The sequence below is a fragment of the Streptomyces sp. genome, assembly GCF_019510245.1.
Lineage (GTDB): Bacteria > Actinomycetota > Actinomycetes > Streptomycetales > Streptomycetaceae > Streptomyces.
In genome coordinates this window covers 1-46,945 of record NZ_JAEKKT010000191.1, presented here as the reverse complement: position 1 = coordinate 46,945, position 46,945 = coordinate 1, and the positions used below count along the sequence as shown (strand labels likewise).

General features: G+C 72.3%; 32 protein-coding genes, 3 pseudogenes and 1 riboswitch. Of the genes and pseudogenes, 18 read left to right on the top strand and 17 right to left on the bottom strand.

The annotated features are described in order from the left end of the window. Positions 1–364 precede the first annotated feature (364 nt). Complete coding sequence (locus JF597_RS38680; protein ID WP_294007114.1) at positions 365–2,983, top strand: hypothetical protein; 2,619 nt, start codon at positions 365–367, stop codon at positions 2,981–2,983. 41 nt (positions 2,984–3,024) lie between these two features. Here JF597_RS38680 and JF597_RS38675 read toward each other — a convergent pair. After that, positions 3,025–4,211 (bottom strand): annotated as a pseudogene (locus JF597_RS38675) (IS110 family transposase). A 57-nt stretch (positions 4,212–4,268) separates the two neighbouring features. Then, positions 4,269–5,804 carry an ISL3 family transposase gene (locus tag JF597_RS38670; RefSeq protein ID WP_294007120.1) on the bottom strand — a complete coding sequence of 512 codons (1,536 nt, stop codon included), beginning with the start codon at positions 5,802–5,804 and terminating at the stop codon, positions 4,269–4,271. Positions 5,805–5,900: 96 nt separating this feature from the next. Here JF597_RS38670 and JF597_RS38665 point away from each other — a divergent pair. Next, positions 5,901–6,038, top strand: a pseudogene (locus tag JF597_RS38665) (recombinase family protein); the annotation flags it as partial. 452 nt (positions 6,039–6,490) lie between these two features. Here the strand turns inward: JF597_RS38665 and JF597_RS38660 are convergent. After that, complete coding sequence (locus JF597_RS38660) at positions 6,491–7,141, bottom strand: nucleoside/nucleotide kinase family protein (protein ID WP_294007111.1); 651 nt, start codon at positions 7,139–7,141, stop codon at positions 6,491–6,493. A gap of 77 nt (positions 7,142–7,218) precedes the next feature. Between JF597_RS38660 and JF597_RS38655 the strand changes: the two genes are divergently transcribed. Continuing rightward, entirely contained in the window at positions 7,219–7,953 is a 735-nt protein-coding gene (locus tag JF597_RS38655) for an HAD family phosphatase (protein ID WP_294007108.1), read from the top strand. Next, on the top strand, positions 7,950–10,295 hold the full coding sequence (locus JF597_RS38650) for a glycosyl hydrolase family 65 protein (protein ID WP_294007105.1): 2,346 nt from the start codon (positions 7,950–7,952) through the stop codon (positions 10,293–10,295). The genes JF597_RS38655 and JF597_RS38650 overlap by 4 nt, the downstream gene beginning before the upstream one ends. A gap of 297 nt (positions 10,296–10,592) precedes the next feature. Here JF597_RS38650 and JF597_RS38645 read toward each other — a convergent pair whose 3' ends face one another. Beyond that, positions 10,593–11,477 carry a M56 family metallopeptidase gene (locus JF597_RS38645; RefSeq protein WP_294007102.1) on the bottom strand — a complete coding sequence of 295 codons (885 nt, stop codon included), beginning with the start codon at positions 11,475–11,477 and terminating at the stop codon, positions 10,593–10,595. Next, positions 11,474–11,857 (bottom strand): BlaI/MecI/CopY family transcriptional regulator, encoded by a 384-nt coding sequence (locus JF597_RS38640; RefSeq protein ID WP_294007099.1) that lies wholly within the window; start codon positions 11,855–11,857, stop codon positions 11,474–11,476. Before JF597_RS38640 ends, JF597_RS38645 begins: the two co-directional genes overlap by 4 nt. Positions 11,858–12,004: 147 nt before the next feature. Here JF597_RS38640 and JF597_RS38635 point away from each other — a divergent pair, with 147 nt between their 5' ends. Continuing rightward, complete coding sequence (locus tag JF597_RS38635; RefSeq protein ID WP_294007096.1) at positions 12,005–12,952, top strand: lysylphosphatidylglycerol synthase domain-containing protein; 948 nt, start codon at positions 12,005–12,007, stop codon at positions 12,950–12,952. 73 nt (positions 12,953–13,025) lie between these two features. After that, the gene (prcB, locus tag JF597_RS38630; RefSeq protein ID WP_294007093.1) at positions 13,026–13,880 is read left to right on the top strand and encodes a proteasome subunit beta; all 855 of its coding nucleotides are present in this window, start codon (positions 13,026–13,028) and stop codon (positions 13,878–13,880) included. A gap of 1 nt (position 13,881) precedes the next feature. On the opposite strand, the gene JF597_RS38625 is transcribed toward prcB, so the two are convergent. Continuing rightward, positions 13,882–14,565 (bottom strand): phosphatase PAP2 family protein, encoded by a 684-nt coding sequence (locus tag JF597_RS38625; RefSeq protein ID WP_294007090.1) that lies wholly within the window; start codon positions 14,563–14,565, stop codon positions 13,882–13,884. A 273-nt stretch (positions 14,566–14,838) separates the two neighbouring features. On the opposite strand from JF597_RS38625, the gene efeU reads away from it, so the two are divergent. The 3 genes from efeU (at position 14,839) to JF597_RS38610 (ending at position 19,545) form a co-directional block, all read left to right on the top strand. Further along, positions 14,839–16,923: an iron uptake transporter permease EfeU gene (efeU, locus tag JF597_RS38620; protein ID WP_294007088.1), complete on the top strand. Its 2,085-nt coding sequence runs from the start codon at positions 14,839–14,841 to the stop codon at positions 16,921–16,923. A gap of 47 nt (positions 16,924–16,970) precedes the next feature. Next, complete coding sequence (gene efeB, locus JF597_RS38615) at positions 16,971–18,242, top strand: iron uptake transporter deferrochelatase/peroxidase subunit (protein ID WP_294007085.1); 1,272 nt, start codon at positions 16,971–16,973, stop codon at positions 18,240–18,242. Between the two features lie 139 nt (positions 18,243–18,381). After that, positions 18,382–19,545, top strand: coding sequence for a HoxN/HupN/NixA family nickel/cobalt transporter (locus JF597_RS38610; RefSeq protein ID WP_294007082.1), 1,164 nt, complete (start codon positions 18,382–18,384; stop codon positions 19,543–19,545). Positions 19,546–19,647: 102 nt separating this feature from the next. Here JF597_RS38610 and JF597_RS38605 read toward each other — a convergent pair whose 3' ends face one another. From JF597_RS38605 to JF597_RS38590, 4 genes are all read right to left on the bottom strand, one after another. Beyond that, a complete protein-coding gene (locus tag JF597_RS38605; RefSeq protein WP_294007079.1) occupies positions 19,648–20,607 on the bottom strand; it encodes a hypothetical protein in 960 nt (319 codons plus the stop codon). 12 nt (positions 20,608–20,619) lie between these two features. Next, on the bottom strand, positions 20,620–22,092 hold the full coding sequence (locus tag JF597_RS38600; RefSeq protein ID WP_294007076.1) for an APC family permease: 1,473 nt from the start codon (positions 22,090–22,092) through the stop codon (positions 20,620–20,622). 291 nt (positions 22,093–22,383) lie between these two features. Next, entirely contained in the window at positions 22,384–23,787 is a 1,404-nt protein-coding gene (gene sthA, locus JF597_RS38595) for a Si-specific NAD(P)(+) transhydrogenase (protein WP_294007073.1), read from the bottom strand. A gap of 118 nt (positions 23,788–23,905) precedes the next feature. Beyond that, a complete protein-coding gene (locus JF597_RS38590; protein WP_294007070.1) occupies positions 23,906–24,112 on the bottom strand; it encodes a hypothetical protein in 207 nt (68 codons plus the stop codon). A 151-nt stretch (positions 24,113–24,263) separates the two neighbouring features. Between JF597_RS38590 and JF597_RS38585 the strand changes: the two genes are divergently transcribed. Further along, positions 24,264–26,099, top strand: coding sequence for a glycoside hydrolase family 15 protein (locus JF597_RS38585; protein WP_294007068.1), 1,836 nt, complete (start codon positions 24,264–24,266; stop codon positions 26,097–26,099). A 3-nt stretch (positions 26,100–26,102) separates the two neighbouring features. On the opposite strand, the gene JF597_RS38580 is transcribed toward JF597_RS38585, so the two are convergent. The 5 genes from JF597_RS38580 to JF597_RS38560 form a co-directional block, all read right to left on the bottom strand. Next, positions 26,103–28,850 (bottom strand): SpoIIE family protein phosphatase/ATP-binding protein, encoded by a 2,748-nt coding sequence (locus tag JF597_RS38580; protein WP_294007065.1) that lies wholly within the window; start codon positions 28,848–28,850, stop codon positions 26,103–26,105. A gap of 81 nt (positions 28,851–28,931) precedes the next feature. Then, on the bottom strand, positions 28,932–31,460 hold the full coding sequence (locus tag JF597_RS38575; protein ID WP_294007062.1) for a SpoIIE family protein phosphatase: 2,529 nt from the start codon (positions 31,458–31,460) through the stop codon (positions 28,932–28,934). Positions 31,461–31,612: 152 nt separating this feature from the next. After that, on the bottom strand, positions 31,613–31,897 hold the full coding sequence (locus tag JF597_RS38570; RefSeq protein WP_294007059.1) for a YkvA family protein: 285 nt from the start codon (positions 31,895–31,897) through the stop codon (positions 31,613–31,615). A gap of 40 nt (positions 31,898–31,937) precedes the next feature. Continuing rightward, positions 31,938–33,089, bottom strand: coding sequence for a hypothetical protein (locus JF597_RS38565; RefSeq protein ID WP_294007057.1), 1,152 nt, complete (start codon positions 33,087–33,089; stop codon positions 31,938–31,940). Positions 33,090–33,392: 303 nt separating this feature from the next. Beyond that, complete coding sequence (locus JF597_RS38560; protein WP_294007054.1) at positions 33,393–34,697, bottom strand: pyridine nucleotide-disulfide oxidoreductase; 1,305 nt, start codon at positions 34,695–34,697, stop codon at positions 33,393–33,395. Positions 34,698–34,944: 247 nt separating this feature from the next. On the opposite strand from JF597_RS38560, the gene JF597_RS38555 reads away from it, so the two are divergent. Then, the gene (locus tag JF597_RS38555; protein WP_294007051.1) at positions 34,945–36,003 is read left to right on the top strand and encodes an NAD-dependent epimerase/dehydratase family protein; all 1,059 of its coding nucleotides are present in this window, start codon (positions 34,945–34,947) and stop codon (positions 36,001–36,003) included. Positions 36,004–36,027: 24 nt separating this feature from the next. Here the strand turns inward: JF597_RS38555 and JF597_RS38550 are convergent. Beyond that, a pseudogene (locus JF597_RS38550) lies at positions 36,028–36,381 on the bottom strand (C40 family peptidase); the annotation flags it as partial. A 1,948-nt stretch (positions 36,382–38,329) separates the two neighbouring features. Continuing rightward, positions 38,330–38,505: riboswitch (cyclic di-AMP (ydaO/yuaA leader) on the bottom strand. 405 nt (positions 38,506–38,910) lie between these two features. Between JF597_RS38550 and JF597_RS38545 the strand changes: the two are divergent. From JF597_RS38545 to JF597_RS38530, 4 genes are all read left to right on the top strand, one after another. After that, positions 38,911–40,887 (top strand): DUF1996 domain-containing protein, encoded by a 1,977-nt coding sequence (locus JF597_RS38545; protein WP_294007117.1) that lies wholly within the window; start codon positions 38,911–38,913, stop codon positions 40,885–40,887. Between the two features lie 236 nt (positions 40,888–41,123). Then, entirely contained in the window at positions 41,124–41,582 is a 459-nt protein-coding gene (locus JF597_RS38540) for an NAD(P)H-dependent oxidoreductase (protein ID WP_294007048.1), read from the top strand. Between the two features lie 102 nt (positions 41,583–41,684). Then, entirely contained in the window at positions 41,685–43,820 is a 2,136-nt protein-coding gene (locus tag JF597_RS38535; RefSeq protein ID WP_294007046.1) for an acetoacetate decarboxylase family protein, read from the top strand. A gap of 27 nt (positions 43,821–43,847) precedes the next feature. Continuing rightward, on the top strand, positions 43,848–44,099 hold the full coding sequence (locus JF597_RS38530) for a hypothetical protein (RefSeq protein ID WP_294007043.1): 252 nt from the start codon (positions 43,848–43,850) through the stop codon (positions 44,097–44,099). Between the two features lie 151 nt (positions 44,100–44,250). Here the strand turns inward: JF597_RS38530 and JF597_RS38525 are convergent, their stop codons facing one another. Beyond that, positions 44,251–44,925 carry an ATP-binding protein gene (locus tag JF597_RS38525; protein ID WP_294007040.1) on the bottom strand — a complete coding sequence of 225 codons (675 nt, stop codon included), beginning with the start codon at positions 44,923–44,925 and terminating at the stop codon, positions 44,251–44,253. Between the two features lie 327 nt (positions 44,926–45,252). Here JF597_RS38525 and JF597_RS38520 point away from each other — a divergent pair, with 327 nt between their 5' ends. The 3 genes from JF597_RS38520 to JF597_RS38510 form a co-directional block, all read left to right on the top strand. After that, complete coding sequence (locus JF597_RS38520; protein ID WP_294007036.1) at positions 45,253–46,128, top strand: helix-turn-helix transcriptional regulator; 876 nt, start codon at positions 45,253–45,255, stop codon at positions 46,126–46,128. A gap of 1 nt (position 46,129) precedes the next feature. Continuing rightward, on the top strand, positions 46,130–46,366 hold the full coding sequence (locus JF597_RS38515; protein WP_294007033.1) for a DUF397 domain-containing protein: 237 nt from the start codon (positions 46,130–46,132) through the stop codon (positions 46,364–46,366). Between the two features lie 122 nt (positions 46,367–46,488). Beyond that, a partial coding sequence (locus JF597_RS38510; protein ID WP_294007030.1) for an SAM-dependent methyltransferase occupies positions 46,489–46,945 on the top strand: 457 nt, incomplete at its 3' end.

Below are 46,945 nucleotides of genomic sequence, written 5' to 3'. Positions count from 1 at the left end.
TGGGGAGGCTGTGGGGGGGGTGGAGGGTTTCTTGTGGGATCGGCTTTCCGGTGCGGGGGAGGGGAGTTCCGGGGTTGTTGGTGGGCAGTTGTGGGGGCTTCCGGCTGTGGGGGGTGTGGAGTTGGGGGGTGGGTTGTCGGCGTTTGAGGACGTCGGTCAGGTCGGTGGTATGGAGGGCGTGGAGGGTGCGAGGGATGGGCTGCCAGATTGGTCGGAGGAGTTTCTGCGGGGTGGGCAGGGTGCGCGGGAGGAGGTGGGTGCGGGCTCGGAGAACGGGGGGGTGGTGTTGCGGTCGGCGGATGCGGCCGGTGGGGCTGCTGGGCCGTCCGGGCCCCCGGCTGGCGGGATCGACACACTCCCCCCCTTGGAGCGCGAACTGCTCGAGGCCGTTGCGAAGTTTACAGAGCGGGAGGGCCGTGGGCCGACGACAGAGCAGGCCGCCACCATGCTCAAGGAGGAAACCAACGACAAGAATTGGAACAACAAAAGGGTGACCAGCGTGGCGTGTCAACTGGGACCCAAGATGAATAAGAAATTGTTGACCGGCGGGGTGCACGGAGTGCATGATCTGTCAAACTTGGGTCGGAAGATGTTTGGGTTGCCGTCCGGCCCCCCGGTCGGCGAGATCGTCAGAGTCGGCCGCCTGGAGAAGGTTTTTCTCGAGGCCGTTGCGAAGTTTACAGAGCGGGAGGGCCGTGGGCCGACGACAGAGCAGGCCGCCACCATGCTCAAGGAGGAAACCAACGACGATAAATGGAACAACAAAAGGGTGGCCAGGATGGCGTTTAGACTGGGACCTAAGATGAATAAGAAATTGCTGACCGGCGAGGTGAATGGAAGGCATGATCTGACCACCAGGGGCCGGGAGATGTTTAGGTTGCCTGTGGGTGGGGGTGCTGGTGGGGATGGGGTTGTTGGTGGGCTGGCTGGTGAGGGGGGTTTGGCGGGGGGCGGGCAGCCGGCGGACGGGCTCGTTGGCTCGGGCCGTACTGGTGGGCAGTTCGGGAGCCTTCCGGCTGTGGGGGGTGTGGAGTTGGGGGGTGGGTTGTTCGGGTTTGGGGGGTTGGATCTGGTCGGTGGCATGGAGGGTATGGAGGGTGGAGTGGCGGGCCCGGAGATGAGCGAGTTCCTGTGGGGTGGGCAGGATGTGTTGGGGCTGGATGTGGCTTCGGAGGGCGTGGAGGTGGTGTTGCCGCCTGCGGATGTGGTCGGCGAGACCGCGGTGTCGGACAGGGTACCGGCGGGTCAGCTCGTCACTGTTGGGCCGGGCGCCGGTGGGCAGTCCGACCAGCCAAACGCCGCAGGGGCCGGGGGCTTGATAGTGCTCAGGCTTCTGAATGGCCGAGTCGTCAAGCTCACTGGCAACCAACGCGAGGTGCTGCAGACCATCGGAGAACTGGCGCCGGAGCCACACGACGAACCGCCTCTGGAGGCGGCGGTCGCCAAGAGACTCAATTGGAATGACGGCCAGCGGGTGAATCCCACGGCGCAAAGACTGAAGAGCAAGGAGCTCCTCACCTACAGCAAGAAAAATCGGGGGTATAGGTTGACCGCAGACGGCCGGGAGGCGTTCCGGCAAGTTGCGGGCGCAGCCGGTGAGGTTGGCGGGTCGCAGGGGGTCGGCGCAGGACGCATCCTCGAGGATGGCGAGGTGCTTCAGACCATCCGGGACTTGACGCATCGGCTGGGCGAGGCGCCGACGGACGAGGAGATCGGCAAGGCCGTCGATAGAGACTGGCGCTTTGCGGCGCACAGAGTGAAGGGGCTACGGAGCAAGGGCTACCTGACTGGCGATCAGCAGCTTCGGTTTGTGCTGGGGTTGTCCAAGGAGGGCTGGGTGGTGATCGGACGGCCCAGGGATGCGGCGGGTGAGCCCGGCGGGTCGACCGGGTCGCCTCTGCCGAGCGGATCTTCAGATACCGGGGACGACAGGTCGGAGCCCAATGACGGGCAGCGTCAAGTGCTCCAAAAAGTCTGGGACTTGGGACAAGACCTAGGCCGACTGCCAACGCGCGACGAGGTCTGCAAGGCCGTTGACGGTATGCCCAGAAGTAGTGTGCATTACCACACGCAGTCCTTGGAGCTCATGGGCTTGCTGCGCCGCGAGTATTTGCCGCGCGAGTTGGCGTTGACCGAGCTGGGTCAAAAAATGACCATGGAGCCCACGGACGCGGTGGGTGTGTCTGGTGTGTCGCCTGCGGCGCGGCTCAAGCGAAGGCTCACCGGCACGCAGTTGCGGGTCCTCACGGCCCGCCACGAGTTGACGCAGCAGAAACGTCGGCTGCCGAGAATCCCTGAGATCGGCGACGCCCTCAATCTTGCACATCCGACTGTTCGTGAAAACCTGAGAGAGCTGCAGATCAATAAGCTCTTGAGTCGCGGGTTGGAGTTGACGGACAACGGTTTGGCGGTGCTCAGTGAGCCGGCTGGTGTGGCTGGTTGGGTTGCCGCGGCGTCGGGGTTGGGGGTGGTATTGCCGCCTGCGGATGCGGTCGGTGGGTCTGCTGCGTCGGATGGGCTTGCCGTGGTCGGTAGGGTGTTCGGCGGGGGGACTGCTGGGGTGGAGGGGGGTTTTCTGTCGGGTGGGTGGGGGGAGGGGAATTCCGAAATTTTTGGTGGGCAGTTCGGGAGGCTTCCGGCTGTGGGGGGTGTGGAGTTGGGGGGTGGGTTGTTCGCGTTTGGGGGGTTGGATCTGGTCGGTGGTATGGAGGGTGGAGTGGCGGGTCCGGAGGCGGGCGAGTTCCTGTGGGGTGGTGAGAGGATGGACGTGGACGATGGGGGCGGGGAGTCGTCGGAGGCTGGTGAGAGCATGGACGCGGACGCGGACGCGGACGCGGACGCTGAGGGCGGGGGCGGGGGCGGTGTGGGGGCTGGTAACGGTGGGGGTCAGGTGATGGGAGGTGAGGGGGTTGCGGCGCAGGTGAGGCGTGGCGGTAGTTCCCGTGACAGCGGGCAGGCAGGAGTGTGGGCGAGGCGAGGGTAGCTTCGGTGCCGGGGGCCGGGGGGGTGCCTCTATGTCTTTGGTCAAGCGAGGCGTGGGGTTCGGGGTTCGTAGAAGGTGCCGTCGCGGAGCATTGCGAACAGCACGTTGATCCGTTGTCGGGCGAGGCGGAGAAGTGCCTGGGTGTGGGTCTTCCCGCGGGCTCGGCATTTGTCGTAGTAGGTGCGGGAGGCGGGGTCGTGCAGGGCGGCGAGCGCGGACAGGAACATCGCGCGTTTGAGCTGCCGGTTGGCGCCTCTGGGCGCGTGTTCGCCGTGGATCGAGGTCCCCGACGATTTCGTGGTCGGGGTGAGGCCGGCATAGGAAGCGAGGTGGGCGGCGGTGGGGAAGCTGGTGCCGTCGCCGACGGTGACCAGCAGCGTGGCGGCGGTCCTGACGCCGACGCCGGGCAGCGACGTCAGGACCTTCGAAAGAGGGTGGTCCTCCAGCAGGGCTGTGATCTGGGCTTCTGCCGCCCATCTTTGTTCGTGCACGGTGCCGAGCGAGCGGGCCAGCGAGGGGATCACGATGTCGAGGGTGCCGGTGCCCGGGACCACGACGGTCTGCTCGTCGAGTGCCTCGAAGATGTCGTCGATCAGCCGTGTCGCCATGCGCGGGGCCTTGGGCCGGATTACCTCGACCAGCCTGCGGCGTCCGGCCTTTCGCAGCGCGGCCGGGGATCCGTAGCGTTCCAGCAGCCAGGTGATGGCCTGGTGGTCCAGGCGCGGGCCGAGGACCCGTTCCAGGGACGGGTGGAACTGGGTGAGCAGGCCCCGGATCCGGTTGCTGGTGCGGGTGGCCTCGGCCGCCAGGTCCTGGTCGAAGCCGACGAGGACGGTGAGCTCGGCGGTGATCTCGTCGGTCAGTTCCAGCGAGCGCAGGGTGTGCGGCACGGTGCGGGCGGCGTCCGCGATGACGGCCGCGTCGCGGGCGTCGGTCTTCGCCTCACCTGGGTAGAGGTCGGCGATCCGCCGCATCGACAGGCCGGGCAGGTGTAGGCAACCTTGCAGCCCGTGTCGCGGGCGACCGTCAGAGGCAACGCTCCGATCGAGGCGGGCTGGTCCACGACGACCAGGACGGTGCCGAACGTCTCGCGGAGCTTGTCAAAGACCTGTCTCAGCTTCGGTTCGGTGTTGGGCAGCTGCTTGTCGAAGACCTTCTTGCCGGCCGGGGTGAGCCCGTGTCCGTGGTGAGCACTCTTTCCGACATCCAGGCCCAGGAAGACGCCTATTTCGGGTCTGTACGGTGAGCGGCCCTGTCTCACATTCGGTGGTGACGGAGCGTGCGGCTATCCGAGGAGGATGCGATGCCGGAGCAGGGTGAAGCTTGCTCGTCCGTGCATCTGGCGTGCGATCTGTTTGGTCTTGGTGTTGACGCCCTTGGTCGGGCCGTTGCTGTAGGGAAGCATGAGTGCGGCGATCACGGCGTCGATGTCCCGGTCCAGGCCCTGGGTGAAGGCGTGGAGGTGGGGCAGGTCGGCTGTTCGGACTCGGGCGATCCAGCGTGTGAGCGCATCGGGATTGTCGGTGTGTGGCGTAAGGAGCGGGGCGAAGTCCCGGATACCCGCTGCCAGTTGGGTCATCTCGGGGCAGGCGGCGGTGAGTTTGGCCAGGAGCTCGTGCTGCTCGGCTTTGAGGTTGTCGGGCCTGGTCAGCAGCATCCGGGCGAGTCGACGTGGCGAGATGTGGCTGCGGTCGGCGTCCGCGCGGCCTTGGTTGATGTACTTGTACAGAAGATTCAGACAGCCCGTGAAGCCGAGGGCTTTGATCTCTTCGAAGAGGTGCAGGACGGGGACGCCGGGATCTTCGGTCCGGCGTTTGCGCAGGTGCTCGCGGTAGGGATCGACCAGGCTGGCACGGTACTTGGGGACGCGGAGCATGCGCTCGGGCCGGTCAGCGTACCGTTTGACGGTGTTCAGGGCCAGTTGCAGGCGGCGGGCGCATTCGAGCAGGCCCACGCCCTGGTCGATCAGGCCATGGACCTGGTGCCAGCGCTCCAGGGTGGTCTGAGCGCGGGGCCCGTCGTAGATCGGCGCGTCCAGTACGGTGGCCCAGCAGGCGCTGTGTGCCTTGACCTCGCTCAGAGCGGCTTCGCACAGGTTGTGCCACAGATGCCACCGATCACCGACTTGCACCGCGTCAGGCAGGGCGCGGCGGATGGCCTCGGCATAGGTCGCGGAGCCGTCCCGGCATACGACCTCGATGCCCGAATGCTCGCGCAGCCACGCCTCCAGGGTATCGGCCGTGCGGTCGGGCAGCACGTCGATCCGCTCATGCGTCTCCGCATCGATGATCACTGTGGCGTAGCGGTGGCGCCGGCGCAGAGCGAAGTCGTCGACGCCGATCACGCGGGGCACCCGCCCGGTGGGCAACGGGATCCGCAGGAGGGCGCGCAGAGCCGTGTGACGCGAGACGCCCGCCGCGAGTATCGCCAGCAAACGCGCCCCTGCCCGGCCCGCCAACTCCTTGACCGCCGCCTTGACTTGCCTGGTCAGGCGGATCGTACGCCGCTGGTATCGGTCCAGGACTCCGGGCACCTGCTCGCGGAAGGTATGTCGGCAGCCGCGGGTGGGGCACACCAGACGTCGCACCCGCACACGGACCACCACCCGCCGTTCGTCGACCGGCACGTCAGCCACCGTCCGCCAGTGATAACCGTGCACCCGCCCCGACGAGGCCCCACACACCGGACAGGCCGCAGTGTCCTGCGGAGTCCGCGCCCGCACCACGACTCGCTCGCCCTCGTCGACCACATCCTCGATGACCAGTGGGGACAGCCCCGAAAACACCGTCTGCACAAGCTCGTTGACATCCTTCACACGGATACCAACGACACCTCACCACTCTGCGTCACCACCGAATGTGAGACAGGCCCGTTCGCTACACAGACCCTCACCCGGCTCGACCGGCTCTCCCGCTCCGTGCTGCACCTGGTGACCCTCGGCGCCGAACTGCGCGAGCGCGGGATCAGGCTGCACGTCATCGAGCAGGGCATCGACACCTCCACCATGGAAGGCCGAGCCACGTTCGGGATGCTCAGCGTGCTCGCGGAGCTCCAGAGAGAGCTGATCGTGGCGAACACGAACGACGGGCTCGCCTCCGCGCGGGCCCGCGGCCGGGTAGGCGGGCGCCGGCCCAAGCTCACGGCAGACCAGGCGGAGGTCGCCCAGCAGCTCTACCCCGGGAGAAGACCGTCCAGCAGATCGCCGACATGTTCAACGTGCCCCGTTCCACGGTCTACGGACACCTCGACAAGACCAAGACCGTGCCCCGCCAGCCGAAGAAGACCGCTGCGGCGAAGCCCTGAAAGCTATCGGAGGGTTACTTGTCACTTGGTTCGCCACTCGTTAACAAAACCCCTTACGGGGCGCTGCCCAGTGCTGTCTCCGGGACCACCCGGTCCGCCTGGTCCCGGGTGGTGGCGACCAGGTCGGCGTTCGGCTGCGGCGGCGTCGTGGCTGGTCGCGCAGTTCCTCCCCCGGCCTTCCGCCAGGGGTATCCCCAGCGCCCCTTAGGGGGCGCCGGGCAGCGCCGTCTCCGGGATTACCAGGTCGGCTCGGGCGCGGGTGGACGCGACGAGGTCGGCGTTGAGCTGGTCGGTGGCCGCCACCCAGGCCGCCGCCTCATCGTGTCCCTTGCCGAACTCCTCGTGCCGGGCGACGAGCCGCCGTATCCGCTCGGTCTCGTCGATCTCGCAGAACCACACCTCGTCCAGGGCCGGCCGCACCCGTGCCCACGAACCGTCCGTCAGCAGCAGGTAGTTGCCCTCCGTCACCACCAGGCGGGCCGTGGGCAGGACGGGGACCGCCCCCGCGATCGGCTGCTCCAGGACCCGCTCGAAGCCCGGCGCGTACACCACGACGTCCCTCTCCTCGCGCAACCGCCGCAGCAGCGCCGCGTAACCCGCCGCGTCGAAGGTCGCGGGCGCCCCCTTGCGGTCCCTGAGCCCGAGCCGGTCCAGCTCGACGTCGGCCAGGTGGAAGCCGTCCATCGGCACGTGCGCGGCCCACGGCGCACCGGTGCCGTTCAGCTCCCGCACCAGATGCTCGGCGAGGGTCGTCTTGCCGGCGCCGGGGCTGCCCGCGATGCCGAGGATCGCGCGCGGAGCCCGTGCGGCCAGTGCACGGGCGCGGTCGAGGAGGTCGTCGAAAGTCAGCGGCACGCAAAAAGTGTGGCACCCGGCCCGGAATGTGGCGGGCGCCACCCCCTCGAACCCGTCCGGTGGGGAAGATGCGGGACATGACTGCACTCGGTCTGCCCGACACCATCCAGGCCTGTCTCTTCGACCTCGACGGGGTCGTCACCAAGACGGCCGTCGTGCACGCGGCGGCCTGGAAGGAGACCTTCGACGCCTTCCTGCGCGGCCACGACGGACAGCGGCCCTTCGACGCGGCCGCCGACTACGACGAGTACGTCGACGGACGCCCCCGCGCCGACGGGGTCCGCGCCTTCCTCGACTCCCGCGGCATCCACCTGCCCGACGGCACCCCGGACGACCCACCGGACGCCCCGACGGTGCACGGTCTCGGCAACCGCAAGAACGAACTGCTGCTGGAGAAGATCCGCACCCAGGGCGTCGAGGCCTACGACGGCACCCTGCGTTACCTGGAGGCGGTCCGCGCCCACGGGCTGCGCACCGCGATCGTCTCCTCCAGCGCCAACTGCCGTGACGTACTGCGCTCGATCGGCGCCGAGCACTTCTTCGACGTCCGCATCGACGGCGTCGTGGCCGCCGAGCGCCGGCTGCCCGGCAAGCCGCACCCGGACACCTTCCTGGCCGCCGCCCACGACCTGGGGGTCGAACCGGCCGGTGCCGCCGTCTTCGAGGACGCCCTGGCGGGCATGGACGCGGGGAGGGCGGGCCGTTTCGGGTACGTCGTCGGCGTGGACCGCGTCGGGCAGACGGACGCCCTGTACGCACACGGCGCGGACACGGTCGTCAAGGACCTCGCCGAGCTGGGAGGCAAGGAGTGATCACCCAACGGGCGTACGCCGTCGAACCCTGGACGGTCCGCGAGACCGCGCTCAACCTGGACGTGCTCGCGCAGAGCGAGTCGGTGTTCGCGCTGTCCAACGGGCATGTGGGCTGGCGCGGCAACCTCGACGAGGGCGAACCGCACGGACTGCCGGGCAGCTACCTCAACGGCGTGCACGAGGTCCACCCGCTGCCGTACGCCGAGGCCGGCTACGGCTACCCGGAGTCCGGGCAGACCGTCATCAACGTCACCAACGGCAAGATCCTGCGGCTGCTGGTCGACGACGAGCCCTTCGACCTGCGCTACGGCCGGCTCGTCGCCCACGAGCGGGTGCTGGACCTGCGCCGGGGCATTCTGGAGCGGACCTGCGAGTGGACCTCGCCGGCCGGCTCCACCGTGCGGGTGCGCTCGACCCGGCTGGTCTCGCTGACCCAGCGGGCGATCGCCGCCGTCGCCTACGAGGTGGAGGCCGTCGACCGCCGATGCCGGATCGTGGTCCAGTCCGAGCTGGTCGCCAACGAGCAACTGCCCGAGTCGAACGGCGACCCCCGTGCGGCGCTCGCGCTGCAGTCGCCGCTGGAGCAGGAGGACGACTTCGCCTCCGGGCACCGGCTGCGCCTGGTCCACCGTACCCGGCGCAGCGGGCTGCGGGTCGCGGTCGCCGCCGACCACACCGTCTCCGGTCCCGAGCGGACCACGGCGCGCGCCGAGAGCGGCGTGGACGTGGCCCGGCTGACGGTCACCTCCGTCCTGGAGCCGGGGCAGCGGCTGCGGGTGGAGAAGTTCGTCGCGCACGGCTGGTCGGGGGTGCGTTCGCTGCCCGCCATGGCCGACCAGGTGGACGCGGCCCTCGCGGCCGCCGCCCACGAGGGCTGGCAGGGCCTCACCGACGAGCAGTGCGGCTACCTGGACGACTTCTGGTCCCGTGCCGACGTGGAGGTGGACGGCGACGAGGAGGTCCAGCAGGCCGTCCGCTTCGCCCTCTTCCACGTCCTGCAGGCCGGCGCCCGCGCCGAACAGCGGGCGATACCCGCCAAGGGCCTCACCGGCTCCGGGTACGACGGGCACGCCTTCTGGGACACCGAGATGTTCGTGCTGCCCGTCCTCACCCACACCGCCCCCGGCGCCGTCGCCGAGGCGCTGCGCTGGCGGCACAGCACCCTGCCCGCCGCCCGCGAACGCGCCGCCCAGCTCGGTCTGGACGGGGCCGCGTTCCCCTGGCGGACCATCGCGGGACCGGAGGGCTCGGCCTACTGGCCGGCCGGCACCGCCGCCTTCCACGTCAACGCCGACGTCGCCGACGCCGTGGTCCGCTACGTCGCCGCCACCGGCGACACCGACTTCGAACGGGACACCGGCGTCGAACTGCTCGTGGAGACCGCCCGCCTGTGGCGCTCGCTCGGGCACCACGACAGCCGCGGCGCCTTCCACATCGACGGCGTCACCGGCCCCGACGAGTACAGCGCGGTCGCCGACGACAACACGTACACCAACCTGATGGCCAGGGCGAACCTGCTCGCCGCCGCCGACGCCGTCGAACGCCACCCGAGGCAGGCGGCGGAGCTGGGCGTCGACGCGGAGGAGAGCGCCGCCTGGCGGGACGCCGCCGAGTCCGTGCACATCCCCTACAACCACGAGCTCGGTGTCCACGAACAGCACGCCGGGTTCACCCGCTACCAGCGCTGGGACTTCGAGAACACCCGGCCCGAGCAGTACCCGCTGCTGCTGAACTTCCCCTACTTCGACCTGTACCGCAAACAGGTCGTCAAACAGGCGGACCTGGTGCTGGCCATGTACACCTGCGAGGCGTACTTCGACGAGGAGCACATCGCCCGCAACTTCGCCTACTACGAGCCGCTGACCGTCCGCGACTCCTCGCTGTCGGCCTGCTGCCAGGCCGTCGTCGCCGCCCAGGCCGGGCACCTCGCGCTCGCCCACGCCTACACGGCGGAAGCCGCGCTGATGGACCTCGACGACCTGGAGCACAACACCCGCGACGGACTGCACATCGCCTCCCTCGCCGGCACCTGGATGGCCCTGGTGGCCGGCTTCGGCGGGCTGCGCCACTACGACGACGGGGCCCGCTTCGCCCCCCGACTGCCCGAGCGGCTGCGCCGGCTCGCCTTCAGCCTGCAACTGCGCGGCAGCAGGCTGCGGGTGGAGATCGGCGCGGACAAGGCGACGTACACCCTGCTGGACGGCCCGCCACTGACGGTGTACCACCACGGGGAGCCGGTGACGGTGGGCACGGAGAGCCCGGCGGTGCGGGCGGTGCCGCCGGTACGCCCGGGACCGACCCCGGGGCAGCCGCTGCACAGGGCGCCCACCCGCCCGAGCTGACTCGGCCGACCCGAGCAGCAGCGCCCCGTCAGGCTCGGCCGACCCGAGCAGCAGCGCCCCGTCAGGCTCGGCCGACCCGAGCGGCAGCGCCCCGTCAGGGGCGCGGGGAACTGCGCGACCAGCCACGACGGTGGCGCGGACGACCGATCGCGGATCGCGGCACTTCCGGCGGAGCTCTTCCGGGACCGCGCCGCAGGGGTGCGGATGCGTTCCGGAGTGCCGGTCCGATGTGGCTGATCGCGCAGTTCCTCCCCCAGCTTCGGCCGGGGGTACCCCCAGCGCCCCTTACGGGGCGCTTCACGTCAGGGCGTTGGACAGCAGGCGTAGGAGGTCGTCCGTCGCGTCCGCGGCGAGAAGGGCGGCTCCGACGCCGAGCGCGAGGACGGCCGCGGCGGCCGGCCACAGTGAGGGCGGTGGAGCCGTCTGCAGCGCCGCGATCCGGCGGGTCACCGCGCGGTCGGCGAAGTTCAGGGCGCAGCCCGGCCGCGCGCTGAGCGCCGCCCGGGCCAGCGCCCGGGCGGTGGTGCCGCGGTCCCCGACCTCGGTCGCCGCCCGCTCGTCCGCCCACCGCTCCACCAGGAAGGTCACGGCCGAACGGACCGGCCCGAGCAGCGGGTTGGCCGCCGCGGCGAGCGTCACCGCCGTCACCAGGCGGCCGTGCCGGTGCCGCAGGTGGGCGCGTTCGTGGGCCAGCAGCACCCGCCGCTCCGCCGGTGCCAGCGCGCCCAGCATCGCCGAGGTGACCAGGATGCGGCCCGGCCGCCCCGGGATCGCGAACGCCCGCGGCACCTCGCAGGCCGCCACCACCAGCTCGGTGTCCCGCGGATGCCCCTCGCACAGCCGCCGCAGCGCACGCCGGGTGTGCCGCTCGGCCCGCACCGCCCGCTGCACCCGCCAGACCACCACGAGCAGCGCCAGGCAGGCGGCGACGCCGATCACCTCGGGCACCGGGTCGGCCAGCGGGCGCCCGTCCTCGTGGGCCTCCCGGACCACCGGCGGGGCGTCGCCCAGCAGGGCCGTCGTCAGCAGGACCAGGGACCAGGTGGCCGCGGCGGCGGTCAGCACGGCGGCGGACGCGAGCACGCGCGCCGCCAGCGCCGGCGCGACCCGGCGGCCGATCACCGGACTGACCAGGGGCAGCAGCAGGGAGACCAGCAGCGGGGTGTAGACGTCGAACCTCATGCGCCGCCTCCGGCGAACAGGTTCCGAAGCGCCCGCTCCTCCTCCGGGCTGAGCCCGGACACGAACTGCTGCAGCGCCGCGATCGGGTCCGGACCCCGGTCCAGGGCCTCGTGCATCGCCTCGGCGGTCAGCTCGGCCGCGTTCTTCGCCGGCCGGTACGCCCCGCGCCGCCCGTCGGCGTCCCGCAGCACCAGGCCCTTGTCGTACAACCGCTTCAGGATCGTGTGCACGGTGTTGTACGCGAGTCCGCCGCCGATCTCGGTCTGGATCTCGGCCGGGGTCAACGGCCGTTCGGTCGCCCACAGGGCCGCCAGGACCTCGCTCTCCAGCTCTCCGGCGCTGCGCCGCTCCGTCCTGCCGCGGGACCCTGTGCCAGCCATGGCACAACCTTACAGCGCGTAGTGCCGCCGTTCGTATGGACATACCCGCGCTGCCTACGCCTCTCCGCGTGGTTAGTTTGTCAGTGTTTGTCCCTGAGTCCGCAGAGGGTCCTGCGCACCGCAGGGGAAGCAGGGGTGGGTGCCTCGATGGTCCCGAACGCGAATGCCACGCCCGTCCTGGGCCGCCGGGGACTCTACTGGCAGAGCGGTGCCTGCCTGGTGCTGCTGCTCGGCGCGGGCTGGCTGCTCCGGCGGCACTGGCCGGTCGTGGCGCACGGAGCGGCCCGGCTCGCCGCTGCCGACCAGGGGTGGCTGCTGGTGGCGGCCGTGGCGGCGGCCGGGACCTGGGTGTCCTCCGCCCTCGCCCAGCAGGGCGCGGTCACGCGGCGGCTGCCCGGCGGGCGGCTGGTCGCCGCCCAGTTCGCCGCGTCCGCCGCCAACCACGTGCTGCCCGCCGGGCTCGGCGCGGGCGCGGTGAACCTGCGGTTCCTGATGCGCTGCGGGATCACGGCGGGCCGAGGTGCGTCGGCCCTCGCGGTCAAGGCGGCCTCCGGTGCCGTGGTCCGGCTGGCGCTGATCGCCGTGCTCGCTCCCGCGTGCCCGGGGCTGCTGCGCATCCCGCACGTGTCCGGGGCCGTGGTCCTCGCCACGGCGGCCGCGGCCGCCCTGGGCGTGGTGCTGCTCCGGGCCCGGGTGTGGTCCCGCTGCCGGGGCGCGGTGGCCACGGTGGCCGCCGACATCCGCGCCCTGCACGCACGCCCGGTCCGCGCGGCCGCACTGTGGGGCGGCTCGCTGGCCTTCGCCGGGCTGCACGCGCTGGTGCTCTTCGCCGTCACCCGGGCGGTCGGCCTGCCGCTGCCTCCGGCCCGGGTGGCGCTCCTCTACCTCGCCGCCAGCGGCGCCGCCGCCCTGCTGCCGACCCCGGGCGGCCTCGGCTCCCTCGACGCTGCGCTGGCGTTCGCCCTCACCGCCGCCGGGACCCCGGCCACCGCGGCCGCCTCCGCAGTGCTCGGTTACCGGCTGCTGACCATGTGGCTGCCGCTGCTGCCGGGCCTGCTGGTGCTCGGGCTGCTGGTCCGGCGACGGGCGCTGTGACCGGGCGGGCGTTTCCCGGCGGCCCGCATCAGGTAGGAGTCCGGTGTCGTCGGCCGACAGGAGGGGGACCGGTATGACAGCGAACGAGACGGAGGGCCGGCTGGGTGAGGAGTTCTTCACGCCGGGGACCTCGTCCTTCGCCCGCTTCCTCGCCACCCACCGGCCCGCACTGCTGCCCACCCGCAGCCCGCTGCCGCCCGGCACGGTGGCCGCGCCCGACGCTTTCCCGCACGGCACCACCGTCCTCGCCCTCGCCTACCGCGACGGTGTGCTGATCGCCGGCGACCGCCGCGCCACCATGGGCAACCTCATCGCCCAGCGCGACCTGGAGAAGGTGCACCCCGCGGACGACCACACGGCGGTCGCCTTCGCCGGCAGCGTCGGGCTCGCCCTCGACATGGTCAAGCTCTACCAGGTCGAGCTGACCCACTTCGAGAAGATCGAGGGCACCCCCATGACCCTCGACGGCAAGGCCCGCCGGCTCGCCGCGATGATCCGCGAGAACCTCGGCCAGGCCATGCAGGGCCTCGCCGTCGTCCCGCTGCTCGCCGGTTACGACCCGAAGGCGCCGGAGGGGGAGCGCGGCCGCATCTTCGGCTTCGACGTCGCCGGCGGCCTCTACGAGAAGCGCGCCTTCCATGCGGAGGGCAGCGGCTCGCCGTACGCCGGGGGCGCCCTGAAGAAGCTGTACCGTCCGGGCCTCACCCGGCGCGAGGCCGCCCTGGCCGCACTCCAGGCGCTGTACGACGCGGCCGACGACGACTCGGCGACCGGCGGCCCCGACCTCAACCGCCGTATCTTCCCGCTGGTCTCGGTCATCACCGAGGACGGCTTCGAACGGATGCCGGAGACCGAGACGGCGGACCTGACGCAGGAGATGGTCGGCCGGCGCCGCACCCGCCCGGAAGGGCCGGGCATCACGCCCTGACTCAGGGCGCGGCCACCGGTCTCTCCGGCAGGTCGTCGGGCGTCCCCAGGTCCGGGGCCCACCGGGCCGCCACACAGGCGCAGACCCCGAGCCACCCGGCCGCGAACAGCCAGCCGCCGATCACGTCGGTGCACCAGTGCACGCCGAGGAACACCCGGGTGGCGCCCACCGCGAGCCCCCAGCAGGCGACGGCCGCGCACCACGGCGTACGGCCGTGCGAGGCCCTCGTCCAGATGGCGAGGATCACCAGGCCGGCGGCGAGCGCGGCGGTGGTGGTGTGGCCGGACGGGAACGACCAGCCGGAGGCCGGTGTCTGCCAGTCGGCCTGCGGCGGCCGGGGCCGGGCGACCAGCTCCATCACGCCCCCCCGGACCGCCTGGCCGAGGGCGAGGCAGCCGGCGCCGAGCAGCGCGGCGATCAGGCGCTGCCGCTGGGTGCGGCCCACGGCCAGTCCGGCCGCCACGACCAGGAGGTACGGCACGACCCCGGTGCCGGTGGCGGTGACCCCCCGGGCGACGGCCACCACCACGTCGGTCCGATGCCCGAGGGACCAGGCCAGCAGCGCGCGGTCCGGGGCGAGCGGGGCGCCGTGCCTGCCGGTCACGACCAGGGCCAGCACCGCGAACGCCGCCCAGGCCCCGAGCGCGATGCTTCCCGCGAACTCCGCGGTCCTCCTGCGGTCCATGACGCCGACGACGGCCCTTCCGGTGTGCTGCGGTGCAACGACGGGTGGTGACTACGAATCTGTAGACGGTCTACCCGAATGTAGACGATGGCTGTCCTGCCAGTGTTCCCGGGTGTGCGCGGCCGTGTCCGGTCGTGGCTTTTGCCGCACCATTGCCAGTTCATGACCGGCTGACTACACGGGCGTAGTCATCATGGTCGGCGGAGTAAGGCATGCCTTCACTAAGTTCGAGCCAAGGGGCGGGGACGGGCCTGCCGGGGAGGGCTGCGGCGGATGTGGGACGACGCGTTTCCAAGTTTCCTGATCGGGCTGAGGGAGGGTCTCGAGGCAGGGCTGATCGTCTCGATCCTCGTCGCCACGCTGGTGCGGGCCGGAGCCAGGAACCGGCTGCCGCAGGTGTGGACGGGTGTCCTGGCCGCGATCGCACTGGCGATGAGCTTCGGCGCGGTCCTCACCTTCACCGCCGCCTCCCTCTCCGCAACCGCCCAGGAGGCCTTCGGCGGCACCCTCAGCGTGATCGCGGTCGCCTTCGTCACCGCGATGGTCTTCTGGATGCACCGCTCGGCCCGCGGCCTCGCGGGTGAGATCAAGGAGAAGGTCACCGGCGCCCTGGCCATGGGCTCGGGCGTGCTGGTCCTGACCTCGTTCCTCGCGGTCGGCCGCGAGGGCCTGGAGACCGCGCTGTTCCTGTGGACCACCGCCCGGGCGGCCGGCGAGTCCGCCGGCCCCCTGACCGGCGCCGGGATCGGCCTGGTCCTGGCGGCCGGCCTCTGCTGGGGCCTCTACCGGCGCGTCCTGAAGATCAACCTCACACGGTTCTTCACCTACACGGGCGTCGTCCTGGTCGTGATCGCCGCCGGCGTCCTCGGCTACGGGCTGCGCGACCTTCAGGAGGGCGGCGTCCTCGCGGGCAGCACCGCGTACGCCTTCGACCTCAGCGCCCACATCGACGCGGGCTCCTGGTACAGCACCCTCCTCCAGGGCGTCCTCAACATCACCCCGGCGATGACCTGGCTCCAGGTGACCGGATACGCCGGCTACCTCGCCGTGGTGATGACCCTGTTCGTGCGCGGAGTGCGCGGAGCGCGTGCCACCGCACCGAAGCCGGCCAGCGCCACGACCGCGCCGGAGCCGGCCGCCACCACGTCCGCACCGCAGCTGGCCGTTGCCGAGCCGCGGCCCGCCAGGGAGCCGCGGCGCCGTCCCGCCTGGGTGGTGCCCGTCGCCGTGGTCGCCGTTCCGGCCGTCGTCGCGGGGCTCGTCGTCGCCCTCGCCGGGCCCAGGTCCGCGAGCGGCGAGACCGTCGCCGTCTCCGAGACCGAGTGCGGCAAGGGCTTCACCGCGCCCCAGCCGGGCCGGCAGACCTTCCAGATGCAGAACACCGGCAGCAAGACCGCCGAGGTGTACCTGATCGACCCGAGCAGCAACGCGGTCTACGGCGAGGTCGAGGGCCTCGCCCCCGGCACCACCCGCGACCTGGTCGCCACGGTCGCCCGCGGCACCTACGCCTGGCGCTGCGTCCCCTCCGGCGGCAAGGCCGTCACCTCCGGGTCGGTCACCGTCAGCGGCGGCACGGGCAGCGCCAGGGCGGTCGTACCGGTCTCCGAGAACGACCTCGCCGGACCGCTCACGGCCTACAAGGCCTACGTCGAACAGGGCCTGGCCACCCTCGTCGCCCAGACCCGCACCCTCGACGCCGACATCGCGGGCAACCACCTCGACCAGGCCCGCACGGACTGGCTGACCGCCCACCTCACCTACTCCTCCCTCGGCGCCGCCTACGGCACATTCGAGGACTACGACAAGAAGATCAACGGCCGCGCCGACGGCCTGCCGGGCGGGGTGGCCGACCAGGACTTCGCCGGGTTCCACCGGGTCGAGTACGGGCTGTGGCACGGGCAGACGGCCGAGCAGCTGAAGGCTCCGGCACAGGCGCTCGCGGACGCCGCGGCCGGGCTGCAGAAGGCCTTCCCCACCCAGGACTTCGACCCGGGCGACCTGCCGCTGCGCGCTCACGAGGTCCTGGAGAACACCCTCCAGTTCGAGCTGACCGCCGACACCGACGAGGGCAGCGGCACCAACCTCGCGACCGCGAACGCCAACCTCGCGGGCACCGGCGAGCTGCTCACCGTGCTGCGGCCGCTGCTGACCACCCGGGCACCGAAGCTGCTGCCGGCCGTCGACGCGGACATCGCCCGGCTGCAGCAGCTCCTGGACGCCGAGCACCGGGGCGCGACCTGGACCCCGGTCGAGCAGCTCGACACCGTCACCCGGCAGCGGATCGCCGGCGCCACCGGACAGCTCCTGGAGGACCTCGCCCCGGTGCCGGACCTCCTGGAGATCAGGAAGTCCGCCTGATGAACCCCGCACGGCACCCGCACCCGTACGACGAAGGGAACCCTCCGATGTCCGCTGCCGACTCCCCGACCTGCCCGATGGGCACGGGCCGCCGCTCCTTCGTGCGGACGGCGCTGGGCGCCGGCGCCGCGGGCGCGGTCCTGGCCGGCGGCGGCTTCGCGCTGAGCCAGGCGGGCGGCACCGCCGAGGCCCGGGCCGCCGACGCGAGCGGCACCACGAGGATCCCGTTCCACGGGGCCCACCAGGCCGGCATCCTCACCCCGGCCCCGGCCGCCGCCACCTTCGTCTCCCTGGACGTCATCGCCGGCAACCGGCAGGAGCTGGCCGACCTGCTGAAGACGATCACCGAGCGGGCCCGCTTCCTCACCTCCGGCGGCACCCCCGACGACCTCGGCGTCGGCGCGCCGCCCGCCGACAACGGCATCCTCGGCCCCGAGGTACCCTCCGACGCGCTCACCGTCACCGTCGGCGTCGGCGCCTCGCTGTTCGACGACCGGTACGGCCTGGCGAAGGCGAAGCCGGCCCGGCTGACGCCGATGCGGACCTTCCCCAACGACAACCTGAGGGCCGCCGAATGCCATGGCGACCTCTCGCTCCAGATCTGCGCCGACAGCACCGACACCGTGCTGCACGCCCTGCGCGACATCGCCAAGCACACCCGGGGCGCCATGCAGATCAAGTGGCGGATCGACGGCTTCCAGAACGCCCCGCGGCCCACCGGCGCCCAGCGCAACCTGCTCGGTTTCAAGGACGGCATCGCCAACCCGGACGTCACCTCGGCCCGCGAGACCGACCGGCTGATCTGGGTCGGCGAGGGACAGGGCGAGCCGGCCTGGGCGGTGGGCGGCAGCTATCAGGTCATCCGGATCATCCGGATGCTCGTGGAGTTCTGGGACCGGGTCTCGCTCAGCGAGCAGGAGCTGATGTTCGGCCGCCGCAAGGACACCGGCGCCCCGCTGGACGGCGCCAAGGAGACCGACATCCCGAACTACGCCAAGGACCCGAAGGGCAACGCCATCCCGCTGGACGCCCACATCCGGCTCGCCAACCCCCGCACCGCGAAGACCGACAGCACCCGCATCCTGCGCCGCGGCTACAACTACGACCGGGGGATCGACAGTGTCGGCAACCTCGACATGGGCCTGGTCTTCTGCTGCTACAACCAGGACGTCCGGCGCCAGTTCGAGGCCACCCAGACCCGGCTCATCGACGAACCGCTCGTCGACTACATCTCCCCGACCGGAGGGGGCTACTTCTTCGCCCTGCCGGGCGTGCGGAACGCCAAGGACTGGCTGGGGAACGGACTGCTGACGGCCTGACCGCCTTTGCCATTCCATGACGTTCTCTTGGTAAAGGCCTGCCGCGGACCTTGCTGCGAATGATGTGCAAGTACGGGAGGATGGCACAAGGCTGCCCCTGGCAGCTGCCCATCGCTCGACCGAAGGATGTCACCTCCCGATGACGGCCGCCCCTGGTTCCGCTCCGTCCCTCCCCGCCCAGGCCGAGACCAAGCGCTCGGCCTGGCACCGTGTCCGGGGCTCCATGACACGGCAGGAGTGGATCAGGGTCGGCGGGATGGCCGGCTTCGTGCTGGCCCTGCACGTCATCGGCTGGGGGACCCTGGTCGGGATCATCGCGCCGCGGCACTTCAGCGTGGGCACCGAGTCCTTCGGCATAGGCATCGGCGTGACCGCGTACACGCTGGGCATGCGGCACGCCTTCGACGCCGACCACATCGCGGCGATCGACAACACCACCCGCAAGCTGATGGGGGAGGGGCAGCGGCCGCTGTCGGTCGGCTTCTGGTTCTCCCTCGGTCACTCCAGCATCGTCTTCGGCCTGGCCCTGCTGCTCTCGCTCGGCATGAAGACCCTGGCCGGACCCGTCCAGGACGACAACTCGCACCTGCACGACGTCACCAGCCTGATCGGTACGACGGTCTCCGGCACCTTCCTCTACCTCATCGCCGGCATCAACCTCGTCATCCTGGCCGGCATCTGGAAGGTCTTCCGGCAGATGCGCTCCGGCGCCTACGACGAGGCCGCTCTGGAGACCCAGCTCAACAACCGCGGCTTCATGAACCGCTTCCTCGGCCGGGTCACCGGCTCGATCCGCAAGCCCTGGCAGATGTACCCGCTGGGGCTGCTCTTCGGCCTCGGCTTCGACACCGCCACCGAGATCGCCCTGCTGGTCCTCGCCGGCTCCGGCGCCGCCTCCGGTCTGCCCTGGTACGCCATCCTCACCCTGCCGGTGCTCTTCGCGGCCGGGATGTCACTCCTGGACACCATCGACGGCTCGTTCATGAACTTCGCCTACGAGTGGGCGTTCTCCAAGCCGGTCCGCAAGGTCTACTACAACCTCACCATCACCGGCCTGTCCGTGGCCGTCGCCCTGATCATCGGCACCGTGGAACTCCTCGGCCTGCTCGCCGACAAGATGGACCTGCACGGCGTCTTCTGGGACTGGGTGGCCGGCCTCGACCTCAACACCGTCGGCTTCGTCATCGTCGGTCTGTTCTTCGCCACGTGGGCCGTCGCCCTGGTGGTCTGGAAGGCGGGCCGCATCGAGGAGAAGTGGACGACGGGCCTCGCGCCGAGGCCCGCCGAACAAACCGAGGGCTGAGCAGCGCCGCCCCCGAAGGGGCGCTGGGGGTAGCCCCGGCCGAAGGGCGGGGGAGGAACTGCGCGACCAGCTACGACGGCGCCGCAGTCGACACACGGCGTATCAACCCCGCACCTTCAGATCCGCCCGCCATTTCACGATCTGCTTCTCCGCGTCCCCGGTGAACGACCACGGCGTCCGCGTCGCCCGCCGCCCCTGGAGCCGCAGCAGCTCCGCGGCGAGGTCCGTGACGCCCGCCTGACAGGCCGCGTGCGTCAGGTGGTTGAGGTCACGCAGCTCGCCCGGGGCGACCGGGCCCTCGCCGCGCTGGGCGATCCAGCGCTCCCAGGTGCGCCGTACGTCGCTGACCGCGCCGTCGTGCTTCCAGTGCTGGCTGAGCGCGACCGCGTTCTGCTGCGCCTGCGCCGCGTCCAGGGCGTACCGGAACTCCTCGACGCGGGCGTACTGCACCAGGACGGGCAGCGGGCAGCCCGGCGGGGCGACCCCGGCCGCGTCCCGGGCGAAGTCGTACATCAGGCCGTGCGTACCGTGCCAGCGCGCGGAGTAGTAGTGCAGCACCTGGAGGTGGCCCTCCACGTTGTAGGGGTCGCGTCGGTGCAACTCGTCCCACCAGCGGGCGAGTTCCTGCCGGCGCACCCCGGTCGGATACAGCCGGGCCACCGAGATCAGGGAGACCCAGGGGGTCGGGTCCTGCGGGTAGGCGTCGGCGGCGGCCAGGCAGGCCAGCACGGCGGTGTCGATCCTGGCCCGGTCGATCGGGACGCCCCGGCCCGCCGAGACGGCCAGGGTGAAGGCCCGGGCCGTCTCGGTCGCCGCCCGCAGCACCAGCGCGTCGGCGCCGTGCGGCTCGGCGGCCAGCCAGGACTCGGCCGTCGAGTTGCCCGCGCAGGCCTGCGCCAGCAGCCGGACCCGGTGCCCCCGGGCCAGCCAGTCCGGGCCGGTGGCCCGCAGCAGGTCACGGAGGCCCTGCCAGCGGCCGATGACGATGTCCTGACGGGCCGAGGTGAGGGACTCGTCCCCGCAGTCCGGGTCGAAGTCGGGGGCGAAGCGGTCGCGCGCCATCGGACTCGTACCTCAGAAATCGGTGGGGAGGCCTTGGTAAGCCTTGGCCTGCACGATGACGTGGTCGTCGGGGACGTAGTCGGCCGCAACGGTACGGGTGGCGTCCAGCTTGGCCGGCCGGTAGTAGTCGCTGCCCTGCCTCCAGTACCAGAGCATCGGGATCAGGCCGACGGCCAGACCGCCGATGCCGATCGAGATCGCCGCGGTGCTCAGCTCGCCCAGCGACTCGACGAAGATCCAGAACATGAACGCGGCGCCGAGCAGCGGCCACAGCCCGCCGAGCAGGAAGTTGCCGGCGGACTTGAAGAGCATCTTGCGGTAGGCCACGACCACCGCGAGGCCCGCGAGTCCGTAGTAGACGGCGATCTGCAGGCCGATCGCCTTGATGGCGTCATCGAGGATCTCGCCCACCGAGCCCAGTGCGTTGGAGGCGATGAACAGGGTCAGCGCCACCGCGCCGACCGCGCCGATCGCCACGTGCGGGGTGTTCCAGGTGCGGTGCACCCGGCCCAGCGCGGTCGGCATCGTACGGTCGCGGCCCATCGCGAACAGCGAGCGGGTGACCTGGATGAGCGTCGTCTCCAGGGTCGCGATGGTGGACAGCATCACGGCGGCGATGAGCAGCTTGCCGCCCCAGCCCGGCCAGATCTCCTCGCCCAGCACGCCCAGCACGTTGGCCTTGTTCGCGTCGATCTGGTCCGAGGAGAGGATGACGTTCGCGGCGATGGTGAACACCTCGAAGAGGGCGAAGACGATGCCGACGCCGATCAGGCCCGCGAGGCCCGTGGTGCGGCGGGAGTTGCGGGTCTCCTCGCTGAGGTTGCTGGTGACGTCCCAGCCCCAGTAGTAGAACGCGGCGATCAGTGCGCCCGAGGCGAAGCCGGAGACGCCGTCGAAGTGGGAGAAGCCGAGCCAGGACCAGTCGAAGGTGCGGGCGTTGCCGGTGTGGAAGAGGGCCAGCACCATGAACAGCAGCAGGATCGCCAGCTCGATGCCGGACATCAGCAGCTGGGCGCGCACGGTGAGCCGGGCGCCGCCGAGCACCACCGCCAGCATGATCAGGAACCAGGCGGCGCCGACCACCGTGGACAGGGCCACGTTGTCGGCGAGGTCCGCGTCGAACAGGGACAGGGTCATCGACCCGGCGGGCAGCGAGCCGGCCACCATGAAGATGGTCGCGGACACCACCAGAGCCCAGCCGCTGACGAAGCCGAGGAACGGGTGCAGCGTGCGGCCCACCCAGGAGTAGCTCGCGCCCGCGTTCACGTCGATGCGGCCCAGGTAGCTGAAGGCGAGCGCGATGCCCAGCATCGGTATCGCACACCACAGCAGGGCGGCCGGACTGGCCAGCCCCACCGCCCCGACCAGCACCGCGGTGGTCGCGGCCAGCGAGTACGCCGGTGCGCTGCCCGCGACGGCCATCACCACGGTGTCGAACGTGCCGAGGGCGTTGGCCTGGAGCCCTCTGCCCCTGATGTTGCTCATGGTTGTGCTGCTTTCCGGTCGTGCAGGGCGCACGGGAGTGCAGACCCGCGGCGGTACGGGTGGGGGGTGCACGACCCGCCCCACGCCCGCTGAGGGGTGGCCTCGGGCAGGGGACCGGTCGGAGGAAAGGTTGGTGAGGGCCGCATGCCCAGAGTCGGCGAACGGTCACACCGCGTGTGTGGGTGTGACTATAGCGGCACCCTTTGACCTTTCAAGCTGACCGACCGGTAATCACATATGCCACTTGGGGCCGACAACTCTCACACCGGAAGCAGTGGTTCCGTCAGGCCCTCAGTCCTCCAGCCGGTCGAGCTGCCGCAGCTTGTTGGTGGCGTCGAGGGCCGCGACCTTGTACGACTCCGCGAGCGTCGGGTAGTTGAACACCGCATCGACCAGGTAGTCGACCGTGCCGCCGCAGCCCATCACCGACTGACCGATATGGATCAGTTCTGTCGCTCCGGTGCCGAAGCAGTGCACACCGAGCAGCCGCCGGTCCTCGGGGGAGACCAGAAGCTTGAGCATGCCGTGCGAGTCACCGATGATCTGGCCCCGGGCCAGCTCCCGGTAGCGGGCCACCCCGACCTCGAAGGGCACGCTGTCCCCGGTGAGTTGGTCCTCGGTCCGGCCGACGAAGCTGATCTCCGGAATCGTGTAGATGCCGATGGGCTGCAGGTTGTCCATCTGCCCGACCGGCTCCCCGCAGGCGTGGTACGCGGCGACCCGGCCCTGCTCCATCGAGGTCGCGGCGAGCGCCGGGAAGCCGATGACGTCGCCGACGGCGTAGATGTGCGGCACCTCGGTGCGGAAATGCTCGTCCACCGCGATCCGGCCGCGCCGGTCCGCGGACAGGCCCGCCTTGCCGAGGTCGAGTCCGTCGGTGAGGCCCTGGCGGCCGGCCGAGTACATCACCGTGTCCGCCGGTATCTTCTTGCCGCTCTCCAGCACGGTCAGCGTGCCCCGCGGATGCCGTTCGACGGCGCCGACGGTCTCCCCGAACCGGAAGGTGACGGCCAGGTCCCGCAGGTGGTACTTGAGCGACTCGACGACCTCGACGTCGCACATGTCGAGCATGGCCGCACGCTTCTCGACCACGGTGACCTTGCTGCCGAGCGCGGCGAACATGCTCGCGTACTCCATGCCGATGACGCCGGCACCGACGATCACCATGGAGCGGGGCACCCGCTCCAGCGACAGCACGTTGTCCGAGTCCATGATGGTCCGGCCGTCGAACTCGACGCTGTCCGGCCGGGCCGGCCGGGTGCCGGTGGCGATGATGATGTGCTCGGCGCTCAACAGGCGTTCGTTGCCGTTGGGTTCGCGCAGGGCGACGGTGTGCGGGTCGACGAACCGGCCGGTGCCGGAGCACAGGGTGACGTGGTTGCGGGAGAGCTGGTTGCGGATGACGTCCACCTCGCGGCCGACCACGTGCTGGGTGCGCGCGGTCAGGTCGGCGACGGTGATGTCCTCCTTCAGCCGGTAGCTCTGGCCGTACAGGTCGCGCTGGGTCAAGCCGGTCAGGTAGAGGACCGCCTCGCGCAGGGTCTTGGAGGGGATGGTGCCGGTGTGGATGGACACGCCGCCGACCATGTCGGGGCTGTCCACGACGGCGACCCGGCGGCCGAGTTTGGCCGCGGCGATGGCGGCCTTCTGACCGCCGGGTCCGGAACCGATGACGAGCATGTCGAAGTCGGGCACCCTGCGAAGTCTGTCAGCAGCCGCCCCCGCTTCGAAAGGGTGAACGGGCAACCTTCGCGTGAAATCCGGTACGGGCCAGGCCCGTTGCGTGCCTCACGTATCCCGCGGGTCGCCGGCGTCAGGGCAGGAGCCGCTCGATGCAGTTCGGCCCCTCGCGCTCCATCTTCTTCCTGGCCCATTCCAGCGTCTCCGGCGTGACGTCCCGGCCCGAGGCCATCACCAGGTCCTCGGGCGCCACCCCCGTGCCGGGGGCGCTGTGCAGCAGGGAGTCCGGGGTGGCGCGGTCCTCGGACGACCGGGACGCTTCGGGTTCTGAGGTCGACATGGTCCCTCCTTCACGGAGCGGGGTGCACACTCTCACGATTGCCCGCCCGGCGGCACCCCGCATCCCGAGCGGCCCGGGACCTGCCCGGAAAGCGTTTCGCCCCTTTTAGGTTGTATGGTGACCGTACATCCGTTCCGGGGAGGCCGTCACGATGGCCGAGCAGGCGTTTTACCAGAATGCGCCCGGGAGTCACCGATACCTGCCCATCGCCGAACACGGACTGATCGGCGATCTGCGCAGCGTGGCCCTGGTCGGCAGCAACGGCACGATCGACTGGTACTGCACGCCGTCCTTCGACGCTCCCAGCATCTTCGCCGCGGTCCTGGACGCCGAACGCGGCGGCTCCTTCGCGCTGGCCGCCACCGTGCCGGCCCGGACCAAGCAGTTCTACTTCCCCGACACCAACGTGCTGATCACCCGGTTCTACACCGACGAGGGCGTCGGCGAGGTCCAGGACTTCATGCCGGTGGCGGGGGAGTCGGCCGAGTGCGCGCGGCACCGGCTGATCCGCCGGGTGCTGTGCGTGCGCGGCACCGTGCCCTTCCGGGTCCGGGTGGCCCCCCGGTTCAACTACGGCGCCGACCCGCACACCCTGCGCACGCTCGGTGACACCGCGCTGTTCGAGTCGGCGTCCATGTCCCTGCTGCTCACCTCCACGGTGGCCCTGGAGAGCGACGGCCCGGACGCCTGTGCGGACTTCAAGGTCTCCGAAGGCGAGTCCGCCGTCTTCGCCCTCGACCAGGCCGGCGAGGACATCGCCCCCCGCGGCTGCGCCCGCGCCGAGGCCGAGCGGCAGTTCGAGACCACGGTCTGCTACTGGCGGCGCTGGCTCCACCAGTCCCGCTACCGGGGCCGCTGGCGCGAGATGGTGCACCGCTCGGCGCTCACCCTGAAGCTGCTCACCTTCGCCCCCACCGGCGCCATCGTGGCCGCCCCCACCACCAGCCTCCCCGAACAGGTCGGCGGCGAGCGCAACTGGGACTACCGCTACGTGTGGATCCGCGACGCCGCCTTCGCGGTCTACGCGCTGCTGCGGCTCGGCTTCAGCAGCGAGGCCGCGGCCTTCATGAAGTTCGTGACCACCTACATCAGCCCCGGCGACGGCTTCGCCTCCGGCCCGCTGCAGATCATGTACGGCATCGACGGCCGCTGCGATCTGCCCGAACGCGAGCTCACCCACCTGGAGGGCCACTGCGGCTCCGCCCCGGTCCGGGTCGGCAACGGAGCCGCGGGCCAGCTCCAGCTCGACATCTACGGTGCCCTCATCGACTCGATCTACCTCTACGACAAGTGGGCCGAGCCCATCTCCAGCGGCCAGTGGGACGACGTCACCCGCCTCGTGGGCTGGGTCTGCGACCACTGGGATCAGCCCGACGAGGGCGTCTGGGAGACCCGCGGGGGCCGCAAGAACTTCCTCTACTCGCGCCTGATGTGCTGGGTCGCCATCGAGCGGGCGATCCGGCTCGCCAACCGGCGCGGCCTCCCCGCCGACCTGCCCCGCTGGCGGCAGTCCCGCGACACCATCTACCGGCGGATCATGGACCGCGGCTGGTCCGAGCGGCGCGGCGCCTTCGTCCAGCACGAGGGCGGCGACGTCCTCGACGCCTCGGTCCTGATGATGCCCCTGGCCAAGTTCATCGCCCCGACCGACCCCAAGTGGCTCTCCACCCTGGACGCCCTCACCGAGGACCTGGTCTCCGACTCGCTCGTCTACCGCTACGACCCGCAGGCGAGCCCCGACGGCCTCCGTGGCGACGAGGGAACCTTCTCCATCTGCTCCTTCTGGTACGTGGAGGCCCTGGTGCGCGCCGGGCGCGTGGACGAGGCCCGGCTCGCCTTCGAGAAGATGCTCACCTACGCCAACCATCTCGGCCTGTACGCCGAGGAAATCGGCCGCACCGGTGAGCAACAGGGCAACTTCCCGCAGGCGTTCACCCATCTCTCGCTCATCAGCGCCGCCTTCAACCTCGACCGCGCGCTGGGCTGAGGGTCACGGCAGCGGCTGCTCCGCCCAGATGACCTTCCCGGCGGGCGTGTACCGGGTGCCCCACCGCTCGGCCATCTGCGCGACCAGGAACAGGCCCCGGCCGCCCTCGTCGGTGCTCGCCGCGTACCGCAGGTGCGGGGAGGTGGTGCTGCCGTCGCAGACCTCGCAGATCAGCGTCCGGTCGCGCAGCAGCCGTACCCCGATGGGCGCCCGGCCGTGCCGGATGGCGTTGGTGACCAGCTCGCTGAGGATCAGCTCGGTGGTGAACGACAGCTCGTCCAGGTCCCAGTCCGCCAGCTGGCGGGTCACCCTGGACCGCACCTCGGAGACGGCCGCCGGATCCGCCGGCACCTGCCACGCGGAGATCCGGTCCGCGCCGAGGGCCCGGGTCCGGGCGACGATCAGCGCCACGTCGTCGCTGGGGCGGGCCGGCAGCCGCTGCAGGACCGCCGCGCAGGTCTCCTCCGGGGTGCCGCCGGCCGCCGACTCCAGGGCGCCGGCGAGCAGTTCGAGCCCCTCGTCGATGTCCCGCTGCCGGTCCTCCACCAGCCCGTCGGTGTACAGGACCAGGCTGCTGCCCGCGGGCAGTTCCAGCTCCGCCGTCTCGAAGGGCAGCCCGCCCAGGCCCAGCGGCGGACCGGCCGGCACGTCCGCGAACTCCACGCTGCCGTCCGGCCTGAGCAGCGCGGGCGGCGGATGACCGGCCCGGGCCACCGTGCAGCGCCGGGACACCGGGTCGTAGATCGCGTACAGACAGGTCGCCCCGGTGATCGTGGCCGCGGTGTCCGCCTCGTCCGCGGGGGTCTCGTCCTGGTCGATGCGGCCCACCAGCTCGTCCAGCAGGCCCAGCAGTTCGTCCGGTTGCAGGTCGAGCGCCGTGAAGTTGTGCACGGCGGTGCGCAGCCGCCCCATGGTCGCCGCCGCGTGCAGCCCGTGCCCCACCACGTCCCCGACCACCAGCGCCACCCGGGCCCCGGACAGCGGCAGCACGTCGAACCAGTCCCCGCCCACGCCCGACTGGGCCGGCAGGTAGCGGTAGGCGATGTCCAGGGCGCTCTGCGCGGGCAGGCTGCGCGGCAGCAGACTGCGCTGCAGGGTCACCGCCATGCTGTGCTCGCGCGTGTAGCGGCGGGCGTTGTCGATGGAGACGGCCGCGCGGGCCACAAGCTCCTCCGCGAGGGCCAGCTCCTCGGTGTCGAAGGGGGCGAGCTTCTCCGAACGGCAGAAGTTGGCCAGGCCCAGCACCATGTTCCCGGCCCGCAGCGGCACCGTGATCAGCGAGTGGATGCCGAACTCCAGGATCCGGCCGGTCAGCTCCACGTCCTGGGCCCGCCAGCCGGGCGAGTCCCGCAGCCGCTGCTCGACCACCGACTCGCCGGTATGCAGACTCCGGCCCTGCGGCGAGGACGGCACGAACTGGAACCGCTCGCCGACCGGGTACAGCGGGGCGTCCTTGCGGATGCCGGTGCACGCCACCCGGCGCAGCGCCTCCCCTGGCTTCGGCTCCTCGCCCTTGAGGACCGCCTCGTAGAGGTCGACGGTGGCGTAGTCCGCGAACCGCGGCACGGCCAGCTCCGCGAGCTCCTCGGCGGTACGGGTGACGTCCAGGCTGGTGCCGATGCCCACCCCGGCGTCGTACAGCATGTTCAGGCGCTCGCGGGCCACCTCGGCGCGGCCGGAGAGGGCGCGCAGCTCGGTGGAGTCGCGCAGGGTGATGACGCTGCCGGGCGGTCCGCCGCGCACCTCGATGGGACGCTGGTTGACGGCCAGCAGCCGGTCCTTGACCAGGTGGACCTCGTCGGTGGCGACCCGGCCGGAGGCGATCAGCGTCGCCGTCTCCGCGTCCAGGCCGAGGTCCGGGACCCGGCGGTGCTCGGCGTCCGCCGGCAGGTCCAGCAGGCGCTGCGCCTCGTCGTTGGCGAGCATCAGCCGGCCGTCGCCGCCGACGATCAGCACACCCTCCCGCACCGAGTGCAGCACCGCGTCGTGGTGCTCGTACATCCGGGTCATCTCGTCCGGGCCGAGACCGTGCGTCTGGCGCAGCAGCCGCCGGCTGACCAGCGCGGTGCCCGCGGTCGCCAGGGCCAGCGCCGCGGCGGCCGCGGTCAGCAGCAGCGGCAGCTGCTGGTCGGCCGTGCCGCCCACGTGCGCGGTGGTGATGCCGGCCGACACCAGGCCCACCACCGTGCCGTTCGCGTCCCGGACCGGGACCACGGCCTGCACCAGCTCCCCGATGGTGCCGTGGACCTCCTCGGTGACGATCCCGCCGGCCAGCGCGGGCCCGATGTTCCCGACGAACTTCTTGCCGATGCGGTTCGGCTTGGGGTGCGTGTACCGGATCCCGTCGGTGTTCATGACGACGATGAAGTCCACGCCCGTCGCCTTGCGGGCCGCCTCCGCCCGCGGCTGGAGCACCGACGTGGGGTCGGGCAGCCGCAGCGCCGCCGCCGTGCCGGGGGCGTCGGCGAACGTCTGAGCGACGGCCACGGACCGGTTGCGGGCCTCCCTGCTGCTGTCGTGCCGTTCCTGGAGCACCAGGGCCGCCAGCGCCGACACGATGAGCAACAGCACGATCACCACTTGCAGGACGAACACCTGTCCGGCCACGCTGAGTCCGCTCAGCGCCGACCACAGCCGTCCGGACCGCAGGCGCCCCGGCCCGCCCGGCTCCGGGCCCCGCCGGGCGAGCGGCGCGCGCGGAGTCCCGGATCGGGACGGCCGAGTGTCGGACCGGCCGGGCTGACGGACCATGAGCCCATGTCTACACTGCCGGGCCCCGCGAGGCGAGAGCGTCTCCGGAGGTAACCGGGCGGATGCCCCGTTGTGTCCCGGTCACCCCCGGTCCGCGGACCCCGGACGGCGGGTGGCGAGCAGCAGCGCCACGTCGTCGGGGCGGTCGGTGGCGTGCCTGGCCATGGCGGTGAGCCGGTCGGCCACCCCGGTGAGGGTACGGGCGCCGCGCCGCCCCGGCGCCGCCCCGGCCTCGGCCAGGGCCGCCCCCAGCGCCGCGATGCCGTCGTCGATGTCGGCGCCCGGCCGCTCCACCAGCCCGTCCGTGTACAGGGCGAGGATCGCGTCCGGCGACAGCTCCAGCTCCGTCACCGGATACCGGGCCCGCGGGTCCACGCCCAGGACGACACCGCCGGGGACGTCCAGGACGCGGGTGCGGCCGTCCGGGGCGCGCAGCAGGGGCGGCGGATGACCGGCCCGGGCGATCCGGGCGCGCCCGGTGGCGGGGTCCAGGCGCAGGTAGCAGCAGCTGGCGAACTGGCCCGGGTCGAGGTCGATGAGCAGCCGGTTGGTGCCGCTCATGACCTCGTCGGGCGGCCGGTCGCTGAGCGCGAACGCCCGGACCGCGCTCCGCAGTTGCCCCATGGTGGCGGCGGCCTGCACGCCGTGCCCCTGGACGTCGCCGATGACCAGCGCGAGGCCGTCGCCCGCGCCGACGACGTCGTACCAGTCGCCGCCCACGTCCATGCCCTGGGTGCCCGGCAGATACCGGCCGGCGGTCTCCACCTGCGGGTGTGCCGACAGCCGGCGGGGCAGCAGCGCCTGCTGGAGACCGCGGGCGAGGGCGGCCTCGCTGTCGTAGCGCCGGGCCTTCTCCATCGCGTGCGCGATCAGACCCGCGAGCGCCGTGAGGACGGTGCGCTCCTCGGTGCTGAAGCCGCGCTCGGCCTCGAAGCCCAGGATGCAGGTGCCGACCGGGCGGCCCGAGGCGATCAGCGGCAGGAAGGCGCGGGCGCCCACGTCGGCGTCCAGGGCGAGACCCGGGTAGGTGTCGCCCAGCCGCCGCATCGACTCGAAGAACAGCGGCCTGCCGGTGGTGAGGGCCTCGACACCGGGGATGTGGGCGTCCAGGCCGACCCCGTCGAAGGGGGCGAGGAAGCCCGGCGGGAAGCCGTTCTCCCAGGCCAGATAGAGGTGCCGGTCCTGGAGCAGGTAGATGGCCAGCCGGCGGCCGCCGAAGGCGGGGAGCAGCTCCTGCATCACCACCGCGGACACCTGCCGGGCGGTGACCGCGTCGGTCAGCGCGATCGCCAGGGCGATCGGCCGGTACAACGGGGTCATCGAGGGCCCGGGACCGCCGGGCCGCCCGAGCGCGTCCGCCGTACCCGCAGGGCCCGGCGCGGCCGCGGGGGGCAGGTGCACGGGCGGCTCGATCCGGTTGGCCGGGACGACCGTACAGGTGACCAGGTCCTGGCCCGGATGCACGGACAGGGCGAGGAAGTCGCCCTCGGCGGCGTCCCCGCGCCGGGCCTGGAAGTGCACCGGGCCGCTCGCGAGCAGCGCACTGCGCCAGTGGTCGTCGTACGGCGGCCCGCTCAGCCACGGCATCGCCTCCCACACGGGCCGGCCGAGCAGCTCGGAGCGCGGCCGGCCGGTCAGCCGTACGACCGCCGGGTTGGCGTAGCGGACGACCCCGGAGCGGTCCAGGCAGAAGACGCCCTCGGGGAGCAGATCGGCGGCTCCGTCGGCGGCGGCGGACGGCCCCGGGTCGACGACGATCCCGGAGACCAGCGACGGGCCGACGGCGCTGGGCGGCGGCCACAGCTCCAGCAGGAGCGGGGCGCCGTCCGCGGTCCGCACCCGCAGCGGGGCGTACGGCGGCTTGCCGGCTGCGGTCCGGTGCAGCGCGGTCAGCACGTCGTCGGCGTCGTCGGCGTCGTCGGGCGTCAAGGCCACGGCCAGCTCGGCGCCGGTACCGGGGAAGTCCTCGGGCGCCATGCCGAGCAGGGCGTGCAGCCGGTCGTCCGCGTGCACCGCGGAGGTGGCCGGATCCCAGGTGAAACGGCCGGCCCGGGCCGCCCCGGGCCGGGGCGCGGGCGGCCGTAGGCACACCGGCTCGCCCTCCCAGGTGACCGCCGCGTCGCCCTCCTCGGCCACCAGCTCGCACAGCCCGGTCCCCAGCCGCTCGGCCAGCCGGCCCAGCCGGTCCAGGTCCGGCAGCTCGTCCACGGTGTCGGCGGTACCGGGAAGCAGCACGGTGAGCACGCCGAAGGACGGCTCCGTCCCGGGCACGGGCGTGTATATCGAACCGAACTGGAACGGCAGGCCCGCCGCGAACTGCGGATAGCGGCGCACCATCTCCGTGGCGTTGGGCAGCACCACCCGCGTCCCGAGCCGGTAGGCGTCCGCGACCGGGAACGGCCGGTCCACGTGCAGCCGCCACCAGGGTTTGAACAGCGGGCCGGGGAGCCCCACCAGCGTGGCCAGCCGCAGCAGCCCGGGCGTGCCGGAGCGCAGGTACACCCCGGCGACGTGGGCGCCCGCCGCGCCCAGGGCGCCGGTCGAGGCCTCGACCAGCAGCGCGGTCAGCCGCTCACGCGCCCGGCCCACGTGCTCGCCGCTCCCAGTCATCGGTTCCTGCCTCGTCCACGCACCGCCGGGTGGGTGACACAGCAAGAATGCGTCACGACGGCCCGAAAACGCACCCCCGCGGCACGAGCCGCCCGGGACCGCACCGGAACCTCCGGGCCGTCACGGTGAACATGCACCGCGTGGGCGACGGGTCAGAGCTCCGGCTCCTCCGCCGCCGGCAGGGCCGCGCGCATCGAGCGCAGGGCCAGGAGCAGGACGCCGATGTCGTCCAGGTAGATCGGGTCGGGCAGCAGGTCGGTGGGGAGCACCAGGTACAGGACGGCGCCCCAGAACACCCAGCGCGAGCCGGTGGGCAGGCCGGCCCGGCGCAGGGTGCGCCGGGTGCGGACCAGGCGTACGAGGAGGGCGACGGCGCCGGCCAGCAGGGCCGCGGCGACGATCGCGCAGATCACGAGCACGGTCGTGGTGGTGTCCATGGCTGTCCTGTCGTCCGGCCCCGATCCGGCCCGGGGTCTCTCACTGGTCCGTCTTCCCGGTTTCGTCCTCGGGCATGGCCGTCGGGCCGGCACTCTCCCTGGGGGGCCGCAGTCCCTTGAAGACGCGGGTCAACTGCTGCAAAGGGGAGGCGGGTTGGGGTTCCGGTGCGGACGGGGCGGGGGCGTCGCGGAGGGCGGCGAGCGCCTCGTCGGCCCGCTCGGCGGCCTCCCGGTACAGGTCGCGGGACCTGGTCATGGCCTCCAGCGCCTCGGCGTACTGCGCGACGCGCCTGCGCTCGCGGGCCAGCTCCTCCTCCAGCGTCATCAGGGTCCAGTTGTCCCGCAGATCCGCCAGTGCCTCCTCGGCGCCCTGCGGCGCGGGCTTCGGCAGCGCGGCGAACCGGCGGACGGCCGCGATGAGTTCGGTGGGCTCCGAGCCGTCCAGGAAGACGCTGCGCACCGCGTACTCCTGCGCGTCGTAGTCCGACGGCGCCGGGTCCGGGGGCAGCAGGACGGCGCCGCCGCGCGGGATCTCGACCCCGAGGTCGCGCAGCGCCCAGTTGACGGCGCGGAACTGCTGGGGCGCGGCCCGGTGTTCCACGACGCGGTGCGCGAGGCCGGGCGGCAGCTGCCGGACCAGTGGCAGCCGGCCGAGCGCGTCGGGGGTCATCGCCTCGTGGACGACGAGGTTGACGCACCAGGCGTCCTTCGCCGCGTCCCGCAGCACCCGGCGCATGTCCTTGTCGTCGGCGGGCAGCGGGTTGACCGTGCGGAGCCTGACGCCCGCCACCGCCGGGTGGTAGTCCCAGGCGGCCTCGCCGCCGTCACCGGCCTCCTCGCCGTCGGGCCAGAACATCACCGCCGGAGAGGGCCAGGACTCGTCCCAGGGGCGGTCGGCCTCGGCGAGGAGCTGCCACTCCCGCCCCGCCTGCCGGCCCTGCGGGTCGACGGCGAGGACCAGCCGGGCGCGCACCGTCACAGTGCCGTCGTCGACGCGCCAGCGGGCCTCGAAGACGCGCCGGACGGAGTCCTCCGGCACGGGGGGTTCGGCGAAGTCGTCGAGGACTCCGGTCTCCTTGCGGCTGCGCAGGATCCTGCGGATCACCTCCTCGGAGTCCGGACCCGTGTGGCGGCCGCGGGCGGCCCAGACGGTCGGCGGAAGGACGGCACGGTCGGCGGCGGAGTTCGACATGGGCCAATCTGCTGGTGGGAGAGGAGTGCGTCCTCCAGTATCACCGCCGGGGAGTGCGTCTCATAGGCCGGGGGCCGCCCGCGCGCGGCGAGTGCGCCCCGCACCCGGGGTGCGAACCGAGTGCGCCATGCGACGCCGGTTCACCCGTGCCCCCGATCCGCCCGGCCCCGGACAATGGTGCGGCGAACGGGGCCCGCCCGTCCATCCGCTTCGGGGCGGGCCCCGTTCACACCGCCGGGAAGCAGGGGAGGGGGGCCGACGGCAGTGCGTCGGCCCCCCTCTCACCCGTCACGTCTCAGTGCCTCACGCGCCACTCTCGCGGAGCATGTCCTCGCGCTCGACGAGCTTGACGCGCTCGCGGCCCTGCGGCTCGCCCAGCGCCTTCTCGGCGGCGTCCAGCCGGTACCAGCCCTCCCAGGTGGTGTAGCGGACGTCGCGCTCGGCGAGGAAGGCCTCCACGGCCTCCGGCGCGGGCGCCTCGGGGGTGTGCAGCCGGCCGTTCGCGTAGTCGTCCAGCAGGTTGGACACCGTCTCGTTGGCGTCGCCCTTGGTGTGGCCGATGAGACCGACCGGGCCGCGGCGGATCCAGCCGGTCACGTACGTCGACCGGAGGTGGCTGCCGCTCTCCTCGATGACCCGGCCGCCCTCGTCCGGGACGGTGCCCGACTCGATGTCCCAGGGCAGCTTGGGCAGCTTGTCGGAGAGGTAGCCGACCGCGCGGTAGACGGCGGTGACGTCCCAGTCCTTGAACTCGCCGGTGCCCTTGACGTTGCCGGTGCCGTCGAGGGCGGTGCGCTCGGTGCGCAGCCCGGTGACCCTGCCGTCCTCGCCGAGGATCTCGGCCGGCGACTCGAAGAAGTGCAGGAAGAGCTTGTGCGGGCGGTCGCCGACGTCGCGGATCGCCCAGTTCTCCAGGGTCTTGGCGACCATGTCGGCCTGCTTGTTGCCGCGCCGGGTCTCGATCGAGCCCTCGTCGTAGTCGATGTCCTCGGGGTCCACGATGACCTCGATGTTGGGGGAGTGGTCCAGCTCCCGCAGCTCCATCGGGGAGAACTTCGCCTGCGCGGGGCCGCGGCGGCCGAAGACGTGGACCTCGAGGGCCTTGTTGGCCTTGAGGCCGTCGTAGACGTTCGGCGGGATCTCCGTCGGCAGTAGCTCGTCGGCGGTCTTGGCGAGGATGCGGGCCACGTCCAGGGCCACGTTGCCGACGCCGAGGACCGCGACCTTCTCGGCCTGAAGCGGCCAGGTGCGCGGCACGTCCGGGTGGCCGTCGTACCAGGAGACGAAGTCGGCGGCGCCGTAGGAGCCGTCCAGCTCGATGCCAGGTATCCGCAGTTCGCGGTCGGCGGTGGCGCCGGTCGAGAAGATCACCGCGTCGTAGAAGGAGCGCAGGTCGTCGAGGCTGATGTCAGTCGGGTAGTCCACGTTGCCGAAGAGGCGGATCTGCGGCTTGTCGAGCACCTGGTGCAGGGCCGTGATGATGCCCTTGATGCGCGGGTGGTCGGGCGCGACGCCGTAGCGGATCAGGCCGAACGGGGCGGGCGCGTCGGCGGCGTAGATCCCGGCGGGGCCGGCTCCGACGATGGCTACCCGCAGGGGGCGCGGCATGATCAGGTTCCCTTCGAGTGAGGACAAGCGATCTCGAACGGGAAGCCTAAACTAAGGCAGTCCTAAGTTAGTACGCGGGTCCACTCTATGACCTCATAAGCCGATCTTATGACGTGTATCGGGTGCGGCTTATGGCTTCCGGGCCGTCATCGCGGCCTCCCGGTGCTTGGCGGGCGCCCGGCGCATGCACCACCCTGTCCCCTGCGGCGCACCGAGGCGCGGTGGCCCGAGGGCGAGGGGTGAGGGCGTGCAGGCACGCGGGGAGACGGCCGTCGCGGTGACCGGCGGCAGCGGATTCGTCGGGAGCCATCTGGTACGGCGGCTCCTGGAGCGAGGCTACCGGGTCCGCGCGACCGTCCGCCGCGCGTCCGACGCGAGGAAGGTACGGCCCCTGTGGGAGCTCCAGGAGGCCTTCCCCGGCCGGCTCACCCTGTTCGAGGCCGACCTGCTCGCGGACGGCTCCTTCGACGCGGCGTTCCGTGGCTGTGCGACCGTCTTCCACGTCGCCTCGCCGTTCCTGATGCCGGAACGGATCAGGGACGGCCGACGGGACGTGGTGGACCCGGCGTTGCTCGGCACCCGCAACGTCCTCGGCAGCGTGGAGCGCACGCCGGGGGTGGAGACCCTGGTCTTCACCTCCACCGTGGGCGCGATCTTCGGCGACTACGCCGACGTCCGCGCGATGGCCGGCGAGGTCCTGACGGAGAAGTACTTCAACACCACCAGCACGGTGGCGAACAACCCCTACCACTACGCCAAGACGGTCGCCGAGCGCGCCGCCTGGGACGCCGAGGCCGCCCAGGACCGCTGGCGCATGGTCTCGATCAACCCCGGCCTGATCCTGGGCCCCTCCCTCACCCCCGCCTCCGAGTCCGGCAGCCTCTTTCTGCTCGACGAGCTGTTCAAGGGCTACTTCTGCTACGGCGCCCCGGACTTCAGCTTCACCACCGCGGACGTCCGCGACGTGGCCGACGCCCACATCGCGGCGGCGGAGAACCCGGTGGCGGGCGGCCGTTACATCGTGGCCAACGAGACGATGACGTCGTTCCACGAGATGTCCCGGATCATCCGCACCCGTCACCCCTGGGACCCGCGCCTGCCGCGCACCGCGCTCCCGCACGGCCCGGTACGGGTCCTGGGCCCGCTCTTCGGCCTCACCCAGGACTACATACGCAAGCACCTCGGCATCCGCTTCCGCGTCGACAACGGCCGCAGCGTCCGCGAACTGGGTCTTGCCTACCGGCCCGTCGAGGAGACCCTCCTGGACCACCACGAGAGCTGGCGCACCCGGCGGCGGAGAGTCTGAGCCCGGCGGTCAGGGGGACGGGGGTCAGGCCGGGCGGATCACGCGGTGGATCGCCGACTCCCCGGCGTTGTAGATCGACTCCTCGCGGATGAGCGCCCCGGGGCTCGGCGCGTGCACCATCGTGCCGCCGCCCGCGTAGATCCCGACGTGGCTGTCGTCGTCGAAGAAGAAGACCAGGTCACCGGGTTCGACGGCGGCCAGCGTGATCGGGGTGCCGGCCAGGGTCTGCTCCGCGGCGGTACGCGGCAGCGTGACGCCGGCGGCGCGCCAGGCGGCCTGGGTCAGGCCGGCGGCGTCGTAGGCCCCCGGTCCCGTCGCTCCCCAGACACACGGCCGGCCGATCTGCTCCCGGGCGAACGCCAGCGCCTTCATGGCCTTGCCCGGCTCGGCCCCGACGCCCGGCTGGAGGAAGACTCCGGGATGGGCGTAGCCGCCGGGCGCCGGAGTGGCGAGCTGCGGGGGCGCGGCGGGCAGCGGCGTGGTGGGCAGCGGGGCGGTGACCACCGGTGCGGGGGCGGCAGCGGGCATCGCCATGGCGGGCACGGGCGCCGTCATCGCCTCGGGCGGCGCGATCATGGCCGCCGGTGCCGAGGCCATCGCCGGTGCCGGGGGTGCCGCCAGCGGCGCTGCCATGGGAGCCGCCATCGGTACCGCCGCGGGCGCTGTCATGGGAGCCCCCACCGGCATGGGCATCGGAGCGGCCATCGCGGCGGCGGGCGCTGCCATCGCCGTCGGCATGGCCATGGTGGCGGCGTAGGCGTAGGCACCGTCGGCGGGCTGCATGCCTGCCGCGTAGCCGCCGGACAGGTCGGGGGCGTAAGTGCCGGACAGGTCGGCTGCGGGGGCCGCGGCGAAGGGGGCGGCCGCGGGCATGGCGGTCATGGGCATGGCGGTCATGGGCTGTGCGGGGGCCGCCGCGGGGTACGCGCCGGTGCCGTAGGCGGTGTCGGCGGTGACCGGCGATATGTCCGGGTAGGCGGCGGCCGCGCTCGGCGACATGACCCGGAAGCCGCCGGGGTCCATCGGGCCGGGGGCCGGGGCGGGAGCGGCCGCGGGAACGGCGGGCGCCACGGCCGGGAAGGCGCCGCTGTTCGCGGGCGCGGCGGCCGGGAAGGCGCTTGTATTCGTGGGCGCCATCGTCGGGAGGACGCTTGTGCTCGCCATGGGATCCGCGGTCGGGAAGATGCTCATGCCCGTCATGGCGTCCGCGGTCGGGAAGACGTTCGTGCCCGCCATGGGGTCGGCGGTCGGGAAGGCGCCCGCGTCGGTGGGGGTCGGCATCGGGAAGGAGCCCGTGGCGCCCGGCGTCATGATGCGGAAGGAGCCGGTGTCGGCGGGGGACGGGGCCGGAGCCTGGGCGGCGCCCGCGTCCGTCGGGGGCGCGCTCTGGTAGGTCCCGCCGCCCGGGGTCATGACGCGGAAGCCGCCCGAGTCCGCGGCGGCCCGGGTCGGGGCGCTGTCGGCACCCCCCGGGGTCATGATGCGGAAGGTACCGGTGTCCGACGGGGAGACGATCGGGATGCCGCCCGTCTCGGTCACCGCCGGGAGTGCGCGCGTGGCGGCGGGGGAGTCGGTCCGGAAGGAGTCGCTGCCGGTGCGCTGGTTCGGTATGCCCACGGCGGGAGCCTGCCACTGCCGCGCCGGGACCGGGCCGTCGGCCGCCGGCCAGGGGCTGGGCGCCGGCGGAGCGGCCTGGGCGGCGGGGGCAGAGGACGGGACCGCGTCGAGGGCGGCGATCGCGCGCTGCCCGGTGCGCTGGGACAGCGCCTCGCGCGCCTTGGCGAGCTTGAGCTGGTTCTTGGTCTTCGAGGTACCCGGCGTGGGCTGCTGCGGCCCGGCGGCGGGCAGCGCCCTGGGCGCACCGGAAGGCCCCGCGGGCAGCGCCGCGGCAGGCCCCGCCGTCAGCTCCAGCTGCGGGCGCGCCGCCACCTCACGGACGACCTCGATCTCGCTCTGTGCGGACGGCCCCGCGGTCAGCTCCAGCCGGGCCGGGCCGGAGTCCTCCAACTGGCCGAGCAGGTCGGCGGCCATGGCGCTGACGGGCCGGCGCGGGCCGGGGCGGGCAGGCTGCCGGTCGGTGGGCAGCGCGGCCGGAACGCTCGGCCCCAGCTTCGAGCGTGCTCCCTCGAACCACTCACGGGCGATGTTGTCGAGGCCCGGGTCGTCGCGACGGGGACGTTTGAACAGCGGCACACCGCGCGAGCGCGAGCCCCCGCTCATCGCACGCGTGGCGTTGTAGTTCCCGGTGGCGTTCTCGGCCTGGTCGTAGAGGCTGTCGATCCGCTGTCGAACCTCGTCACGGCTCTCGGGCGCCATTGAGGGGTCGTGCTCCTTCCGTACTCCGCCTACCGGGTTAGCTGTCGGGTTCGGGCGGTGGAATCCGGAAGGCATGCCCTACGGCCCTTGTCCTTGCGGACGGCGGCCGATTCACCCCAGTGGTTCGGTTGGGTCCCCGGCTCCGGATCCGCCCCTGAGGGGCACCGGACTCGGCGGAGGCCGCGCGGCCCGACGGGATTCGCCGGGGGGAGCCGAGCGGCTTGCCCGTCAACTTAGCCAACTTGTGTCACTCGTGTGAAGGTTGAAGTGGCTAATGTCCGATACGTATTTGTGATGTTCGTCGTAGCGTTCGGAACTCGACCGTACGGGACGGCATTTCGCGCGCATCCATTGCATTCGCAGGGTCACCGGGGAGTTGCCGTCGGTCGCGTTCCTCCTGCTCCGGGACGCCCGCTTCCTGTGAGATCTCCGTGAATTCGCGGGTCTGTTGAACACGGTGGCGCCCTGAGCCGTATAGCGCGGGGGATTTCCATGCCCGGCCGCCCACGACACAGGGGAACGACCTTGAGACGCAACAGGCGCAGACGCCCCACCGGCGCACAACGCGCGACCTTCGCAGCGGTCGCCCTGATGCTCGGCGGAGCAGGACTGGTCGCGGTGAACGTCTATGCCTCGGCCACCGAGGGCGGCGGGGACCAGCAGGGCCAGGTCGCCACCGGCCAGGTGCTGTCCGCGCCCACGGTCTACTGCCCGGACGCCGGCAGCCGGCTGACCTCGGTACCGGACGGGGCGCGGGCCGCCGTCGACGGTGAACTCGCCCGGATGGACCAGCAGATCGCCGCCGCCTACCAGCAACTCACCCAGCATGCCGCCGAGATCGAGCAGGACCCCGGCTTCGCCGACCAGGCGATCATCGGCCCGCTGAAGGAACAGCGGTCCGCGTCGCTCCAGCGCATCGCCGACGCCATCGGCCGCGAGGGGGACCGTCCGCAGGGCCTGGACGACCTCGCCGCCTGCACCCTGCGCTCGTCGAACCAGGGTGCCGGGCAGTCGGCCACGCCCCAGGGCAGTGCCACGCCGAGCCAGAGCGGCCAGGGCAGCGCCGCACCGAGCCAGGGCACCGGCGCCGGCGGCCAGGGCGGCAACGGCCCGGTCGCCGCCGACTACGCGGACATCACCTCGGTCCAGCCCAACGTCACCACCCCGGCCGAGCGGCCCGGCGGCTCCACCGGCACCTTCAGCTCCAGCTGCGGCGTCAACGCGAACGGCCTGTTCAACTCGGACAACGTGATCGTCGCGCCCGGTGTCTCCAACGGCGCCCACCACTTCCACGACTACATCGGCAACCAGTCCAACAACGCCTTCGCCAGCGACCAGGACCTCGCGAACGCCGACACCAGCTGCGCGGACCAGGGCGACAAGTCCACGTACTACTGGCCCGTGCTGCGGCTGCAGAACGGCAAGCAGGAGCGCGACGCCGACAAGCCGGGCGGCGGCACCGAGGGCAACGCCGGCCAGATCGTCACGGCGAAGGAGGTCACGCTGACCTTCGAGGGCAACCCGACCTCCAAGGTCACCGAGATGCCGCGGCTGCTGCGCATCATCACCGGCGACGCCAAGGCGTTCGTCAACGGCCCGGCCAACGCCAACGCCTCCTGGAGCTGCACCGGTTACGAGAACCGGCAGCTCAAGGACAAGTACCCGCTCTGCCCCTCGGGCAGCGACGTCGTGCGCACCTTCAGGTTCCAGAGCTGCTGGGACGGCCGGAACATCGACAGCGCCAACCACCGCACCCACGTGGCGTTCGAGGCGCCCGACGGCAGCTGCCCGGCAGGCTTCCAGGCCATCCCGCAGCTGGTGCAGCGCATCGTCTACGACGTGGCCGCGCCGAGCCTCCAGGACGGCGGCCGCACGGTCCCGCTGTTCGCGGTGGACTCGTTCCCCGAGCAGCTGCACAAGCCGGTCACCGACCACGGCGACTTCATCAACGTCTTCGACGAGAGCCTGATGCGGAAGATGGTCGACTGCATCAACTCCGGCCGGACCTGCGGGGCGGGGGCCGGCGAGCAGCCGCCGTCGCAGAGCGCGGAGCCGGCCGAGCCGAGCGACACCGCGAGCCCGGTTGCGCCGCCGGCCGAGTCGCAGAGCGCGGAACCGTCCGGGCCGGCGACCGGGCAGCCGTCGTCCGAGCCGGCGTCGTCCGAGCCCCCGGCCGACACCCCGGCCACGGAGACCCCCACCGCCACGGCCCCCGGCTCCGGGTCCGGTGGCACCGGGCTGCCGAGGGTCTACGCGACCGCGTCGCCGAAGAAGAAGCCGACCACCAAGTCGTCGGGCGGCGGTGTGATCAGCGAGCCGACGCAGCGGCCCGACACCGAGGCACCGACCGCCGGTGACTCCGCCGCGCCGACCGGCACCGCGGTCGCCGCCCCGGCCGGTCAGGAGAGCCCGGCCACCGGTTCCGGGACGGAGCCGCAGACCGAGCCCCAGGCCGTCCAGGGCGGTCTCGCCGAGACCGGCGCCCACCTGTGGCCCGCGGTCTTCGGCGGCCTGCTGCTGGCCGGCGGGGCGGCGTTGCTCTGGCGCACCAGGCGGAACTCGGTCTGACCCTCTCTGGTCTGCCGCAGCGCGTCCTGGGCGGGCTCGAAGCGCGGAGCATCACGTAGTGCTCCGCGCTGTCGGGCCCGCCCAGGACGCCACCTAGGTGCCGCTCCTTCTGCCTGACGCGGGCCGCGCCCCGCTGAACCCCCTCGAAGCCCTGCCCGGCGACCAGGGCACGCCGTCGCCCGGTCGCCGCCCGCCGCCGTTTGCCGTCGGCGGGCAGCGCAGGGCAGGGTGCCCGTGTGCCCACTTTGCTGATCGTCCACCACACTCCCTCGCCGCACTGCCAGGCCATGTTCGAGGCCGTCGTCTCCGGGGCCACCACCCCGGAGATCGAGGGCGTGCGGGTCGTGCGGAAGGCGGCGCTGTCCGCCACCGCCGCCGACGTGCTCGCGGCCGACGGATACCTCCTCGGCACCCCGGCCAACCTCGGCTACGTCTCCGGCGCCCTCAAGCATTTCTTCGACCAGGTCTACTACCCGTGCCTGGACGAGACGCGCGGCCGCCCCTTCGGCGCCTACGTCCACGGCGGCAACGACGTCACCGGCGCCCTGCGCGCCCTCGACTCCCTCACCACCGGACTCGGCTGGCGCCGGTCGGCCCAACCGGTCACGGTGACCGGGGAGCCCGGCAAGGCCGACATCGAGGCGTGCTGGGAACTTGGCGCGACGCTCGCCGCCGGCCTCGCCGGGGACGCCTGACCCGTCTCCGCCCGCCGGTCACCCGAACGGACGAAGGTGCGGGCACCGGAGCCAGGGCACACGATGGGAGCAGGCCGTGTCGTCGATCCGAGGGAGCGCCGGATGGCAGCGCAGCGCCGTGCCTGCGGGCCGCCCGCGGAGGAGATGCTGCGGGAGTGCGCCCGTGACCTGCTGGCCGTCGCCGAGGGCGTCCGCGAGGTCTCCGCACGGACCAGCTCCGTCCTCTTCGCCCCGGCGCTGACGGGTTCCGCGCGCCGCCGCCCGCGTACCGGCCTGGCCGCCCGCTGGGCCCTGTTGCGGACGCTCACCAGCAAGCAGGGGCTCGGCGGCTCGGCGATCGTCGCGCCGGACGGCGTCGGCCGTCTGCTCGGCGCGGCGGGGGAGGCGCTGGGCCGGGAGAGCCTGGCCGCGCTGGTGGCGGTCACCGCGCTGCGGCTGAGGATCGCCGCCGTCCTCCTCGACCACCCCGAGTTCGGGCACGACCCGGGCATGCGCCGGCTGACGGACGCCGTCTCCGCCGGCCACGACCCGGAGGCCGCCGTCCGCGCGCTGCGGGCCCTCCTCAAGGACAGGGGCGCCCAGCGCACCCTGTCCGCCCTCGCCCCGGTCCTGGCCGAACTCCTCGCCGTCCGGGGCCTGCTGGACGAGGACCCGCTCAGCGACGAGACCGCCTGGGCACTGGCCGCCGGCCGGGAGCTGACCGCCGGACCGGGCGGCGGCCTCGACGCCGGCCGCCTCTCCGGCACGGACCAGGGCGAGGGCGCCGCCCAGGCCGTCGAACTGTCGGCCCAGGAGGCCCGCTCCATCGCCACCGAGGGCTCCTTCCTCGGCTTCCTGCGCAACATCGACGTGCTCGCCGGCGACGCCCGCGTCCTCGTCCAGGAGGTGCGCGGTCCCGACGGTGTGCTCCGGTACGTCGTCCAGGCACCGGGCACCGCTCCCGGCCGCCCCCGCGACGACTGCCCGCAGGACTTCACCGGCGCCTGGCGCGACCTGTTCCTGACCGACTCGCCGTACTCCCGCTCGATCCTGCTGGCGATCCGTGACCAGGGCATACCGCGCGGCGCCGACCTCGCGCTGGTCGGGCACGGCGAGGGCGGGATCGCGCTGCTGAACCTCGCGCAGGACGACGAGTTCTGCCGCGCCTACCGGGTCACCCACGTGGTCGCCGTCGGCGCGCGGGTCGACGACCGCAGACCCGCCGACCCGCGGACCTGGGTCGCCGGCATCACCAACCGGTACGACATCCTTCCGGCCCTGGACGGCCCCGGCGCCCCGCACGCCAACCGGTACCGGGTCGACTACACCGGCCCCACCCGGGAGTTCCCGCGCTGCCACCTGCTGCGCGTGTACATCGACCACCTGGAGACGGTGCTCCCGCAGGCCCGGGCCGACGTCGACCGCGCCCTCGCCCCCTATCGGGGCCCGGTCGAACGCACCCGTGTCTACCGGCTCAGGGACCGCGGCCGCCCGCCCGAGGGCTACCCGTTCCTGGCCGTCCCCACCACCAGCCTCGCCACCTCGGCGGGACCGGTCGACGTACCGGTGCGGTACTACGACTCCTCCGCCGCGCACCTGTGCTTCCCGGTCGACACCGACGTGGCCCGCAGCCTGCTGCCCGACGTCGCCTGGATGGTCCCCACCCGGCTCGGCCGCCGCGCCCTCGCCGTACTCTCCCTCTACGAGCACCGCTGCACCACCATCGGCCCCTACACGGAGCTCGGCCTGTCGGTGCTGGTCGACGACCTGTGGCGGCCGCACGCCTACGACCTCGCCGCGGACCTGCTGCGCCGTGCCGACCTGCGCCGTACCGGGCGTTACGTGGTCGCGCTCGCCGTCGGCACGGAGGAGGCGCGGGCGGCGGCCGAGGAGGTCTGGGCCCAGCCGGCCGTACGGGGATCCGCCGACGTGGAGCTCCAGGGGCGGGAACTGCGCGTACACGCGCCCGAGTTGGGTGTCTCGGTGGAGGGCCGCCCGGGGCCCGGGACGCGCTGTCCCGAGGCGGACTGGGTGCTCTACGGCCGCCGGGGCGAGAGCACCGTACGCACCCTGGTCCGCGCCCACGGCAGACCGCGCGTCCATGCCCGCCCCCGGCTGCGGCTGCGGCTCGACGGCGCCCACGGGCCGCTCGCCCGGCACCTCCAGATCCTCGAACTCGACGCCGTGCGGCCCCGATTCGTCCTGACCAGTCCCCGGTTCGTGGCCCACAGAAGCGCCGGCGCGGTGCTGCCGCGCTAGGCGTCCCTCCGAGTACAGGTGAGCCCCATGGTGACCGAATCCCGTCCCGCCACCGCCGCCCCGGAACTCCTCGCGTACGTGGACGGCCTGAGAGCCGACGCGGACCGGATGGACGGCTACGCCGAGCGGCTGCGCGGCGCCGCCGAGCGGCTGGGCGGCTGTGCCGGGGTGCCGGAGTGGAGCTGCGCGGCGCTGGAGCGGCAGGCGACGGCCTGCGTGACCGCGGCGATACAACTGCGCGCGGCCGCCACCGCGTTGCTGGCCCACGCGGTGGAGTGAACGGTGGCCTCGACCGCCGACGTGGCGCGGCCCGGGACGCGTTCGTCCCGGCCGCGCCACGTCGGGGGCGGCTCAGCGGGCCGGAGCGGTGTGGGGTTGTTCCGGGCCGGGCTTGGGGCGGGTGCGGGTCCAGGACGGGTCGGCGGCCGGATCAGGAGTGGGGGGACGGTCCATGGGGCGGGGGGCCTCCTGAGGCGTGGGGGGTGCTGAGCGGTGCGTCCGGTGCCGTCGACAGTTCGGCCCAGACGACGCGGGCGGCGGGCCGCCCCTCCGGCGCGGCCGTGACGCCCCAGTCGAGACTGAGGGCGTCGACCAGGAACAGGCCGCGCCCGTTCTGCTCGTCGGGTCTGGCCCGCCGGGGTGCCGGCAGCGTGATGCTGCCGTTCTGGTCCTCGACCTCGATGCGGATCCGGTCGGCGTCGGCGTGCACCCGGCAGACGATCCGCCGGCCGGCCGAGTGCACGATCGCGTTGGTGACGAGTTCCGAGGTCACCAGGACCGCGTTGTCGCGGGCCTCCTCGCACACGCCCCACGAGCCGAGCAGCTCGCCCACGCTCCGGCGGGCGTTGCCCACCGCGCGCGGCGTCGGCGCCAGGTCGAAGACCCGGCCGCGCAGGGCGGATCGGTCCCCGGAGGCGAACCGGTCGAGGCCTTGCGGCCCAGGGAGTCGACCGAGGCGTTCGCCTCCGGGTGGTCTGGGGACGCCTGTCGCGTCGGACGGGCGGTACGGGCCCTCGGCGGCGGCCGCCAGGGCCGGCCGGGGCAGGCCGGGTATGTGGTCCTCGGGCAGTCGGTCGAGCGGCTGGGGGAGAGAGGGCGGGGCCATCGCCGTGCGCCTTTCGTCCGGCTTCGCAGCGTGGGGGCTGAGCTGTCGCGTCCGCCCCGGGCCGTTCGGGGGCAGACGACGACCCGTGCCTGGGCGGCACCGGGCCGCAGCTCAGTCTCCCCCAACTGGACTGCTTCGCCTGCTCCTTGGTCAGCCGGAGCAGTAGCTCCACTCTGGCATCTGCCAACATCGCCTCGCAACCAGCAAGTTGAAAATTGCAAGAAGCGAAGTGCATGCTGCTCCCGACAAGAAGTGATCGAACACGCCCGTGATCGATCACGGGTACGTGAGACGGTGACCCTGAAACCTGGTGTGAGGGGGTAGGGCGTGACCTCGGAGACCGACTGGGGCGGAGCCCCGTCCGTCCTGCGCATGATCCTCGGCCGGCAGCTGGAGGAGATGCGGACCCGGGCCGGCCTGACCTTCGAGCAGGCGGCGGCCGCGATCGGGGTCAGTCACTCCACGATCCGCCGGATGGAGGCCGCCAAGGTGGCCCGGCTCCGGCTGGCCGACGCCGAGAAGCTCCTCCAGGTCTACGGCGTGACGGACCGCCAGGAGGTCGACACCTTCCTGCAGTCGGTGCGCGAGGCCAACAAGCGCGGCTGGTGGCACACCTACCGCGATGTGATGCCGGACTGGTTCGCCGCGTATCTGAGCCTGGAGCAGGCGGCGTTGCAGATCCGCGCCTATGAGAACGAGTTCGTGCACGGCTTGCTGCAGACCCGCGAGTACGCCGCCGCCCTGCTCGGCGCCGGCAACCCGCACGCGCCGAGCGAGGCGACCGAGCGCATGGTGGCGCTGCGCATGCGCCGCCAGGAGCTGATCACCCGGGAGGCGCCGCCGCGGCTGTGGGTCGTGATGGACGAGACGGTGCTGCGCTGGCCGGTCGGCGGCTCCGGGGTCATGCGGGCCCAGGTCGACCATCTCATCGAGATCAACCGGCTGCCCAACGTCACCTTGCAGATCATGCCGTTCGCCAACGGCCCGCACCCCGCCATGCGCGCGGGCGCTTACCACCTCTTCCGGTTCAAGGCTCCGGAGCTGCCCGACATCGTCTATCTCAACGGCCTGGTGGGCGCCGTCTACCTGGACAAGAGCGACGACGTCGTGGTCTATCGCGAGGCCCTGGACCGGCTGGGCGCCCAGGCGGCGCCCGCCAGAAAGACCGAGGTCCTCCTCGGTGCGATTCGCAAGGAGCTCTGACGTGCACCACCCCATACGCAACGGCATCCCGTCCCGGCAACTGGGCGCGCGCGGCTGGTCCAAGCCGTGGAGCGACGACGCCGGCGGCGCCTGCGTCGAAGTGAAGAAGCTGGCCGACGGCCGGGTCGCGGTACGCCAGTCGACCGACCCCGACGGACCGGCGCTGGTCTTCACGCCGCGTGAGATGACGACTTTCCTGTCCGGAGTGAAGGCGGGTGACGCCGACTTCCTGATGTGATCGGATTTCCCGGAACTTCCTTGCTATAGCTGATCGTTCAACCAACCCCCCCCACACCCGACGCAGCACAGCGCAGCCCCCCGAACACCCCCGCTTCCCTCACCTGAATGGGAGACACGGCGTTGCCCGACAACGGATGGCCGGCCGACCGCATCGACACCGAGAACGCGCACTCCGCACGGATCTACGACTACATCCTGGGCGGCAAGGACTACTACCCCGCCGACCAGGAGGCGGGCGACGCGATGTCCCGGGAGTGGCCCGCGCTCCCGATCCACATGCGCGCCAACCGCGACTGGATGAACCGCGCCGTGCGCTGGCTCGCCGAAGAGGCGGGGATGCGCCAGTTCCTGGACGTCGGGACCGGCATCCCCACCTCCCCGAACCTCCACGAGATAGCCCAGTCGGTGTCCCCGGACTCCCGGGTCGTCTACGTGGACAACGACCCCATCGTCCTCACCCTGTCCCAGGGCCTGCTCTCCAGCACACCCGAGGGCCGGACGGCGTACATCGAGGCCGACTTCCGGGACCTGACGGACCTCTTCGACGCCCCCGAGCTGCGCGAGACCCTGGACCTGG

What these genes read in the sequence shown, in the direction of transcription:
- JF597_RS38655 (WP_294007108.1), top strand. Translation starts at nt 7,219, where the DNA reads ATGACTGCACTCGGTCTGCCCGACACCATCCAGGCCTGTCTCTTCGAC.
- JF597_RS38645 (WP_294007102.1), bottom strand. Translation starts at nt 11,477, where the DNA reads ATGAGGTTCGACGTCTACACCCCGCTGCTGGTCTCCCTGCTGCTGCCC.
- JF597_RS38640 (WP_294007099.1), bottom strand. Translation starts at nt 11,857, where the DNA reads ATGGCTGGCACAGGGTCCCGCGGCAGGACGGAGCGGCGCAGCGCCGGA.
- JF597_RS38635 (WP_294007096.1), top strand. Translation starts at nt 12,005, where the DNA reads ATGGTCCCGAACGCGAATGCCACGCCCGTCCTGGGCCGCCGGGGACTC.
- prcB (WP_294007093.1), top strand. Translation starts at nt 13,026, where the DNA reads ATGACAGCGAACGAGACGGAGGGCCGGCTGGGTGAGGAGTTCTTCACG.
- JF597_RS38625 (WP_294007090.1), bottom strand. Translation starts at nt 14,565, where the DNA reads ATGGACCGCAGGAGGACCGCGGAGTTCGCGGGAAGCATCGCGCTCGGG.
- efeU (WP_294007088.1), top strand. Translation starts at nt 14,839, where the DNA reads ATGTGGGACGACGCGTTTCCAAGTTTCCTGATCGGGCTGAGGGAGGGT.
- efeB (WP_294007085.1), top strand. Translation starts at nt 16,971, where the DNA reads ATGTCCGCTGCCGACTCCCCGACCTGCCCGATGGGCACGGGCCGCCGC.
- JF597_RS38610 (WP_294007082.1), top strand. Translation starts at nt 18,382, where the DNA reads ATGACGGCCGCCCCTGGTTCCGCTCCGTCCCTCCCCGCCCAGGCCGAG.
- JF597_RS38605 (WP_294007079.1), bottom strand. Translation starts at nt 20,607, where the DNA reads ATGGCGCGCGACCGCTTCGCCCCCGACTTCGACCCGGACTGCGGGGAC.
- JF597_RS38600 (WP_294007076.1), bottom strand. Translation starts at nt 22,092, where the DNA reads ATGAGCAACATCAGGGGCAGAGGGCTCCAGGCCAACGCCCTCGGCACG.
- JF597_RS38590 (WP_294007070.1), bottom strand. Translation starts at nt 24,112, where the DNA reads ATGTCGACCTCAGAACCCGAAGCGTCCCGGTCGTCCGAGGACCGCGCC.
- JF597_RS38585 (WP_294007068.1), top strand. Translation starts at nt 24,264, where the DNA reads ATGGCCGAGCAGGCGTTTTACCAGAATGCGCCCGGGAGTCACCGATAC.
- JF597_RS38580 (WP_294007065.1), bottom strand. Translation starts at nt 28,850, where the DNA reads ATGGTCCGTCAGCCCGGCCGGTCCGACACTCGGCCGTCCCGATCCGGG.
- JF597_RS38575 (WP_294007062.1), bottom strand. Translation starts at nt 31,460, where the DNA reads ATGACTGGGAGCGGCGAGCACGTGGGCCGGGCGCGTGAGCGGCTGACC.
- JF597_RS38570 (WP_294007059.1), bottom strand. Translation starts at nt 31,897, where the DNA reads ATGGACACCACCACGACCGTGCTCGTGATCTGCGCGATCGTCGCCGCG.
- JF597_RS38565 (WP_294007057.1), bottom strand. Translation starts at nt 33,089, where the DNA reads ATGTCGAACTCCGCCGCCGACCGTGCCGTCCTTCCGCCGACCGTCTGG.
- JF597_RS38560 (WP_294007054.1), bottom strand. Translation starts at nt 34,697, where the DNA reads ATGCCGCGCCCCCTGCGGGTAGCCATCGTCGGAGCCGGCCCCGCCGGG.
- JF597_RS38545 (WP_294007117.1), top strand. Translation starts at nt 38,911, where the DNA reads ATGCTCGGCGGAGCAGGACTGGTCGCGGTGAACGTCTATGCCTCGGCC.
- JF597_RS38535 (WP_294007046.1), top strand. Translation starts at nt 41,685, where the DNA reads ATGGCAGCGCAGCGCCGTGCCTGCGGGCCGCCCGCGGAGGAGATGCTG.
- JF597_RS38530 (WP_294007043.1), top strand. Translation starts at nt 43,848, where the DNA reads ATGGTGACCGAATCCCGTCCCGCCACCGCCGCCCCGGAACTCCTCGCG.
- JF597_RS38525 (WP_294007040.1), bottom strand. Translation starts at nt 44,925, where the DNA reads ATGGCCCCGCCCTCTCTCCCCCAGCCGCTCGACCGACTGCCCGAGGAC.